This window comes from Veillonella sp. R32, from assembly GCF_010093125.1.
Classification (GTDB): Bacteria; Bacillota; Negativicutes; order Veillonellales; family Veillonellaceae; genus Veillonella_A.
In genome coordinates this window covers 1-53,851 of the sequence record NZ_NMZQ01000013.1, presented here as the reverse complement: position 1 = coordinate 53,851, position 53,851 = coordinate 1, and the positions used below count along the sequence as shown (strand labels likewise).

48 protein-coding genes and 1 pseudogene are annotated in these 53,851 nt (G+C 39.6%); 1 reads left to right on the top strand and 48 read right to left on the bottom strand.

Annotated features, from left to right (window positions below; genetic code table 11):
• Positions 1 to 100 precede the first annotated feature (100 nt).
• From VER_RS03970 to polA, 18 genes are all read right to left on the bottom strand, one after another.
• Positions 101 to 649: a ComF family protein gene (locus VER_RS03970; protein WP_162099585.1), complete on the bottom strand. Its 549-nt coding sequence runs from the start codon at positions 647 to 649 to the stop codon at positions 101 to 103.
• Complete coding sequence (locus VER_RS03965) at positions 650 to 2,794, bottom strand: ATP-dependent RecD-like DNA helicase (protein WP_162099584.1); 2,145 nt, start codon at positions 2,792 to 2,794, stop codon at positions 650 to 652. It abuts the gene before it with no gap.
• Complete coding sequence (locus VER_RS03960; protein ID WP_162099583.1) at positions 2,794 to 3,561, bottom strand: chorismate mutase; 768 nt, start codon at positions 3,559 to 3,561, stop codon at positions 2,794 to 2,796. Before VER_RS03960 ends, VER_RS03965 begins: the two co-directional genes overlap by 1 nt.
• Positions 3,562 to 3,833: 272 nt before the next feature.
• Positions 3,834 to 5,021, bottom strand: coding sequence for a PLP-dependent aminotransferase family protein (locus VER_RS03955; protein ID WP_162099582.1), 1,188 nt, complete (start codon positions 5,019 to 5,021; stop codon positions 3,834 to 3,836).
• A gap of 208 nt (positions 5,022 to 5,229) precedes the next feature.
• On the bottom strand, positions 5,230 to 6,162 hold the full coding sequence (ribF, locus tag VER_RS03950; RefSeq protein ID WP_162099581.1) for a riboflavin biosynthesis protein RibF: 933 nt from the start codon (positions 6,160 to 6,162) through the stop codon (positions 5,230 to 5,232).
• 10 nt (positions 6,163 to 6,172) lie between these two features.
• A complete protein-coding gene (gene truB, locus VER_RS03945) occupies positions 6,173 to 7,051 on the bottom strand; it encodes a tRNA pseudouridine(55) synthase TruB (RefSeq protein ID WP_162099580.1) in 879 nt (292 codons plus the stop codon).
• The gene (locus VER_RS03940) at positions 7,051 to 7,989 is read right to left on the bottom strand and encodes a bifunctional oligoribonuclease/PAP phosphatase NrnA (RefSeq protein ID WP_162099579.1); all 939 of its coding nucleotides are present in this window, start codon (positions 7,987 to 7,989) and stop codon (positions 7,051 to 7,053) included. Before VER_RS03940 ends, truB begins: the two co-directional genes overlap by 1 nt.
• The gene (gene rbfA, locus VER_RS03935) at positions 7,973 to 8,341 is read right to left on the bottom strand and encodes a 30S ribosome-binding factor RbfA (RefSeq protein WP_162099578.1); all 369 of its coding nucleotides are present in this window, start codon (positions 8,339 to 8,341) and stop codon (positions 7,973 to 7,975) included. Before rbfA ends, VER_RS03940 begins: the two co-directional genes overlap by 17 nt.
• Positions 8,342 to 8,350: 9 nt before the next feature.
• On the bottom strand, positions 8,351 to 10,882 hold the full coding sequence (gene infB / locus VER_RS03930; RefSeq protein ID WP_162099577.1) for a translation initiation factor IF-2: 2,532 nt from the start codon (positions 10,880 to 10,882) through the stop codon (positions 8,351 to 8,353).
• Between the two features lie 16 nt (positions 10,883 to 10,898).
• A complete protein-coding gene (locus tag VER_RS03925; protein ID WP_162099576.1) occupies positions 10,899 to 11,204 on the bottom strand; it encodes a ribosomal L7Ae/L30e/S12e/Gadd45 family protein in 306 nt (101 codons plus the stop codon).
• Positions 11,205 to 11,212: 8 nt separating this feature from the next.
• A complete protein-coding gene (gene rnpM / locus VER_RS03920; protein WP_162099575.1) occupies positions 11,213 to 11,485 on the bottom strand; it encodes an RNase P modulator RnpM in 273 nt (90 codons plus the stop codon).
• Positions 11,485 to 12,576, bottom strand: coding sequence for a transcription termination factor NusA (gene nusA / locus VER_RS03915; RefSeq protein ID WP_162099574.1), 1,092 nt, complete (start codon positions 12,574 to 12,576; stop codon positions 11,485 to 11,487). The genes rnpM and nusA overlap by 1 nt, the downstream gene beginning before the upstream one ends.
• A 28-nt stretch (positions 12,577 to 12,604) precedes the next feature.
• The gene (rimP, locus tag VER_RS03910; protein ID WP_162099573.1) at positions 12,605 to 13,063 is read right to left on the bottom strand and encodes a ribosome maturation factor RimP; all 459 of its coding nucleotides are present in this window, start codon (positions 13,061 to 13,063) and stop codon (positions 12,605 to 12,607) included.
• 166 nt (positions 13,064 to 13,229) lie between these two features.
• Positions 13,230 to 13,892 (bottom strand): hypothetical protein, encoded by a 663-nt coding sequence (locus tag VER_RS03905; protein WP_162099572.1) that lies wholly within the window; start codon positions 13,890 to 13,892, stop codon positions 13,230 to 13,232.
• Between the two features lie 42 nt (positions 13,893 to 13,934).
• Positions 13,935 to 14,501: a lytic transglycosylase domain-containing protein gene (locus tag VER_RS03900; RefSeq protein WP_162099571.1), complete on the bottom strand. Its 567-nt coding sequence runs from the start codon at positions 14,499 to 14,501 to the stop codon at positions 13,935 to 13,937.
• Complete coding sequence (gene coaE / locus VER_RS03895; RefSeq protein WP_162099570.1) at positions 14,498 to 15,112, bottom strand: dephospho-CoA kinase; 615 nt, start codon at positions 15,110 to 15,112, stop codon at positions 14,498 to 14,500. The genes VER_RS03900 and coaE overlap by 4 nt, the downstream gene beginning before the upstream one ends.
• A 29-nt stretch (positions 15,113 to 15,141) precedes the next feature.
• Entirely contained in the window at positions 15,142 to 15,966 is an 825-nt protein-coding gene (gene mutM, locus VER_RS03890) for a bifunctional DNA-formamidopyrimidine glycosylase/DNA-(apurinic or apyrimidinic site) lyase (RefSeq protein WP_162099569.1), read from the bottom strand.
• A 14-nt stretch (positions 15,967 to 15,980) separates the two neighbouring features.
• Positions 15,981 to 18,629 (bottom strand): DNA polymerase I, encoded by a 2,649-nt coding sequence (gene polA, locus VER_RS03885; protein ID WP_162099568.1) that lies wholly within the window; start codon positions 18,627 to 18,629, stop codon positions 15,981 to 15,983.
• 175 nt (positions 18,630 to 18,804) lie between these two features.
• Here polA and rpsT point away from each other — a divergent pair, with 175 nt between their 5' ends.
• Positions 18,805 to 19,065 (top strand): 30S ribosomal protein S20, encoded by a 261-nt coding sequence (rpsT, locus tag VER_RS03880; RefSeq protein WP_115309547.1) that lies wholly within the window; start codon positions 18,805 to 18,807, stop codon positions 19,063 to 19,065.
• Between the two features lie 236 nt (positions 19,066 to 19,301).
• Here the strand turns inward: rpsT and VER_RS03875 are convergent, their stop codons facing one another.
• The 30 genes and pseudogenes from VER_RS03875 to VER_RS10310 all read right to left on the bottom strand — a co-directional run bounded on the left by VER_RS03875 (position 19,302) and on the right by VER_RS10310 (position 53,520).
• On the bottom strand, positions 19,302 to 20,480 hold the full coding sequence (locus tag VER_RS03875; RefSeq protein WP_162099567.1) for a phosphopentomutase: 1,179 nt from the start codon (positions 20,478 to 20,480) through the stop codon (positions 19,302 to 19,304).
• A gap of 97 nt (positions 20,481 to 20,577) precedes the next feature.
• Positions 20,578 to 21,111, bottom strand: a complete 534-nt coding sequence (locus VER_RS03870; RefSeq protein ID WP_162099566.1) for an NUDIX domain-containing protein — start codon at positions 21,109 to 21,111, stop codon at positions 20,578 to 20,580.
• A gap of 206 nt (positions 21,112 to 21,317) precedes the next feature.
• A complete protein-coding gene (gene dut / locus VER_RS03865) occupies positions 21,318 to 21,767 on the bottom strand; it encodes a dUTP diphosphatase (RefSeq protein WP_162099565.1) in 450 nt (149 codons plus the stop codon).
• A gap of 27 nt (positions 21,768 to 21,794) precedes the next feature.
• Complete coding sequence (locus tag VER_RS03860) at positions 21,795 to 23,864, bottom strand: polyribonucleotide nucleotidyltransferase (RefSeq protein WP_162099564.1); 2,070 nt, start codon at positions 23,862 to 23,864, stop codon at positions 21,795 to 21,797.
• A 213-nt stretch (positions 23,865 to 24,077) separates the two neighbouring features.
• Positions 24,078 to 24,344, bottom strand: coding sequence for a 30S ribosomal protein S15 (rpsO, locus tag VER_RS03855; RefSeq protein ID WP_006556895.1), 267 nt, complete (start codon positions 24,342 to 24,344; stop codon positions 24,078 to 24,080).
• A 240-nt stretch (positions 24,345 to 24,584) separates the two neighbouring features.
• Positions 24,585 to 25,376, bottom strand: a complete 792-nt coding sequence (locus VER_RS03850; protein WP_162099563.1) for an ABC transporter ATP-binding protein — start codon at positions 25,374 to 25,376, stop codon at positions 24,585 to 24,587.
• Positions 25,377 to 25,388: 12 nt separating this feature from the next.
• Positions 25,389 to 26,258 (bottom strand): ABC transporter permease, encoded by an 870-nt coding sequence (locus VER_RS03845; protein ID WP_162099562.1) that lies wholly within the window; start codon positions 26,256 to 26,258, stop codon positions 25,389 to 25,391.
• A gap of 51 nt (positions 26,259 to 26,309) precedes the next feature.
• A complete protein-coding gene (locus VER_RS03840; protein ID WP_162099561.1) occupies positions 26,310 to 27,290 on the bottom strand; it encodes an ABC transporter substrate-binding protein in 981 nt (326 codons plus the stop codon).
• A gap of 171 nt (positions 27,291 to 27,461) precedes the next feature.
• A complete protein-coding gene (locus VER_RS03835; RefSeq protein ID WP_162099560.1) occupies positions 27,462 to 27,830 on the bottom strand; it encodes an arsenate reductase family protein in 369 nt (122 codons plus the stop codon).
• Entirely contained in the window at positions 27,830 to 28,183 is a 354-nt protein-coding gene (locus VER_RS03830) for a hypothetical protein (protein WP_162099559.1), read from the bottom strand. The genes VER_RS03835 and VER_RS03830 overlap by 1 nt, the downstream gene beginning before the upstream one ends.
• Positions 28,183 to 29,580 (bottom strand): aminopeptidase, encoded by a 1,398-nt coding sequence (locus VER_RS03825; RefSeq protein ID WP_162099558.1) that lies wholly within the window; start codon positions 29,578 to 29,580, stop codon positions 28,183 to 28,185. Before VER_RS03825 ends, VER_RS03830 begins: the two co-directional genes overlap by 1 nt.
• A gap of 33 nt (positions 29,581 to 29,613) precedes the next feature.
• A complete protein-coding gene (locus VER_RS03820) occupies positions 29,614 to 30,588 on the bottom strand; it encodes a 3'-5' exonuclease (RefSeq protein ID WP_162099557.1) in 975 nt (324 codons plus the stop codon).
• Positions 30,588 to 31,643: a glycosyltransferase family 9 protein gene (locus VER_RS03815; RefSeq protein ID WP_162099556.1), complete on the bottom strand. Its 1,056-nt coding sequence runs from the start codon at positions 31,641 to 31,643 to the stop codon at positions 30,588 to 30,590. The genes VER_RS03820 and VER_RS03815 overlap by 1 nt, the downstream gene beginning before the upstream one ends.
• Before the next feature lie 14 nt (positions 31,644 to 31,657).
• A complete protein-coding gene (locus tag VER_RS03810) occupies positions 31,658 to 32,671 on the bottom strand; it encodes a glycosyltransferase family 9 protein (RefSeq protein WP_162099555.1) in 1,014 nt (337 codons plus the stop codon).
• Positions 32,671 to 33,198 (bottom strand): D-glycero-beta-D-manno-heptose 1,7-bisphosphate 7-phosphatase, encoded by a 528-nt coding sequence (locus VER_RS03805; protein ID WP_162099554.1) that lies wholly within the window; start codon positions 33,196 to 33,198, stop codon positions 32,671 to 32,673. Before VER_RS03805 ends, VER_RS03810 begins: the two co-directional genes overlap by 1 nt.
• A 50-nt stretch (positions 33,199 to 33,248) precedes the next feature.
• Positions 33,249 to 34,214 (bottom strand): ADP-glyceromanno-heptose 6-epimerase, encoded by a 966-nt coding sequence (gene rfaD, locus VER_RS03800; protein ID WP_162099553.1) that lies wholly within the window; start codon positions 34,212 to 34,214, stop codon positions 33,249 to 33,251.
• On the bottom strand, positions 34,211 to 35,692 hold the full coding sequence (gene rfaE1 / locus VER_RS03795; RefSeq protein WP_162099552.1) for a D-glycero-beta-D-manno-heptose-7-phosphate kinase: 1,482 nt from the start codon (positions 35,690 to 35,692) through the stop codon (positions 34,211 to 34,213). Before rfaE1 ends, rfaD begins: the two co-directional genes overlap by 4 nt.
• On the bottom strand, positions 35,682 to 36,266 hold the full coding sequence (gmhA, locus tag VER_RS03790) for a D-sedoheptulose 7-phosphate isomerase (RefSeq protein ID WP_162099551.1): 585 nt from the start codon (positions 36,264 to 36,266) through the stop codon (positions 35,682 to 35,684). The genes rfaE1 and gmhA overlap by 11 nt, the downstream gene beginning before the upstream one ends.
• 12 nt (positions 36,267 to 36,278) lie before the next feature.
• The gene (locus VER_RS03785) at positions 36,279 to 37,208 is read right to left on the bottom strand and encodes a dipeptidase (protein ID WP_162099550.1); all 930 of its coding nucleotides are present in this window, start codon (positions 37,206 to 37,208) and stop codon (positions 36,279 to 36,281) included.
• Positions 37,205 to 37,669, bottom strand: a complete 465-nt coding sequence (nrdR, locus tag VER_RS03780; protein ID WP_162099549.1) for a transcriptional regulator NrdR — start codon at positions 37,667 to 37,669, stop codon at positions 37,205 to 37,207. The genes VER_RS03785 and nrdR overlap by 4 nt, the downstream gene beginning before the upstream one ends.
• A 118-nt stretch (positions 37,670 to 37,787) precedes the next feature.
• A pseudogene (locus VER_RS03775) lies at positions 37,788 to 38,570 on the bottom strand (VirK/YbjX family protein); the annotation flags it as partial.
• Between the two features lie 374 nt (positions 38,571 to 38,944).
• Positions 38,945 to 42,391, bottom strand: coding sequence for a pyruvate carboxylase (locus tag VER_RS03770; RefSeq protein WP_162099548.1), 3,447 nt, complete (start codon positions 42,389 to 42,391; stop codon positions 38,945 to 38,947).
• Positions 42,392 to 42,496: 105 nt separating this feature from the next.
• Complete coding sequence (locus tag VER_RS03765; protein ID WP_162099547.1) at positions 42,497 to 43,192, bottom strand: hypothetical protein; 696 nt, start codon at positions 43,190 to 43,192, stop codon at positions 42,497 to 42,499.
• Between the two features lie 7 nt (positions 43,193 to 43,199).
• Positions 43,200 to 44,540, bottom strand: coding sequence for a M18 family aminopeptidase (locus VER_RS03760; protein WP_162099546.1), 1,341 nt, complete (start codon positions 44,538 to 44,540; stop codon positions 43,200 to 43,202).
• Positions 44,541 to 44,753: 213 nt separating this feature from the next.
• Positions 44,754 to 46,154 carry an anion permease gene (locus tag VER_RS03755; RefSeq protein WP_162099545.1) on the bottom strand — a complete coding sequence of 467 codons (1,401 nt, stop codon included), beginning with the start codon at positions 46,152 to 46,154 and terminating at the stop codon, positions 44,754 to 44,756.
• Positions 46,155 to 46,279: 125 nt separating this feature from the next.
• Entirely contained in the window at positions 46,280 to 47,107 is an 828-nt protein-coding gene (locus tag VER_RS03750; RefSeq protein WP_162099544.1) for a P-loop NTPase, read from the bottom strand.
• A 219-nt stretch (positions 47,108 to 47,326) separates the two neighbouring features.
• The gene (locus VER_RS03745; RefSeq protein ID WP_162099543.1) at positions 47,327 to 48,523 is read right to left on the bottom strand and encodes a PLP-dependent aminotransferase family protein; all 1,197 of its coding nucleotides are present in this window, start codon (positions 48,521 to 48,523) and stop codon (positions 47,327 to 47,329) included.
• A gap of 138 nt (positions 48,524 to 48,661) precedes the next feature.
• Entirely contained in the window at positions 48,662 to 49,408 is a 747-nt protein-coding gene (locus tag VER_RS03740; RefSeq protein ID WP_162099542.1) for a TVP38/TMEM64 family protein, read from the bottom strand.
• A gap of 183 nt (positions 49,409 to 49,591) precedes the next feature.
• Complete coding sequence (locus VER_RS10480) at positions 49,592 to 50,677, bottom strand: YadA-like family protein (RefSeq protein WP_162099541.1); 1,086 nt, start codon at positions 50,675 to 50,677, stop codon at positions 49,592 to 49,594.
• Positions 50,678 to 51,090: 413 nt separating this feature from the next.
• Complete coding sequence (locus tag VER_RS10310; RefSeq protein ID WP_202922118.1) at positions 51,091 to 53,520, bottom strand: YadA-like family protein; 2,430 nt, start codon at positions 53,518 to 53,520, stop codon at positions 51,091 to 51,093.
• Positions 53,521 to 53,851: the final 331 nt, after the last annotated feature.

The following is a 53,851-nucleotide window of genomic DNA, read 5'->3' as shown; positions in this document are numbered from 1 at the left end:
TTATTCTATTCCTCAATGGGGTGACGGGCTTGCATGGAATGAACTTCATCGGAGCACAGAATTTCCTACTTATTGGGATTAAAAACCAACACGTTTTGTCCTATAACCCTAAAATTCCCTGAGTTAATATACTTGGTAAGGTTGTAAAAGCATGTTTCATATTTTCATGGCGCTCTGTTCGTCCCAAAGCAAACATAGCCTGAGTAGAGTCCACTTTATGCAGTGCTTCTAGCCACTGCCAGGTTTTATTATGATTGGTGGCCACCTTACGTATCCATTGTTTAAAAATAATATCTACTTGATTATAACCTCTAATTTGTCTCTTAGCGTCACTGACTGGAATGGGAATGACATAATCAGGTGCTAAATCATAAGTTGGTAAGGCAAACATAAATGAATACAAAAAAGGAGCCGCCCCTAAGGCACGCTCCTTTTTACCTTGAAATTTCAAATCTCGCAATATACGCTTTAATCCTTTATCATAATGACCTAATACATAAGCATATGCTAAGTCTTGTCCTTCTAAATCAGTTATTTTACGAACATCATAGAGCTCCTCAAAGCAAGTTTTACACCATTCCCCAGTCTGCCATACTTCCGCCCCGCAACTAGGACAAGTAGGAGGAAATAGAAAATCACGCCAATGCACTTACATCACTCCCTGTAAACGTTCCTTAAATAAACTATAACGAGTCAAGCCACTTTGAGTCCCCACCGCTCTTTGAATAGCCCCTTTAGTACCAATAACAATAACTTTATTACGGGCTCTAGTAACAGCCGTATATAATAGATTTCGCTGTAACATTTGATGATAAGTTGGTATAAAGGGAATAATAACGGTACTATATTCGCTACCCTGGCTTTTATGTACGGTAATGGCATAAGCTAACATAAATGAAACCATGTCTTCCATCGGCACTTTGACTTCTTTATCTAAGAAACGAATGGATACGTCCGTTTTAGAAATAGCAAAAATAACCCCAATTTCGCCATTAAATACTTCAAGTTCATAATTATTTAACACTTGAATTACCTTATCACCGACACGATATATTTGACCATTAATTTTTACTTCACTCCGCAAAGTGGACTTTTTATTAATGGCCTCTTGAATGGTCTTAGAAATAGCTACGCTACCCGCTACACCACGGCGCATAGGAGAAATAACTTGTACCTCCAATTCATCCTCAGCAGTTGCCAGTGCTTCTTTATAAGAGGCTACAATGCGATGCATCATATCAGTTACACTGCGTACTTCAATGAAAGTAAACTCTCCACTATTCCCTAATTCAGGCATAAGACCGTGATTTATGTCATGAGCATTCGTTACAATACGATTTCCTTCCTTTTGCCTAAAAATAGTATTTAAACGGACAAAAGGAATAATTTCACTGTCCAATAAGTCACGTAACACAAAACCAGCACCAATAGGCGGTAGCTGATCTACATCGCCTACAATAATAACATATGCCGTTTCAGGAATGGCCGCCAATAAAGAATAATATAACTGTACATTTAACATAGAGGCTTCATCTACAATCACGACATCTGCTTCTAATAAATTATCTTCATTCTTCGTAAAGTCATACGAATCGCTACCTTGTATAGGCATGAGCAAGCGATGAATAGTTGTCGCTTCATAGCCAGTCGCTTCTGTTAAACGTTTCGCCGCACGCCCTGTAGGGGCACACAGAAGGATGCGATTTTGTGGTGTCTGTTGAAATGCTTCTACTAGAGCTTGAATGATGGTCGTTTTCCCCGTACCGGGACCACCTGTAATTAAAGCCATCTTATTTTGTAAAGCCAACTGAATAGCTTCTTTTTGGGCCTCCCCTAAGCGAATATGTTTTGACCCTTCAAACTGTTCAACAAAATTTGCTAAATCTAGGGAAATAACCGCCCCCTCGGCTAGCAAACGTTGTGTCAAATAAGCAGCTTCTGATTCGGCATGGTAAATGTTAGGACTATATATGTATAAAAGGCCCTCATGATCAGTACCAATTATTTGGCCATAATCTAATAGTTCCTCGAGGCGCGCTGCGATTTCTTCCGCATAGCCACCTAACATATCAAATACAAGCCCGATTAATTCATCAGCAGGCATACAACTATGACCATTGTCACTGATATTACGTAAAGTATATAAAACAGCCGCTTCGATACGTCGTTCATCATTAGGCTCAATTTCTAAGGCCGTACGCAAAGTATCAGCCATAGAAAAGGTAATCGTACTATCTATATCCATCAAACGAAACGGATTATCTTCTAGTACATTAATGGCAGCGCCACCATAAGTAGTATATAAAATGCGACTCCACCGAGAACTAAGTCCGGCCCCTTCTAAAAAACGATTAATTTCTTGCAACAAGCCTTCGCCGCGTAAGGAGTTATATAAATCTTCCTTAACGCTTTTACGAAGGCTTGGTACTTCTAATAATTCTACAGGGTCTTCAGCACGCAATATAGCTATGAGCTCTTCACCGAAATAATCCATTATTTTATCAATGGATTTTTCCCCTAAACCACGCACCCCTAAATTGATTAAATACTGCTTTGCCCCATACAGCGTATCAGGCTTTAAGCGCTCAATGGTGGTTGTTTCAAATTGACGGCCATATTTCTTGTGGGTGATGTAACGCCCGGTTAATTCTAAATCGTCCCCTTCTTTAGGAGCTTCTAAATTAGCGGTGCAAACGATTTGTTCTTCATTATAATCCTCTAAAAGAAACACACAATAAGCATTGCTTTCGTTCTTATAGATTAATCGTTGCACAATCCCCCGAATCGTTTCCATTACCGTACCACATTCGGTAAGGCTGCCACAATTTCTTCTACTGAATCAGCGATAGTACTTGCATTTTGTACTTTCACATGACAAACCTTTTCATATAAAGGATACCGTTCTTCATATAAACGGAAAATGTATTCAATACTTTCTTTTAAAAGTGGGCGAATTTCCATGTCTAAGTCATCAAGAATTTGAGTGACATCACGATGAATAAATACTACAAAACCAGATTCACGCATTAAATTAACAGTATCTTCCGATAATACGGTGCCACCACCCGTAGCAATAACAGCTGGCATTTTATGATTTACGATATCTGTAATAGCTTCAAATTCATCTTTACGGAACGCTTCTTCACCATCATAAATGATAATGTTTTGAATAGATTTGCCTGTCTTTTCCTGAATCACAGCATCTAGATCATAAAATTCCATTCCTTGGTGTTGCGCTAACGCTTTGCCTACCGTTGTTTTACCAGCTCCAGGCATGCCAATTAAAAAGATATGCTGCTGCATATGCTGTTTTTGACAGGTTTTACTAATATCTAAAATAGACTCTACAAATTGATGTACATACCCTTTTAAGTCACTTGCTTCTACATAGCTTAATGTTTTAGCCAGCACTTCTTGTTCCCGCTTTGGTTCATAAATGCTAATATTTTCTGCTTCCTTAATACGAGCAATTTCTAAAATAATTTGTAATCGCTCTTCAAAGGTTTTAACTAACTCTTTATCTATGGCATCAATTTTTTGACGTGCTTCTTGTAAATTCATACTTACCTCGCTTCTAAATAGCTAACCGGTACTCAATAGATTGAGAAGAACATTTGTATCTCCTCATGCTCTTATATTTTACCATATTCCCTTATTTTCTTGTAGCATTTGCCGAGAATTTCCTAGTAAGGCAAAATAAAATGACCTTTACTAATCCCCCCAGATGTAGTAAAGGTCATTTCTATAATATGTGTTGTATAGGTATGTTTTGTAAATACGTTTAGTTTGTACCTTAAAAACAAGTTAAACAATAGAAACTGTTTTAGCAAAACTTATTTGTTCAAATTTTCTTTTAATACGTCAGCAATGCGCTTAATCCCATCGCGAATAGTTGCTTCATCATTACAAGAGTAATTTAAACGGAAGAAATTAGTATTCCCTTCAGAAGTAAAGAACGCTTCCCCTGGAACAAAGGCTACTTTACGTTCAATACACTGTTTTAAAATATCACGGGATTTCAAATGTTCTGGCAAGGTGCACCAGATAAAAAGCCCCCCTTCAGGATACGTATGGCTTACTTCTTTTGGGAAGTATTCATCAATAGCCTGAAGCATAGCATCACGACGAGCGCGATACAACGTAATAATTTTTTGAACATGTGCATCAAAATCAAAGTTTTCTAACCAAGCTTCACATACACGCTGTGAGAATGGCGCTGTAGATAAATCCATATTTTGTTTCAATAGATCGCATTTTTCAATGAATAATGGATTAGCTGCAATCCATCCCAAGCGGAACCCTGGCGCAAATGTTTTGGAGAATGTACCTAAAGAACAAACTAAACCTTTTGTATCAAAAGTGTTAAGCGATGGTAAATATTCCCCTTCATAACGAAGTTCACCGTATGGATTATCTTCAATAACAGGCACTTCAAATTCATCAACCACTTTCATGAATTCTTCCCGTCGTTCACGAGACCAAGTAATACCTGTAGGATTTTGGAAATCCGTTACTACATAAATTAAACGCACCGTATGAGTCTCTAATGCTTTGCGAAGTTCAGAAATAATCATGCCCTTCCCATCGCCAGGAATTTCAACATAATTAACACCACTTAAATTAAAAGCAGTAATAGCACCTAAATACGATGGTTTTTCTACGAGTACGGTATCTCCTTTATTACAAAATAAACGGCACAACATATCAAGCCCCTGCTGTGACCCACACGTAATCAAAATGTTGTCTTTCGTAAAGTTTGTCTTAACAATACGATTCATACGCTTTGCAATACTTTCTCGAAGAGGTTCATAACCAAGCGAAGGACCATACTGCAAGGCCTTACCAGCATCGCCATCTAAGACGACTTCGGCTGCCTTTCTGATTTCTTCAGCTGGAAATGATTCTTCTGCAGGTAAACCACCGGCAAATGAAATCATATCTGGCTGCGCAATAAGCTTTAAAATATCCCCTGTGTCTGAATGCTTAATTGCATTAACTGCATCTGAAAAACGTATAGCCATAATGATAACCTCCTTAATTTATTGTAGTTTTTATCATACTCTTATCATCTCTAATTGTCAACTAAAAATAAACAAGAGTTTTTAAGGAGTGGACAGAAAATATTGTATAGTTTAGTAGATTTTTTTATAAATAAAATCAAAAGCGTCTGCTCACAATACGGTTAGCAGACGCTTATATATGACTTGATAACGCAAATAGTCATACGGATTATATTGTTTTAAAGAAATCCTTAGCTCGTTGTTCATCAATTTTCATCTGTCCAATTAATTCCTCTAAGGAGTTAAAGCGCTGTTCTGGTCGCAATAAAGTCCAAAATTCAATGGTTGCTTCATGACCATATACCATTTCATCAAAATCAAAAAGATGCACTTCAAAACGATGGTATTGGTTTTCAAACGTTGGATTATCCCCTAAATTACCAACCCCTTCGTACCAGCGCCCATCTAGGAATACACGATTTACATATACCCCATCAGGTGGTAAGGTTAACTCTTTAGGGAATAAAAAATTAAGCGTAGGGAACCCTAAGGTTCGACCGCGACGATCACCTTCAATAACAGTACCACGGAACATATAAGGGCGACCTAATAAGGTCTGTACAAAAGGTAAATCACCGTCCCGAACAGCTTGGCGAATTAACGTACTCGACACATGTTCGTTTCCTGCTTGACAGGTTGCTAACGAAAGGGCATACACCATAATCCCCTTAAAACCTAATAATTGCTGAATTAAATCAGGTGTGCCCTTGCCGCCTGCACCAAAGGTAAAATTCTGCCCCACAACAAAAGCTTTTACTGCATTATGATCTGTTAAGGCATCTATAAAAGCCTCTGCAGACATAGACAATAATTCTTTAGTCATAGGCAGGCGCAGTGCATAATCTACACCTAATTCATTTAAAATCTCACCTTTCAATACAGGTTGTAACAACATAGTAGGACAACGGTCGGGGTTTAAAATATGTAAAGGATGATTGTCAAAAGTCACCACTACCGTACAAGCTTTCACTGCCTTTGCCTCAGCTACGGCACGCTGTATCACCGATTGATGGCCTCGATGAAGCCCATCAAAGGTGCCTAACGCATAGACAATATCAATCTTTAATTGTTGTAACTCTGCAAAGGACGTTAAAATCTTCATACATCAATTCCTATAAAAAAATATTTTTTGCTACTTTTAAGGTTTTAGGAGTACCTTCTAATACGCCAAAAAAGCCCTTATCACTATAGGCACAATACAATTGTTGTGGATGGCCCGTAAAGTTTAGCATCGCCTCATAAGGCCATTGTTTGCCTTGTTTCAAGGCTAATAAAGCCTCACTCGATACGGTGACCTTTGGCATATGGCTAAGAGCCGACTCCGTTGGCCCTACACAGGCCTCACCACGAAGCGCTAATTCTTCTGCCGTTATGGCCGTTTCAATACTATAAGGTCCTACTACCGTTCGTGCCAATTGAGTCATTGTCCCCGGAATGCCTATTTTAGCACTTATATCACGCAACAAGGCCCGAATATAAGTACCAGCTGAACAAGTTACGCGCACCGTAAAATATGGATAGGCATACGCTAATAATTGACACTCACTGATAGTAATCGTACGACTAGGTAAGGTAAATTCAATACCCTCACGAGCTAACTCATAAGCACGGCGCCCATTTATTTTTATGGCTGAATATATAGAAGGTTGTTGTTCCTGCTCCCCTACAAATGAATGTACCAGCTGTGCTAGCTCCTCCCAGGAAGGAATTTCCAATGGATGTACCTCTGTGCCCAATGGTGTCCCCGTACTATCTTCCGTATCAGTACCATAGCCTAAACGACACTCTGCCACATACGTTTTACTAACACAATCTGTATATTCAATAATCCGCGTAGCTTTACCTACGAAAATAGGCAATACCCCATAGGCCAACGGATCTAAAGTACCACTATGCCCAATGCGTCGCTCTTTTAGAATTCGCCGGCAAATACCGACCGCATCATGACTCGTAATACCAGGCGGTTTTAGAAAAGGAAATACGCCATCCATTAAGCAATCACCGCTAACAATTGCTCAATAGCACCATCAATATTAGCTTTAATCGTACAACCAGCAGCCTTCACATGACCGCCACCACCAAATTGATTAGCAATAGCATTCACATCAGTTACTTTAGCACGCAAACTAACACGCGTAGTATGGGCATCTACCGCTTTTAATAAAATAGCAATGTCCACAGTATCTACATTGCGGATTAAATCTACATACCCATCTGTATCATCGCCTACTTTAGCCATTAACGCTTCATCCAACGCAATAATAGCCACACGTCCCGCTTTGAAGAATTGAATGGTTTGTAACGCTTCCTTCATGACTTCGATTCTGGCTACCGTAGTTACTTCCACATGTTCCGACACAATGTTAGGCTCTGCGCCGTGAGCTACACAAAGAGCCCCCATACGCAAAGTCTGCTCTGTGGTGTTACTGAAACGGAAAAAACCACAGTCCGTAGCGATAGCCATATATAAAGCATTAGCCATAGTTTTTGTTATAGGCCAACTCCAACTATCACATAAATAGGCTAGAATTTCGCCAGTAGCAGCAAAGTCAGAACACAAATAAAGGCCATCCGCAAACTGACTATTAGAAATGTGATGATCAATATTATAAATAGGTGCTTTGCATAAAGCCCCTACTTCGCCAATTCGCTCAAACGTACTGGCATCCAATACTAATAACATATCAGCTTGCCAATCCCGAACATCAGCGACCTGTTTGATATGACTAACGGCCTCTAAAAAATTATATTTAGATGGCACAGTATCATCTACAACCATAGTTACATCCTTGCCCTGATGTATAAGGGCTTCATAAAAAGCCACCATAGAGCCAATAGCATCACCATCGGGATGAACATGCACGGTTAAGATAATACGATTAGCCTCATCTAATGCCGTCTTTAACTGCTCTTTAGTTATGACTGCCATGTTCTTCTTCATCCTTTTTAATATCATGTAACAAGGATTCGATGTGCATGCTGTAATCTAAGGATGTATCAGCATCAAAAGAAATTTCAGGAATGTAACGCAAACGCAATACTTTCCCTAATTCACTGCGCACATGGCCAGCTGCATGACGTAAAGCCTGTAACGACGCTTTCTTCTCTTCGTCTTTACCAAATAAGCTTACGTAAATGGTAGCTTGGCGCAAATCGCCAGTTACTTCTACATCAGTAACTGTAACAAAGCCGATACGTGGATCTTTAAGACCACGCATCAACATGCTACTCACTTCTTGCTTAATAAATTCTTGTAATTTACGTACACGTACGTCGCTCATAGACGCCTCCTAAATCTGTGGCGCAATTTCTTCCATCGTGAAGGCTTCGATTACGTCGCCTTCTTTAATATCACGGTAACGTTCAATGGAAATACCACATTCAAAACCACTCTTCACTTCTTTTACTTCATCTTTAAAGCGACGCAAGGAGTCTACTTGCCCTTCATGGACAACAACGCCATCACGAATTAAACGAATTTCTGATTTATTCGTAATTTTACCTTCTGTAATGTAAGAACCCGCTACGATAGCTTTTGGTGTAGAAATAACTTGGCGCACTTCGGCACGGCCAAGAATTACTTCTTTAAATTCTGGTGTTAACATACCACGCATAGCGTTTTCTACATCGTTAATAGCATCGTAAATAACTCGATACGTACGAAGGTCTACACTTTCTTTTTCAGCAGCTTTACGCACCACAGCATCTGGACGAACGTTAAAGCCAATGATAATTGCATTAGATGCAGACGCTAACATTACGTCAGATTCATTAATAGCCCCTACAGCCGCATGAACAATAACAATGCGTACTTCTGGGTTCTTAATAGCTTCTAAGGATTGGCGTAATGCTTCCACCGACCCTTGTACGTCAGCTTTAATAATAATATTTAAGTCTTTTAATTCACCTTGTTGAATTTGGTTGAAAATATCATCTAAAGTTACTTTATGGGTAGCCCCTAATTCAGCAATACGCTGTTTTTCCACACGTTTTTCTGCAATAGTACGTGCTTCGTTATCATCTACTGCATCCATGATTTCACCAGCTTGTGGCACGTCGGAAAGACCGAGTACTTCCACCGGCATGGAAGGACGAGCTACTTTTACTTTTTCGCCTCGTTCATTCGTCATGGCACGAACTTTACCATAAGCTACGCCAGCAATAATATTATCACCAACACGCAAGCTACCTTTTTGTACTAATACAGTACATACAGGGCCACGGCCTTTATCAAGTTTAGCTTCAATAACCACACCTTGGGCGTTACGGTTTGGATTAGCTTTTAATTCCATCACTTCCGCTACGAGCAAGATATTTTCTAATAAATCATCAATACCTTGACGCTGTTTAGCCGATACAGGGACCATAATAATATCGCCGCCCCATTCTTCAGGTAACAAACCATGTTCAGCTAATTGCTGTTTTACATGATCAGGGTTAGCGCCTGGTTTATCCATTTTATTAATGGCTACAATAATTGGCACATTAGCGGATTTAGCATGGTTAATCGCTTCGATAGTCTGAGGCATTACCCCATCATCAGCCGCTACTACTAAAACAGCAATATCGGTGGATTGAGCACCACGTAAACGCATAGCTGTGAAAGCTTCATGGCCTGGTGTATCCAAGAACGTAATCTTGTTACCTTTATAGCGTACCATATACGCCCCGATATGCTGCGTAATCCCGCCTGCTTCAGAAGCGGTTACATTGGTCTGACGAATAACGTCCAATAAAGAAGTTTTACCATGGTCAACATGCCCCATAATCGTTACTACTGGTGGACGTGGTTGTAAGCTTTCAGGGGAATCTTCGATTTCACGAATTTCTGTAGGATCCTCTTCTGGCGCTGCTTCCGAAACAGATACACCAAATTCTTCCGCTACAATAGCGGCTGTTTCAAAGTCAATTTCTTGGTTAATTGTCGCCATAACACCTAATAGCATAAGTTTTTTGATGATTTCACTCACTTCACGGCCCATAGTTTCAGCCAATTCTTTAACCGTTAAGGATTGGCCAATTTCAATGTGAGTAGCAATCATAGCTTCTGCTTTACGTTTTTCTTCTTCTTTGTGTTGACGATTTTGTTCATTACGTTGTTTTACGCGATTCTTGCTTTTTGCCAAAGAAGTAGATAATAACGATTGAGGACGATTACCATTGCGGTTCTTTTTATCCTTTTTATTGCGACGGTCATTGCCATTAGCATTGCCATCACGATTGTTACGAGCATCTTTATTATTGCGATTATCGCGGTTGTTTTTACGGTCATTACGATCATTGCGCTCATTACGGTCAGTGCGATCGTTATTGCGATTAGCTGACTCATTTTTCTTATCGCCCATACGATTGCTGTTGCGATCCTGGTTCTTATTGTCATGACGATTATCTTGGCGATTGTCTTGACGTTGCGCTGGTTTATTGCCACCTTTTTGATTGCGGTTATCCTGTTTAGACTCACCACTCTTATGACTTTGACCACTAGTTTTATGCGCTTCTGGTTTAGCCGCTTCGGTTTTATGAACCTCCGTTTTATGACTAGTCGCTTTATGGCCTTCTTGTTTCTTAGGCTGTTCCGTTGCTTTTGGGCCTACTTTGGCAGCGCCTTTAGCTTCTGTTTTTGGCGCGTCAGTCGCTTTTTTAGTGGCCTCAGCTACAGGGCTCGGTTTTTTGAAATGTTTTTCAACCAGTGCCACCCCAGCTTCATCTAAGCCACTAGCTGGCGTTTTAGACTCATAACCATTACGACTTAAAAAATCTATAATTCGTTTATTTTCTACATTTAGTTCTTTACTTAAATCACGTATTCTCTTTTTTGACATCTACATGCCCCCTTAATCAATTATCTATTTCCTTGAGCATTGCTTTGGCAAATCCCACATCATTGACGAGAACAATAGCTCGTTGTTCTTTTCCGATGGCTTGCCCTAATTCAGCTTTTGTTAAAACCTCTCGCAAAGGTACTTTATGTTGTTGGGCTAACCAATTATATTTTTCAGCATTATTTTTAGCACAATCTGATGCTAGTAAAGCCAACGGGATTTGTCCCCGTTTAATAGCCTTCTCCGCAACAAAATCACCAGATAATAATTTACCAGCTCGCTGTGCCATGCCGAGTAAATTTTTTACTTTTACAATATCCATAAGCTTATTTATTCCTCGTTAGGAAATAATTCAGCTCGAAGATTTTCATATATATCAGCCGAAACAGCTCGTTTCAAAGAACGCTCTAACCGCTTCGCCTTATACGCGGTTTCAAAGCATTCTGTCTTTGGCTCAATGTACGCCCCACGCCCAGCTGCTTTGCCAGAGCGGTCAATAGCAATGGCCCCTTCTGGTGATGCTACAATGCGCAACATATCTTTCTTATTCCGAAGTTCGCCACAACCTACACAAATACGCATTGGTGGTGCTTTCTTCTTCATTAAGCTTCACCATCCTCTTCAAGGAGGAATTCACTCGTGCTTTCACTTGGCTCTTCCGTATCCGCTTGAGTTTCACTCTTAATATCAATTTTCCAGTTTGTCAATTTCGCAGCTAAGCGCGCATTTTGACCAGCCTTACCAATAGCTAAGGATAACTGATAATCAGGCACTACTACGCGAGATGTTTTTTCTTCTTCGTCTACATCAACGGAAATAACTTTCGCTGGACTTAAGGAATTAGCAATGTAAACAGATGGATCTTCATCCCATTTAACAATGTCAATTTTTTCATCGTGCAATTCATCCACAATATTTTGAACACGCTGACCTTTAGGCCCTACACAAGCACCTACAGCATCAATGGTTTCATCACGAGATACTACAGCAATCTTAGAACGCATGCCTGGTTCACGAGCCACTGATTTTAATTCAATAACCCCTTCGTAAATCTCAGGTACTTCTAATTCAAATAAGCGTTTCAAAAGGCCTGGATGGGTACGGCTAATCATAATCTGAGGCCCTTTAGTAGTCTTCTTAACTTCTACAATGTAGCATTTAATGCGATCCCCAGCCTTATAAGTTTCCGTAGGAATTTGCTCCGCTGGTGGTAAAATAGCTTCCGTTTTACCTAAGTCTACAAACACATTGCGTCCTTCTACCCGCTGTACTAAACCAGTAATAATATCTCCTTCACGGCTGAAATATTCTTCGTACACAATGCTTCGTTCGGCTTCTTTTAAACGTTGAATTAGCATCTGCTTAGCTGTATGAGCAGCGCTACGGCCAAAGTTCTTAGGCGTTACATCAACTTCTACAATATCGCCTACTTCAAAGCGCATATCTTTCTGTTGTGCCTCAGCCAAAGCGATTTCTTTTTCAGGGTCTTCCACTTCAGCTACTACAGTTTTCTTTGCAAATACTTTATATTCACCAGTTTCACGATTTAATTCTACATATGCTTCTTGATTAGAGCCTGGCTCTTTGCGATAAGCCTGCAATAATGATGCCTCCAAGGACTCAAACACCACTTCTGGTGAAACACCCTTTTGTTTCGTTAACACCATAACTGCCTGTACTAATTCTTGACTCACTGATTATTCCTCCAATATCCTATTAGTTTTAAAATTCAAAATGTAAGCGAATCTGCGCAATGGCACTGCGCTCCAATGCTAGCGGTTCTTCACCGACCATAATGGTAATTGTCGTGTCTGTAAAACCGGCTAATGCGCCTGTATATTGTTTCTTACCATCCACTGGCTTAAACAGTTGTACATCAACGTCGGAGCCATTGTAGCGTATAAAGTCTTTATCTTTCTTAAGCACCCGATCCAGACCTGGAGAGGATACTTCTAACAAGTAATTCTCCTTAATTGGGTCTTTTGCATCTAATACTTCACTCAACTTCTCGCTAACCATCTGACAGTCATCAAGGTCAACTCCGCCTGGTTTATCTAAGTATACGCGTAAATACCAATCCCGTTCGCGGACGTATTCCACATCTACTAGCTCCATATCTGTATCTTCTACAATACCTTCCACAATAGAGGACACAAACTCTTCGACGGCTTCTCTTTTCATGGTCATCGCCTCCTTTAATATGATGTAACACTTGCTATCCATGGCTATGCGTATCACTTGCATAGGTTTTTACTATAAAGTAAAGAGTGAGCCAAGGCCCACTCTTCTAAAAAAGCTTATATCAAATCACGTATATTATATCATGAACACTGGAAAAACACAAATACTACAAACGATTTTCCAAGTCTTCTAGTACCTTTGTTAAATGCATGGTCAGTTTTTCTTCCAATTCAGGAATTGTCACCGCATCAAAGTCATGATTAATTTCTGGATAGTTATGACGACGCAATTCTACAAAGAATTCATCTCGTAACACATTGTAAAATAACAACAAACCAGAAGGATCCCCTACCTTGCAATATTCTGCAATAATAAACGAGCCATTAATCATGCATATACCATGACTAGGCGCAATATCACGGGTGAAAGTCCCTACCACTGGGGGTAATACTGCCTCATACACCCAATCGGCTAATCCTTTTTGTTTATAGGCATACGTAAACATATGCTGTGGCTCCACTAAACGATTTGTCATAGCTTCTACCGCACGTTCACGGAGGACTGCTTCATACTCCTCCCAAGTATTCCGTACAAAATTAATATCCACAAAGGAAAATAAAGGCATCACTACGTGAATGGTAAAATCATTTACTTCCTTATCATACACAGCTTCCCAGCGCCAGCCTAAATTATTCTCATAGTGAAAAAAACGAAAGCCCAAACCTTCCTCTTCCGCTATATCCACAACTAATTTAAAATCACCAATCGTTTCAGGAAGCCAAGAAAAATCATAAATTCTATTTTTACACTCTGCTATTATATCAGCCATGAAGGCAACGTCCTTTCTCTTCGTATGGTAACCGGTCGGCCATCATTCACGATTTACGGAATATAGTGATTCATAATGTTCTTGATTCTTCAACACTGTCGCTACGTACTCACGAGTTTCAGGAAAAGGAATCTCATCAATAGCATCAAAATCAGTAGTCCAACCATATTGGGTCATCCATTCTTCTACATGACCACGACCTGCATTGTAAGCTGCCAAGGCAAGCACCTTATTACCTTTAAATTCTTCCAGCAAATACGCCAAATACCAAGTACCTAATTTAATATTAGTAACTGGCTCTTTAATATCACTATCAGTTAACTTTGCTTCATTCATCTGTTCCGCAATCCAATGTGCTGTATCAGGCATGAGCTGCATCAACCCTAAAGCGCCAGGTGCTGATTGAGCATGTTCATTAAATTTACTCTCTGCCAATATGACCCCTGCCACTAAGGAATAAGGAACTTTATTTTCTTGTGCCGCCGCATAGACGATTTCACTATGTTCTAATGGATACGCATAAGTTCGCGCCAAATAGGGTTCTCCTACACAAAAGTAATACCAACCTAAAATAACGGCACACCAGGCTAGAAATGTAGAGCCTCTCATGAATCCTCCTTAGCAAATAAATGACCTTTCGCCTGCCATAGGGCCTCAAGCTGTACCATTAATTCTTCTAAGGTACCATTATTATCAATAATCACTTGACTATAGGCTTTCTTCTCGGCTAATGACATCTGACTGGCAATCCGGGCTTTCGCCTCTTCCTCGGTAAAGCCATTACGCACTTTTAATCTCGCTTCCTGCACAGCTGGTTCTAACGACACGAGCCACACTTCGTCCATTTCTTGATACCAATTAGTTTCAATCAATAAAGGTATATCATAAATAGCGGCCCCATAGCCGGCCTTTGCCAAGTCTAAGGCTAACTCATCAATACGTTCATGAATGTAGCGATGTAATATACCATTTAAAGCCTTTCGTTTGACTTCATCATTAAAGATAATAGCTCCTAATTTGGGCCGATCAAGGGTTCCATCAGCTTGTAAAATAGTATCACCAAAATAGCTTACTAATTCAGCTAAGCCCGCTGTACCAGGCGCCACCACTTCACGAGCTACTACATCAGCATCAATAATAGGGGCCCCTTTTTGAGCTAACCACTCTGAAACCGTACTTTTACCAGACGCAATACCGCCGGTTAATCCAATTTTATACATATAAACTCCTACTACCAAGTTTGTGTTTCTTATTTCTGGCAATGACCACAAAATACTGTATGACGGCCTCGTAAAGTCATATCCTGTAATGGTCGTTTACAATGCAAGCAAGGCTTGCCACCACGGCCATATACCAGCAAATAATCTTGATTCTGACCTTTACCGCCAGCGCCATTTTTATAATCTCTAAAGCTAGTGCCGCCCCGTTCTAAACTATGACGTAACACTTTTCGTAAAGACCGATGTAAGCGTTTCACTTCACTATCCGTTAAGGAATCCGCTGGCCTTGTAGGCAATACCTTAGCTAAAAATAAAGCTTCATCCGCATAAATATTGCCAATACCAGCTACATATTGTTGCCCTAAGAGAAATGGCTTAATAGGCATACTGCTACGCCGTGTTAACTCATATAGTTTACCACTCGTAAAGGCTTGACTCAAGGGCTCAACGCCCATATGTAAATAGGCCTTTAAATCAATGGCCTTTGGTGACTCAAACAAATACAAAGCCCCCAAAGTACGCACATCGCCATAAGCCAATAAAGTGCCATCAGTAAAATGAAATAAAATGCGGTCAAATCGCTCTACCTCAGCCTGTGGGCGATAAATCAAACGCCCTGTTAATTTCAAGTGAATAATAAGCTGTAAGGCTGTATGTTGAAACGTAATTACTAAATATTTGCCACGCCGTTTCACCGCTTCAATGGTCTGCCCTGTCACTAAGGTTTCAGCCAACTGAGCGGGGCAATTACGCCACATACGAGGTAATAAGGAATCTACCGATGCCACCGTCTTCCCTGCTACATGTTCATGAATATATCGTTTAATTAGTTCTACCTCTGGTAGTTCTGGCATCGTATCACCTACTTTTATTTCACATCCGCCCAATTAGTTGCACTATGAACATCTACAATCAATGGTACTTTTAATGCTACTACGCTATCCATAATCTCAGCCAGCAAAGCTTCTACCTTGGCTTCTTCTCCTTTTACTACTTCTAGTACCAATTCATCGTGTACCTGTAATAATAAACGGGAGGTTAACCGTTCTTGCTCTAATCGCTGCGCCACTTGATTCATAGCTAATTTAATAATATCCGCCGCACTCCCTTGAATCGGCGTATTCATAGCCGTCCGTTCAGCAAAAGAACGGCGATTAAAATTGCGACTATTAATATCTGGTAAGGCCCGTACACGCCCAAACATAGTGCGAACCATGCCTGTTTCATGAGCTTCGGCTACCATAGCATCCATATAAGCTTTAACTTTTGGATAACGACTAAAATACAATTCAATATAGTCTTTCGCTTCCCCACGTGTTATGCCTAAATCGCGGGATAATCCAAAATCACTAATACCATAGATAATACCAAAATTTACAGCCTTAGCATGGGAACGTTCCGTAGGCGTAACGTCCTCAATGGACTTACCTAATACTTCCGCAGCGGTGAAACGATGAATGTCTTCACCATCTAAAAAGGCTTTAATCAGCGCAGGATCTTCCGATAAATGGGCTAAAATACGCAATTCAATTTGAGAATAGTCCGCACTCACTAAGGTATCATATCCCTTACCAGGTAAGAATAAAGCGCGAATCTCACGGCCCTTTTCTGTGCGAACTGGAATATTTTGCAAATTAGGATCTGAACTACTCAAACGGCCCGTAGCAGTTACCATCTGATTGAAAGTACTATGGATACGTCCCGTTTTACTATCAATGAGTGGTTTTAACCCTTCTAAATAGGTAGAAATCAATTTAACAACGGTGCGATATTTTAAAATAAGTTCAATAATTGGATGTTCATTCCGCAATACGTCCAATACGTCCGCATTGGTAGAATAACCTGTTTTAGTCTTTTTAATGACTGGCAAATTAAGCTTTTCAAATAAAATAACACCTAGCTGTTTTGGTGAATTAATATTGAACTCTTCTCCTGCTTCTTTATAAATAGCATCACGCAATTCCGTTGCTTCTGTTTCAAAACGAGCTTGCGTAGTTTCTAAAGCATTTTTATCAATATAAATTCCATTCTTTTCCATGACTAATAAGGTGCGAATCAATGGTAATTCAATGGTTTTATATAAATCCCATAGACCATTATCAGTCAATACTTCGACCGCTACGGATTTCATAGCTAATAAAGCCTCTACGGTGGCTACAAATTCGGCATCATCGCCACTAGCGGGCACTACCGGCGAGCCAAAACGTTCACATAAGTAGGAAATCCCATAATTCGTGCGTGTTGGATCCGCTAAATAAGCCATCAGCGTTACATCCCACACTCTGGGTTCCTGATTTTCATCAAACAAGGCAAGTGGGCCTGGCGTCGATTCACCAGTTACTTCCATAAGCAGTTTAGCATCTTCCGTCACAATCCCCTTAGCTTCTTGTAACATAGTAGCTACTAAAGACTGAGTGTCTTTATCATCACCTACAAGCTTTGCCACTGCGTCACCATTACTTACATAAGCAGTAGCTATCGTGCGGAACGGATGAGAACCGGCAGGCATTATGTGGAAAGCTAACACTTTATTAGTATAAAATTCTGCCGTCACAGCTTCACTACTTAAAGTCGTTACCGCTACTTTCGTTTCCGTCGGCGATTCAGCAAAAGCAGCAAACAAAGATTCACTATCTGTCGGTGCAGGCGCTGTAAGGCCCATAGCTTTAATAAGCCGCGGTGTTACATTGTGAAAACCTAAGCAATCAAAAAGTGGCACAATTTCTGTTTCATGAGCATTAGTAACGAAATCTTCTAACGTATAGGCTAAATCCATATCCGTTTTAATTGTCGCTAATGTACGAGATAAAAAGGCCAGCTCTTTATTATCTGCTAACTTTTCTTTAAGTTTGCCTTTAATGGCCTCAATATTTTCGTATACCCCTTCTAAAGTGCCGTATTCAGAAAGCAATTTAAGAGCTGTCTTTTCACCCACCCCAGGTACACCTGGAATATTATCTGAGCTATCCCCCATGAGTGCCTTCATATCAATCACTTGATCAGGTCCATAACCATATTCATCGGCCATTGTATTAGGACGCACTTCAAGCATATCACTAATGCCTTTTTTAGTTAAAAACACTGTACTATATTCGTCCACTAGTTGCAAGCTATCGCGGTCACCGGTAATAATATAAACGGCTGTATCCTTATTGCCTAGTTTTTTACTTAAAGAACCAATAATATCGTCCCCTTCATAGCCTTCCTGTTCAATAACGGAAATACCAAGTGCTTCTAATACTTCACGAATAAGACCAAATTGAGGGCGTAAATCATCTGGCGCATTAGGTCGATTGCCTTTATAATCAGCATATAATTCAGTACGGAACGTTTCTTTTCCCTTATCAAAAGCAACTGCCACATAATCAGGATGCAAATCATTATATAATTTTACCAGCATGGTTAAAAAGCCATACACCGCATTGGTAGGTACACCTAGGGCATTACTAAGGGGTGGCAACGCAAAAAAAGCACGGTATAATAGGCTGCTACCATCTATAATCATCAATTTTTTCATAAAACACCTCACTGGTTAAGAACTATAATTCCTGTAATCTTGACTGTCTAATATATCTTAAACTATTATATCACAAATATATAACAAAACTAATCCTTCAAAGGTATTGCACAACCATACGCTCTATGCTATAATTATTCAGGTATATTATTGTAATCATAAGGAGGTGACTCAATTGCCAAATATCAAATCCAGTATTAGAAGCGTAAAAACAGACGCTGAACGTCGTGCGAAAAACTCCGCTGTGAAATCTCAAATTCGTACAGCTACACGCAAAACGGTTGAAGCTGTAGAAGCTGGCGCAGTAGAAGATGCTAAGAAAGCACTTGTTCAAGCTACTAGCGTAATTGATAAAGCAGCCTCCAAAGGCGTTCTTCATAAAAACACAGCAGCTCGTAAAAAATCCAACTTGGCTGCTAAAGTGAATGCTTTATAATTCTAAGGCACTAAAAGCGTTGTAACTTAGTTACGGCGCTTTTTTTATGCCCTTTAATTGAACATACCAAAAGGAACGGCTCTTAAGTAATCCCTTAAAAGCCGTTCCTTTTTATTTTTGTTGTTTTCTTTTATCGCAAGCGTATTACGTATATCCCAAACATAAGGGTATAGGAGAAAACATATCGCTTCTATCTCCATTATATGTCTTGCAACTCGACGAATTTTCTGTTTTCCCTACGACTTCGCTTGCGCAATATAATCTAAAAAGCTCGTTCCCACATCCCCCACAAGACCAAAGTTAGCCAACATAGTCTGACCTACATCCGCAAATGTAGAGCGATCACCTAAGGCAATAGGATTCGTTAAGCCCTTCCAATAGCCCAAGAGGGGCACTAATTCACGAGTGTGATCCGTGCCTGTCCAAGTAGGATCATTCCCATGATCAGCAGTGATTAAGAGCAAATCGTCCGCTTCTAATAGATCTAAGAAACCACCTAATTGGTAATCAAAATCCTCTAAGGCTCGTTTATAACCAGCTACATTACGACGATGACCGTAAAGACTATCAAATTCAACTAAATTAATCATCATGAGACCCTCTTTAAATTGGCCCCCTAGAAGTCGCGCAGCCTCATTCATACCATGGGCATTTGATTTTGTGGGATACGACTCGCTAATCCCTACCTTAGCATAAATATCACCAATTTTACCAACCCCAATGGTTTGTAAATTATGTTGTTGTAATATTTCCCAATACAACGTTTTCTCTGGCATACGACTATAATCATGACGATTAGAGGTTCTTTTAAAATGTCCTAACTCACCTACAAAAGGACGAGCAATAATACGGCCTACATAATAATCGCCAATACAAACTTTCTCACGAGTAATTTTACATATACGATATAATTCATCCAAAGGAATCACATCTTCGTGCGCGGCGATTTGAAAAACTGAATCAGCGGACGTATACACAATAGGCTTGCCCGTTTTTAAATGCTCCGCCCCTAATCGCTCGATAATCTCTGTGCCTGACGCCACCTCATTACCTAAATAGCCATAGCCTGTTTCGCGCGTAAAGGCCTCCATCACCTCTTGTGGAAAGCCTTCATAAAAAGTAGGAAACGGCACATCTACGGGATGACCTAATAACTCCCAATGACCACTAGTCGTGTCCTTGCCCTTACTGATTTCATGAAGGCGGCCAAATAGACCAGTCACTGCCTCCTCATCACGCTGAATATCGGCAATCTGGGCCAACCCTAAACGTTTCAAAGTAGGACAACGTAAAGTGCCCCCTACCGCTTCTATATGGCCAATCGTATTGGCCCCTTCATCACCAAATAGACCCGCATCGGTAGCATGACCAATACCCACACTATCCATCACAATTAAAATAATTCGTTTAAACATACAAGGCCTCAATTTCTACATAGCATCACGGAGAGCTGCCCTCCTGATACCTGTTTACTCGTTGTAATACTATATGTAACTATTAGTTAGCTTCTCATTATTTAAGATAGGGCATAGCTAATGCTAAGGCAGCTAATGTTTTACCATCTTTAATTTCTTCCTTACGAATGGCTGCCATCAATTCGTCAAAGGTGTAATACTCTAACTCTACATATTCATCATCATCCCAATGAGTTTGTCCTTTGCTAAGGCCTTTCGCTACATACAGATGAATCACTTCGTTACAAAAACCAGGGCTAGTAGCAATAGCACCTAGGGAAATCCATTCCTCTGCTTTATATCCAGTTTCTTCCTCTAGTTCTCGTTTAGCACAAGTCAAAGGATCTTCACCAGCATCTAGTTTACCAGCGGGAATTTCCAATAAACCACGATCTAAGGCATACCGGAATTGTCGTTCCATTACAATACGCCCTTGTTCGTCAATAACGACGATGGCACTAGCTCCTGGATGGTGTACTACTTCGCGCCACGCATCTTTACCATTCACATCAGCAATATCAAAAGTCACTTTAATTAAACGACCATCAAATTTCATTTCTGAAGATAGTTGTTTTTCTCTATGAAGGCTCATCGTTTATCTCCTATATAATCCTACGAATATAATACTACTAATCTCTAATTATTGTATCATACTCAACCTAAAGGTAAAGGTTCAATCTAAAAAAGAAAATACTCCACCCAGCAATCCATAGTTCTACCCCTAACCTACTATCTATATTAATCGATAGTAGGTTAGCCTTATGAGAACTATATCAGCTTGTGGAGTATTCTTTAGCGTCAATTATTACCAGTGCTACCAATGCCACCTGTACGAATACCAGTTGCATCATCATCAGTGGTGATTAAATATTTAGAGAAAATACCTTGAGCCACTCGTTCGCCTTTTTCAAGACTCACTGCCTCTTGCCCCATGTTAATAAGAGCAATTAAAATATGGCCTTCATTTTCTTCATTATTATAGTAATCACTATCAATAATCCCAGTACTGTTTACTAGCATGAGATGCCGCTTAATGGCCATACTTGAACGAATATGAATCGCCAAGTATTCATCATAATTCATAAAGGCCTTAAGACCAGTAGCAACTAACTTCATTTCACCGGGGTTAATTGTCACTGCCTCAGCACATTCAATATCATACCCTGCACTTTCCGTTGTTTTGCGTCTAGGTAATGCAATGTCTTTATCTTCATACTGCGAGACAACTTCAAATCCACGTATATCCATCTAACGACTCCTCTTTCAATCGGTAGTTTATTTTAAACAATCTTTGCGAGACAAATTAATGCGGCCTTGTTTATCAATTTCGATAACTTTAACCATAATTTCGTCGCCTACATTCACTACATCTTCAACGTTTTCAACACGTTCTTTAGCTAATTTGGAAATATGTACTAACCCTTCTTTACCAGGTAATACTTCAACAAAAGCACCGAAATTCATAAGACGAGTTACTTTACCAAGATATACTTCGCCCACTTCTACTTCTTTTGTTAAATTAGTAATGATTTCAATCGCTTTATTAGCTGATGCTTCTTCTACAGCGGAGATGAAAATAGTGCCATCATCTTCAATATCGATTTTAGCCCCTGTTTCATCAATAATACCACGAATTACTTTACCGCCTTGACCAATTACATCACGAATTTTGTCAGGGTCAATATTCATAGTAATAATACGTGGTGCCCATGGGGACATATTATCCCGTGGGGCTTCGATAACAGCTAACATTTTTCCCATAATGTGCATACGGCCTTTATGAGCTTGTTCCAAAGCTTCTTTTAAAATTTCACGCGATAAACCGGAGATTTTAATATCCATCTGGATAGCCGTAACCCCTTTAGCAGTGCCAGCTACTTTGAAGTCCATATCGCCAAGGGCATCTTCCATGCCTTGAATATCTGTTAAAATCGTATAATGTTCACCTTGTGTTACAAGGCCCATTGCAATACCAGCTACAGGTGCTTTAATAGGTACCCCTGCATCCATTAAGGACAAGGTACTGCCACATACGGAAGCCATGGAGCTAGAACCATTGGATTCTAATACTTCAGATACTAAACGCATAGCATATGGGAACTCTTCTTCCGTTGGTAACACGGCTAATAAAGCGCGTTCAGCTAACGCACCATGACCAATTTCACGGCGTCCTGGACCACGGGAGGAACGAGCTTCCCCTACGGAATAGGATGGGAAATTATAATGGTGAATATAACGTTTTTCTGTTTCAATACCAATACCATCAATAGTCTGTTTTTCAGACAATGGCGCTAAGGTACAAATATTAAGTACTTGTGTTTGACCACGAGTGAATAAACCAGATCCATGGGTACGAGGCAATACGCCTACACGCACACTAATAGGACGTACTTCATCTAACTGACGGCCATCAGGACGAATTTTTTCTACCGTAATCATATGACGTACGATCTCTTTCGTCATTTTTTCAAGAGCCATAGAAACATCATCCATATTATCTGGATAAATCTCTTCAAAATGAGCTTTCGTATCAGCATATACTTCATCTTGTTGAGCATCGCGCTGTTGTTTATCCGCACAACGAACAGCTTTATCCAACGCATCATGAGCATATTCTTTAACAGCTGCTAAAATTTCTTCGTTAAGCGCATGGGTCGGCAATACACGTTTTTCTTTGCCTGCTATAGCAACCATTTCTTCTTGGAACGCTACGATGCGTTTAATTTCTTCATGGGCTGTCATAATAGCATCTAATAATACATCTTCCGCTACTTCTTGAGCGCCACCTTCAACCATTAAAATAGCATCTTTAGTACCCGCTACTACTACATTTAAATCACTAGCAGCTAATTGTGCTACCGTTGGGTTAATCACAAAAGTACCACCAACACGGCCAATGCGTACCCCAGCAATTGGGCCAGCCCACGGAATATCAGAAAGAGCTAAGGCTGCGGACGCACCAATCATACCACAAATTTCAGGGGCATTATCTTGGTCTACAGATAATACAGTAGCACATACATGTACATCATTACGGCAACCTTTATCAAATAATGGGCGAATCGGACGGTCAATCAAACGACTATGAAGAATCGCCGTTTCTGGCGGACGTCCTTCACGTTTCACAAAGCCACCAGGAATACGTCCTACAGCATACATTTTTTCTTCATAGTCTACCGTTAATGGGAAGAAGTCAATATCTTTGGCTTCTTTAGATGCCGTAGCAGTGACTAACACCACTGTATCACCATAACGTACTAAGGCAGCACCGCCTGCTTGTTTTGCAAGTTCCCCTGTTTCAATTATAAGGGTACGACCTGCAAGGTCCATTTGGAATTGTTCCATTCCGATTCCTCCTCTGAATCACTCTTCTACAATTTTTACATTCTATCTTATTGTAAAGGATTATAGGATAAAATAAAAGTCTTTTTCACGCTTTTTATAGCAATGAACCAATTATTTTCTCTTTTTCGTATAAAAAATAAATATCCTAGTAACTATAAGCAAGTCATAGTACATACAAAAAAAGCGGCCAAGGCCGCTTTTTCTATACGTAAATTATTTACGTAAGTTTAATTTTTCAAGAATTGCACGGTAACGTTCAATGTCTTTACGACGAAGGTAGTCAAGCATGTTACGACGTTGACCAACTAATTTCAAAAGACCACGACGGGAATGATGATCTTTTTTGTGTTCCTTCAAATGTTCAGTAAGGTATACAATGCGGTTAGTTAAAATCGCGATTTGTACTTCTGGAGACCCAGTGTCGCCTTCATGAACAGCAAATTCTTTGATGATAGCTTGTTTAGCTTCTGTAGTTAACATTTCGTTTCCTCCTAATATAAAAACCTCGCTAAGCCAAAGTAAACGTTGGAGATTCGTATACTTCGCTTGCGTTATAGTGCTCTTCGCACCTCAATCAGTATACTATATAGACTAGTACTTGTAAAGGATTACTTGAATATAATTCTACTACTTGAATATAATTCTACGATCCTCTTTAACTGCTAATCCCCACTTGAATCTAATTCAAGTATTCTATCGACTATCCTATGAAGTATCCTATTAAGAGCCTAATACCATGCGGTCACTCACTGCATCGCCGGCCACTTCAAAGCGCTCTAATAAATCCTGGACAGTCAGTTTCTTTTTATCTTCACCACGAACATCAAAGATAATACGACCATTATTCATCATAATCAAACGATTGCCAAAGCGCAAGGCATCGCGCATATTATGGGTAATCATAAGCGTTGTTAAATTATGTTCCTGCACTAACTTATCGGTAAGATTTAACACATTTTCAGCTGTTTTAGGATCAAGCGCTGCGGTGTGTTCATCTAAGAGCAATAATTCAGGCCGTAACATAGTAGCCATTAACAAGGTAATAGACTGCCGTTGTCCCCCACTTAAAAGCCCCATACGAGCCGTTAAGCGGTCTTCTAGACCTAAGCCTAACAAAGATAAACGCTCTCTAAATAATTCTCGTTCTTTAGGTACAAAGGCCCATTTTAAGCCCATGCGCTTACCCCGTCGCAAAGCTAATAATAAATTTTCTTCAATCTGCATATTACCAGCTGTACCTAGCATAGGGTCTTGGAAAACACGTCCTATAAAAGCTGCTCGTTTATACTCTGGCATTTTGGTTATATCAGTATCATTAATATGAATGGAACCAGAGTCGACAGGAAATACACCAGCAATGGAATTTAATAAGGTACTTTTACCAGCCCCATTACCACCAATAACAGTGGCAAAGTCGCCAGATTCTAAGCGCAAGTCTACACCATGAAGGGCTACTTTTTCATTAACCGTACCTTTAAAGAATGTTTTTACAATTTGTTTCACTTCTAACATAGGTACCCCTCCTTAACGACTCTGCCATTTTGCCTTTAACGTTGGTAACGATAAAGCAATAGCAACTAATACCGCAGTAAATAATTTTAAGTCATTTGGTGGCATACCTAAGTATAATACAACGGCAATAACAATGCGGTATACTACGGAACCTAATACTACGGCTACTAAATTTTGCACAAAGGATTTAGTGCCAAAGAGCACTTCCCCAATAATAACGGAAGCGAGGCCAATTACGATTGTACCAACCCCCATACCGACATCTGCATAACCATTGCCCTGTGCCACAAGAGCACCAGCTACAGCCACAAAGGCATTCGATAATAACAGCCCAAGTACAATCATAGTATCTGTATTAACGCCTTGGGCGCGAATCATCTGTGGATTGACCCCCGTAGCACGAATGGCGGCACCAATTTCCGTGCCGAAGAACCAAAATAAAAAGATACCCGTAATGATGGCTACTAATAGCCCTACTAAAGCTAATGCCCAAGTAGCAGGAATATTCATAGCTTCAAAATAAGTATAAATCGTATTCATGCGCAACAAGGATACATTCGCTTTCCCCATGACATGAAGATTCACCGAATAAAGGGCAATCATGGTCAAAATCCCGGCTAATAAAGCAGGAATCTTTAATTTTGTATGAACCCAGCCCGTCACTACACCGGCTAGCATACCGCCAACAGCAGCTGCCACAATAGATACAACTGGATTTACACCAGCTACAATTAAGGTAACAGAAATAGCCGCCCCTAAAGGGAAACTTCCTTCCACAGTTAGATCGGCAATATCAAGAACTCTAAATGTAATAAATACACCGATAGCCAACAAGGACCACAATAAGCCCTGTCCTAAGGTTGAAATAATAAGGTTTTCCATACGTTCCTCCATCAATAAAAAGAAAAAGGCCGAAGCCCTTTTCTTTTTGAATTATTTACTTGCTTCCTGCAACACATCAGCAGGAATGGTAATACCAAGACGTTTTGCTACGTCCTCGTTAATAACAAGTTTAAACTCTTTCTGGCTTTCAATTGGCATATCACTTACTTTAGCTTCGCCTGATAAGATTTTAGCCCCCATTAAACCAGCTTGGAATCCTAATTGGTAGTAATCAACCGAGTAGGTTGCAAGACCACCAATTTTAACAATATTATCTTCACCTGGGAATACAGGAATTTTAGCTTCATCTGTGATTTTTACTAAATTAGGCATAGCCGAAGCTACTACATTATCTGTTGGCATGTAAATAGCTTGTACCCCTTGTGAAACAAGGTTCTGAGCAGCTTGTTGAATATCATTCACATTCTGTACAGTCGCTTCTACTACTTCTAGGCCTTTTTCCTTAGCATGCGCTTTCATCCGCGCGGCTTGTAATTGTGAGTTTACTTCACTAGCACTGTAAATTAAGCCTACCTTTTTCGCATTTGGTAAAATGCGAGTAATCAAATCCACCTGTTTTTCCACAGGATTCATATCCGTAGTACCACTTACATTTGTACCAGGTTTTTCATTGCTATTTACTAATTTAGCTTGGACATAATCGGTAATAGCCGTACCTAAAATAGGAATGTCTTTCGTTGCATTAGCCATAGCTTGTGCCGATGGTGTTGCAATCGCTAAGACTAAATCTTCTTTATCCGATACAAAGCGTTGAGCAATACTATTTAAGTTTGATTGATCAGCTTGTGCATTTTGCTGGTCAATTTTTACATTGTCTTTAAAGCCTTTAGAAGCCAAACCATCAACAAACCCTTTATTGGCCGCATCTAACGCAGGATGTTCCACCAACTGGATAACCCCTACTTTGTATGTCTTATCAGCACCACTACCATTGTCACTACCGCAGCCACTAAGCAAACCAACAGCCATCAAAGCTGTGGCAGCAGCTACTACTACACGTTTTTTCCACATATAAAATGCTCCCTTCTACCATACTACATGTATCCACCTACACGGGATATTGCATTTATTATAGCTTGTTTCCTATTCTATTTCAATAGGAAATACAAGTAAATTTCACATTTTTACCATGACCAATTTAGATATGAATAATCATTTATAGCACTATTTCTAACATGACTACTATTTCAAATAGCCGTTACGACGCAAAGCTTCATCCCACTCCGCTTCTTTAAACCCTACTAATACGGTATCCTCCAACACTAAAATAGGTCGTTTTACGAGCATACCATTAGTCGCCAAAAGCGCCAATTTCTCATCCTCACTCATAGCCGGCAAACGGTCCTTAATGTTCTCACTACGATAGACTTGTCCTGACGTATTGAAAAAAGCTTTTACCGCTTTACCACTTTTAGGTTGCCATAGCCCTAATTCAGCAGCGGTAGGATTTTCTTCTTTAATATTGCGCGCGGTAAACTCAATGTGATGACTTTCCAAATATTTCTTAGCCCGTTTACAAGTTGTACACGTAGGATATTCTACAAATAACATTAGTTGAGCACCTCCTTCATTACTTCTTGAATGCTTTCTAAGGTAAAGCCATTAGCAGCCAATACATATTCTTCTAGCTTGCCACGCTCGATTGCTACCTTCATAACAGGAATTTCAAAAGGATCCAGTAAAACGGATAGCAACACTTCGCCCGTTTTAAAATAACCGACCACCCCTTGCCCTTCTTCAGGATCTAAGGTTTCTCGTTTTACTTCTTTACAATATTTAGCCATAACCGCTTCCGCTGCTGTAGCACATTCTTCACGGTCTTTTAAATATTGCTGTGCTTTATCTTCTTCAATATCAAAGATGTCAATTCGCACAGTCCGTTTTTCTTTATTCGCTTCCGTCATTATAGGCTCGCTTCCTCTCCTGCTGCTTGTAAAAAGGCTACATAACATTTTTTAGCTTCATACACATCCGCTTTACTCGTTACTTCCCAAGGAGCATGCATGCTTAATACGGCTACACCACAGTCAATTACATTCATGCCATAAAGGGCCATAATGTACGCAATCGTACCGCCGCCACCAAGGTCAACTTTACCAAGTTCTGCTGTTTGGAAATTAACTTGATTATCATCCATAATGCGACGAATAAAGCCCATGTATTCCGCATTCGCATCATTAGAACCATATTTACCGCGAGCTCCAGTAAATTTGTTGAAAACAACCCCCTTGCCTAAGAAAGCTGCATTTTTCGCTTCAAAAGCAGAGGCATATAAAGGATCATACCCAGCACTTACGTCAGAAGATAACATACGACTCCGTTCCAAAGTACGACGCACTGCTAATGGTGAATTATGACCAGCCATAGCCAATAATTCAGCCACTACATTTTCAAACCAACGAGATTGCATACCCGTGGCCCCAACAGAACCTATTTCTTCTTTATCTACTAATAAGGTACAAGTTGTACGCGTCACTTTCTCTACTTCCAACATGGCTGCTAAGGAAGTATAAGCACATACTCGATCATCTTGACCGTAGGCTAAAATCATGCTGCGGTCAAAGCCCATTTCACGGGCACGCCCAGCTGGAACAATTTCAAGTTCAGCAGACAATAAATCCTCTTCAGTGAAGCCATATTCCTTTTCAAAAATATCGCTTAAGAATTTAGTTACTCCCTCTTTTAATTCCCCTTTAACAGGTTGACTACCAATGAGTAAGTCTAAATTTTCACCTTCAATGACTTTATTAGCCTTTTTCTCCATCTGTTCTTGTCCTAAATGAGGTAACAAGTCCGTAATGCAGAATACAGGATCACTGTCTTTTTCACCAATAGCCAATGGAATAACCGTGCCATCTTTTTTTACTACTACCCCATGCAAAGCAAGTGGCATAGCTACCCAATGATATTTTTTAATACCACCATAATAATGAGTATCAAAAAAAGCTAAATTACTATCTTCATAAAATGGATTTTGTTTAACATCTAAGCGAGGTGAATCAATGTGAGCCCCTAAAATATTGAAACCTTGCTCTAAGGATTCATTACCAATATTAAAGAGAGCAATAATTTTTTTCATATGAACTGCATATACTTTGTCGCCCGCTTTAATAGGTTGACCCGCTTTTTGCAACTCTTTTAAATTTTTATAGCCCTTCGCTTCAGCTTGACGAATTGTTTCATCAATACATTCTCGTTCCGTTTTCCCAATATCTAGAAAACGCATGTAATCCTGACACAACGCTTCCATTGCCTGTGTATCAGCTTCACTATATTCATGCCATGCATATTTGCGTTCCATATTATCATCCTTCCTAATTATTACATGTATAACCTAGCGTTTTTGCTTTTGAGCCGCTAAGCGAGCCAAATAGGCTTCTTCCTTCAATCGATTTTGTTCCGTTCGCTCAGCATACAAAGTTTGTAGTTTCTCCGGTGCTTCGGTTAGCATCTTCGTTACATAATAACGCAATACATTGCCCCGTTTCATATACTTACCAATGCGCCAATGAACAGCCAACAAGCCATGATGGCGACAACGGCCTAAACTGAGGAATTTATCGCCACTAAGTCGCTGAATTTTCTCCAAGGTAAGCAACGTTTGACACAGGGGGCAATGAGCATGTCGTACGCGACTATCATGCAATACTACTCGCTTATCGGTAAAATTTTCATAAATAAAAAAACTAAGCGCTTCTGGAAAATACGCCGGTGAATAGGTATGCTTTACAATCTCTTCATACTGAGCAATCCCTTCTGCTAAGGGAATCGCTTTGCATACGCGACCTGTAAAAATCGAATCGTTCAGCGCATCATGGGCTGGTAAATCATCTTTAGTAATGGCTAACTCTTCTAAGGCTTTGCTCAAGGCCACTTGCTGCGTGTTGCCATGTTGTAAATGAGCAAAAATAAGTTGCGCATCATACCAAGTGTGCTTAATCCGGCTCGGCATACCAAATAATCTTAAATTTTCCCGCAACATCACAATATCATCAGAACCCCAAGTCAATAAAACAGCCTTGGGGCCACACCAATTTTCAAAACTACGATAGGCTTGCCCAAACGAAACACCTAGGGATAAATCAGCCGCCGAAATATGCGTTAACTTTTCTACATGCTTATGCATCCGCGTTAAATACTGCGGTTTAATAAGCATGCTGAAGGTATCAATTAATTCTAACTTCGCATCTAATTTAACCGCCCCAATTTGAATAATTTCTCCCGATACAGGCAGGCCGGTCCGCTTCATAAAACTAATATCATTAGCAAACGGTTGATTCCATTCTAAATCAAAAATTACATACTCCATTAGGATTCCTCATTTCCGGTTTCACAGAGCAACGATTGGGCTGCCTCGATAACGGACTGAGTAGAAATAACGCTAACCCCTTTATAATTACCTTCTTTAATAATTTTTTTCATGCTCTTGCCCACTTCATACGTATCCATGGACTCTAATACTACACAATTTTGGGTATAAGGCCCATAGAATTTAGGATTGGATGGACCATATAGAGCAACTAGTGGCACATGTTGACTAACCGCTACATGCATAGGACCTGAATCATTCGTAATAAATAAACTACAACGGCGAATAGCCGCCGTTAATTCACCTAGACTAAACTGGCCCGTAGCCACTACCGGCTTATGATGCATGTGTACAACAACAGAGTCCACCATATCTACATCCATAGGACCACCAAAGAAAATAACTTTATATCCCTTTTCACAGAAGTAATCAGCCACCTGGGCAAATCGTTCTTGTGGCCAACGTTTCTCTGGTACCGCACTGCCTACATTAAAGCCAATGACTGTATCGACTTCAGAAATACCATGCTTTTGATAAAAAGCATCTACCGTAGCTTCCCATTCAGGGCAAGTGTAAATTTCAAGCCCTTTATTAGACGTATCTGTGACCCCTAATTGCTCTAATACGTTAATATACATATCTGCTGCATGCCGTGTTTTACGGTCTAAGCGTGTATATTTTGTCATAAAAGGTCTAAATAGAAAATGGCTCATCCCCGTAGTAACTTTGCCATGCAAAGCCCAAGCAAAAAAGCTCGTCCGCTCATTAGGATGTAAATTAATGACAATATCAGGACGCCCCCCTGATTGACGCACATATTTGGCAATATTTTGTAAGGCTGCAATACTATTATCGCGCCCTTTTTTATCGATACAAACGATGCGATCCACATTAGGATTATACTGCATGACTTCTTTTAACTTTCGGTCCATTACAAAAGTAATATGACTATCCGGTGCTGCTTGTCGCAACACATGTAAAAATGGGGTCGTTAAAATAACGTCGCCTAAATGCATTAAGAAGGTGACTACGATTCGTTTATGATTTAACTCCATACAAACCTCCTTTATTATAATAGGGCTTTTGCTGTATCCCACACTTGATCAACCGAAATTTGAGCCATACAGCTTGGATCATCGATTAATGGATTTTCCGGTGTTGCTTTGGATGTAGGTGACACTATGCAATGAACATAGTCACCGCCATAAGGACCCGTTCGCTCAGGCGAAGTAGTCCCATAGAGGCCTATTAGCGGCCGCTTTAAAGCATTAGCAATGTGTAAAGGACCCGTATCAGCACTTATAAATAACTTACTGCCACGAATCAGTTCAATCAATTCTTCTAAACTCGTCTCCCCGGTCATATCTAATACGGCGTCACTTTTCACTAGGTCTTTAATCGCTTGTGCCTTGGCGCTATCACCAGCAGCACCAATAAGGACTACATACTGTTTAGCCTCTACAAGACGCTTAGTTAATGCCCCAAAATGACCAATAGGCCATTCTTTAACGGCCCAACGAGCACCTGGAGCCATCACTACATAATCATGTCCTTCAGGTAAACCGGCAGCCATTAATTTTGAAACGCAACTAGCCGCCGCTACCGGTGACTCTTTAACAGGAAATTCTACCCCCGTTACATCGCCCCCCAATGCCCGTACTGTATCTAAATAGCGCTCAATCACATGACCATATTTATGAGGCCCCACCAAAGCTTTATTAATCAGCTGACTACCTTCACGCAGTTCCCAGTACCCATATTTTTCTTTCGCCCCTGATAGAGCAGCCACAATAGCACTTTTAGCTAAACACTGTAAATCAAGACACATATCAAAATTACGACTGTGCAATACTTTCCGTAAAGACCATAAATAACCTAGAGATTTTAATTTTTTCTTATCAATCAATACAATATCATCTATCCATGGTTTACCTGGTAAAGGACCACTAAATTGTTCATGCACTGCCCAGGTAATATGCGCATTAGGCCAATTTTGGCGAATCGCATACAAGGTGGGCAACGCATGAATCACATCACCAAGGGAACTCATTTTTACGATTAATATACGCTTATAATCTTTCATTAGACCGTCCCCTTCGCTGCTATTTCATATCGTTGTAAAATAGGTAACAAAAAATCGTTTAAATTAGTGCCGTCAAATAAATAACCGGCAATGCCAGCCGCTTCAGCAGCAGCTACATCCGAGGCTTTATCGCCAATCATAAAACTTTGTGCTTTGTCAATGTCATAGTCAGCCATAGCCTGTAATAACATACCAGGCTTAGGTTTACGACAATCACAATCTCTAGTAAAAGCCGGCACATTGCCCTTAACATGATGCGGGCAATGATAAAACCGAAGAATAGGAGCTCCCTGTGCCGTAAGACGTCGATTCATTTCTTCGTGGAGGATCTGCATATCAGCCTCAGTATAATAGCCACGAGCAATACCACTTTGATTGGTTACAACAATTAAGTCATACCCTGCTTTTACCGCTGCCTCTAAGGCCTCAACAGCACCTGCTACGAACTTTAACTCTTCTACTTTATACAGATAATTGACATCTTCATTAATCACGCCGTCACGATCTAAAAATAAAACCTTCCGCATGAGCTCCCTCTTCCTAACAATTACAGCGCATAACCTTCATTTTAGTAAAATTACCGCACATACCCTTCATTATGATCCAATAATTCACAATATTCAGCCACAGCTTCTTCTAAATTCGTAAAGCCTTTATCATAGCCTACGCCCATAAGTTTTGTTGTATCTGCTTCCGTATAACTTTGATATTTGCCCTTCAATACTTCGGGAAATGGAATATACCGTAAAGAACCGGAGCCATTATAGGCAATAACGGCTTTCATAAAACGATTAAAGCTTTTTGCTTCCCCTGTACCACAGTTAAAAATACCGCTAATTTCTGGATGTTCCCAGAAGAAGAAGTTAACATTCACTACGTCTTTTACATAAATAAAATCACGTACTTGTTCGCCATTGCCATAGCCATCTGTGCCTTCAAACAATGTAATTTCACCAGTTTCACGAAGTTTATAGAACATCTGGCGCACCAAAGAAGCCATGTTACCTTTGTGGTTTTCGTTAGGACCAAATACGTTAAAATAACGTAAGCCTACCACTTGAGATTGCAATTGTCCTTCAAAACGGCGTAAATAGCGATCAAAGAACAATTTAGAATAAGCATATGGATTTAACGCTTCTTCGCACTCAGGGTTTTCAGTAAAACCATGGGTGCCATGGCCATAGGTAGACGCTGACGATGCATAGATAAATGGTACACGCCGTTCTTGGCAATAATGGAATAAATTCTTAGTGCCTTCAAAGTTATTATGCATCATATAACGGCCATCATAATTCATGGTGTCAGCGCAAGCCCCTTCGTGAAAAATCACTTCAATAGGACCAATATCAAACGTATTAGCCGCTACCGCTTCGTCGAAATCAAGGCAATCTACATAATCATAAAAATCTAACATCTGTAAATTGCGAATTTTACTGCCATCCGTCAAATCATCAACAATTAAAATATCATTCCGGCCTCGTTCGTTCAGCTGTTTTACAATATTACTACCTATAAAACCAGCACCACCAGTAACAATTATCATAATAATCCCTCCTGCACTAAGGCCTTAATCTTCTCTATAATACCAGTCGTTGAATATCCTTCTTTAAATGGTAAAATAATAACTTTATCCACAAACTCACGACCAATAACTTGTTCCACCGTATAGTCGCCGCCTTTAACCAAAATATTAGGCCGTAATTCACTCAATAATTCAGCTGGTGTATCTTCGTCAAAAAGGACTACCCCATCTACAAAACCAAGGGCTCCCATCAGTTCAGCACGCGAAGATTCTGAATTAATAGGACGGGCCGCTCCTTTTAGCCGTTTTACCGAAGCGTCTGAATTAAGGCCCACTACCAAATGATCACCTAAGCGAGCAGCATCACGCAAATAGGACAAATGACCACTATGTAAAATATCGAAACAACCATTTGTAAATACTACAGTATGACCTTCATTTTGCCACTGCCGAATCTTAGAGGCCATTTCTTCACGACTATAGGCTGTAATAGGGTCTGCTTGACGATGACGAATAGACTCCCATAACTCCAATAGTTCTTGACGATGGATTGGATAGGTCCCTACTTTAGATACCACCACTCCAGCCGCCGCATTAGCCACATGTAAAGTCCCCCGTACAGTTAGCCCCGCAGCCATAGCCGTAATAATCATAGCCACCACTGTATCACCAGCACCACTTACATCAAATACGTCTTGCTGCGTTGCTGGGTTGTGCCAAATCTGCCCTTGATTACTTACAATTGTAATGCCCTTAGCAGACCGAGTAGCCACTACATAATCAAAAGACACATCCCTTAAAGTTTCTTTAGCTGCCGCTACAATAGCCTCATCTGTATTTGGTAAGGAGCGCCCAATATATTCACTTAATTCTTTTACATTAGGTGTAATAAAAGTGGCCCCACTATACTTAGACCAGTCATTACCTTTAGGATCTACAATTGTCTTAATCCCTTTAGCATTGGCTAACGAAATAACGGCTTGTAAAACCGTTGGCGTACAAACGCCCTTGCCATAATCAGAAATAACAATGCCATCAAGCCCCGTTTCACAAAGGTCAGTAAGCCATGCCAATAGTTCCTTGGCCTCTTGCTCAGACACGGCAACAGGTTCTTCAAAATCTAGACGCATCATCTGTTGACGGCCACCAAGAATACGCATCTTGGTAGTAGTCTGGCGACTAGCTAAGCGCAAAACCCCTTCATGATTAATATGTTCTGACTCTAGTAAAGTCGTCAACAAATCACCATGACTATCTAAGCCCGCTACACCGCCAAGAAATACTTGGCAGTCTAAATTCGCCAAATTATTGGCTACATTAGCTGCCCCACCAAGCACCTCTTTTACTTCAGTCACTCGATTGACCGGCACAGGTGCTTCTGGTGAAATGCGGCCTACATCGCCAAAGACATAGCGATCCACCATAATATCACCAATAACGGCAATGCGCAAAGCTGGTAATTTATTGGTTAAAAATTCATGGATTGTTTTACTTATCATACTCTTCTTCCACCAATTCACAGATTATATGGCCCACTAAAATGTGCATTTCTTGAATACGAGCTGTTACCTTAGACGGAATTGCTAAGGTAATATCACAAATATCCTGTAGCTTACCGCCCCCTTCACCGGTGAAGGCAATCGTATGCATACCTGTATCACGCGCTTTAAGAGCCGCCTTTACTACATTAGCACTATTACCGGACGTAGAGATGCCAATTAACACATCACCAGCACGGCCTAATCCCTCCACTTGACGGGCAAATACTTCGTCATAACCATAGTCATTAGCTACAGCCGTCAAAATAGAAGTATCCGTAGTAAGCGCAATGGAAGCCAAAGAACGACGTTCTTTCTGAAACCGACCAATTAATTCGGCCGCTAAATGTTGCGCGTCTGCTGCGGAACCGCCATTGCCACAGAATAACACTTTATTACCTGCCGCTAACGCCGTTTTACAACGTTCAGCAATGAGTTGAATCGTTTCCATTTGCTCCATCGTTTGACCAAATACATCCAAATGGTCCGTAAAGCGTTCCGCAATTAAAGGATTAATCTCGCCTGCTAATTCCATACTAGCCTCCTCTTATAAAATCGTCTGTAATAGACGTTCTGCATTTTTACTGAAAATTTTATCTGTATCATCTTCGCTAAGACCAGCGGCGCGAAACGCTTCATACAAACGAGGCATTTCACTAGCATCAGCAATTTCCGTATCAGGGCGAATGCCATCAAAATCCGTACCTAATGCGACCACTTCCGAGCCACCTACATTACGAAGATAAAGGCCATGTCGCACTATATCGTCAATTTGACTCACCCGATGAGTCCCTAAAAAGGCTTGCGCAAAGTTAAGGCCAATTACGCCACCTTTATTAGCAATTAAACGAATTAAATCATCCGTTAAATTACGAGGATGGTTTGTCAAAGCCCGTGCATTAGAATGGGACGCAATAAAAGGTTTATTTAAAATTTCACCTAATTGGAAGGTACCAGCATCATTCAAATGAGAGCAATCCACAATCATCCCTAGTTCTTCCATATATTGTACAAACTCGATGCCTTTAGGAGTTAAACCTTTTCCTTCATGTTCTTTGCCATTTGGATAGGATAAACCATTAGGAAAATTCCAACTAATTGTTATTAAACGCACCCCATCATCATACGCTTTTTTTAAACGCGTCAAAGAGCCTTCAAAAACGCCCCCTTCTTCCACGGATAATAAGGCACTCAATTTACCAGCTTCACGGGCTTTAACAAAGTCACCATAAGAGCGAACATGAACGATATCAGCTGCATAGCGCTCCATTTGCTCATTAAAGAGTTGACGCATCGCTTCATAACGACCATAAGGGTCTGTTTCTTGATCTAATTCTACAAATAGAGCAAAATCTTGAAGCGTATAGCCTCCTTTTTTTAATTTAGGAATATCTATTTTCCAAGGATTGTTACCTAGATCACCTTCTGTTGGATGGTCTATAAGCATCATTATAGTATCACAATGTAAATCTATCATTTGGACTCCTCATGATTACGCAAATCCTTTAACACCGCTACAAAGGCTTGCACATCCTCAAAATTACGATATACCGAAGCAAAGCGCACATAAGCAACTTCATCAATATCTTTTAATTCTTTCAAGACTAAATCACCAATTTCTGAAGACTTAATCTCTTGCTGTGAACGATTGCGAATAGCATCTTCCACATTTTTTACTATATTCTCTAAGGTCTCACGAGGAATGTTACGTTTATTGCAGGAGCGCAATAAACCATTTAATAACTTACTCCGATCAAACATTTCATAACTACCACTGGATTTAATCACCATAATCGGTACATCTTCAATCACTTCATAGGTTGTGAAACGTCGACCGCAAGCTAAACACTCACGGCGACGGCGGATGCTATTATCATCATCGGTAGCACGGGAGTCCGTTACTTTATTCTCAGTATGTTTACAATAAGGACATCTCATGAGTACACCTCTTTTCGCTAACTTATTGGCTAGGCTATACAACAAGCCTATATTCTAAAACCTTTCGCTATTCTATTAACCGCCTAGCTACCTCATATAACAAAACTAGTAGGTTCATTTATTTTGCGACTAAATATTGTTTACTATTAGCTGCCATTTCTTCAATAAACTGATCTAGCATTTCATAACGTTTACGATACATATTGCGTTTATGAGTCTTCGCGGTTTCATAAGTCTTCCGTTCCTCTTCCAAAGGAATTCGGAAATATTTACTATCTTCTGGACAAACAGTGCCACCTAACTCTTCCCAGAAAGGATCAAATTGAACTTTCTTAGAGCGATTACCGCGAATTAAATGGCTATTCGTATAAAAACCTTCATCAGAAATAGCATATAGTGACGAAATCCCCATATTTGTTGCTAATTGGCGCATCAAAAAGAACATAAAATTCTTAGGCCGATAACTATGCATTTTCTTAGTAATCTTTTTAGCCTTTTCCAAACCATTACGAGAGCCTTGAATCGTACCAATCCAAATACAAGGTTCCCCAGCAAAGCCATGCCCTAAGCGGAAATTAATATGATATACCCAATCCCCAGCATAATTCAAAAATAAGCTTAAAAAGCCCTCTTTACGCTGGCCCGTATGAAACCAAAGCTCACTTTTTAAATTCAATTCTTCGTTTCCCCAAATAACGATAGCATGACTTACATCCGGATTATACATCTCTGTAATCGCCTGTGGTTGAAAATATTGAGGCAACATATCAAAGTGCTCTTTAATCGCTTCTAAACGTTGCTGTGCAGACGAATTCTTAAATAAAAATACGCGATTAATAACTTCATAAATGCCTTCATGGCGCTCCAATAAATTAGGTAATGGCTCATAATTAGCGAAATACTCCGTTAGTTCGGTTAACTATTTCTTATTCTTGTATGACCGACCAACAAACAAAGTAATTCGTCGTTTTTCACGCCAACTCTTATAGCCATAAATTGAACGACCTAACTCCCATTGTTTTTTCCCATACGAAAACATGCCAACACTCCTAACATAATACCTGTTATTATCAATATCTTGTATTCTATAATTTTACAAACGCCTTATATGGTAAAGGGTTTCTAATCTATTGTAACACGAATTTACGAAAAGGACTATCAAAGTCCACAGAAAAAAAGAAGAGGCCCTAGGGCCTCTTCTAAATTAGCATGAACACAATATCAACAATATTGATGTTATACATTCATACACGATTCAATTGTTTGAAATGCTAATTAAGAGTTAGAACGGTCTTGAATCTTAATCAAGCAATCGCCACTTTCGATGCGACTACCTTCACGAACATATACTTCCCCAACGATACCATCGATAGGCGAGGTAATTGTTGTTTCCATCTTCATCGCTTCCGTTACGATTAAAGGTTCACCCTTCAAGACGCTTTGACCACTCTTAACGAGGATCTTAACAACGGAACCGGATAAAGTAGCACCCACTTCACCGGGTTGTGTTTTATCCACTTTATGACGTACCACGCCTGTTGTTTTAACGTGTTTATCACGCACTTTAATATCACGTGGTTGACCATTAAATTCAAAGCTAATAATACGATTACCATCTTCATCCACTTCGCTGACATGGATTAATTTAATAATCAACATTTTACCTTTTTCAATCGTTACGTGGATAGATTCACCACGACGCATACCAAAGAAGAAGGTTGGTGTATCAAGTACAGAAATATCATCATAATCGCTATTGAATTCTACATAATCACTATATACTTTTGGATATAAGCAATAAGCAATTACATCTTCATCAGTAGCTGGCGAACCCATGTCCACTAATTTCTTACGAACATCTTCAAAGTCAACTGGTTCTAAAGAAGCACCAGGACGACCTTTCAATGGTTTCTTGCCCTTTAAGATAATTTTCTGCAATTTTTCAGGGAACCCTTGATATGGTACACCTAAATAACCTTGGAAGAATTCTACTACTGATTGAGGGAAGTCTAAGGTTTCCCCTTTGTTGTAAATATCTTCTTCAGTTAAATCATTTTGTACCATGAATAAAGTCATATCACCAACTACTTTAGAGGATGGTGTTACTTTAATAATATCACCAAACATCATGCTTACTTGATGATATACTTTCTTAACTTCATCCCAACGTTCGCCAAGGCCAACACTCTTAGCTTGTTGTTGTAAGTTGGAGAACTGACCGCCTGGCATTTCATGTTGATATACTTCAGTGCTAGGATATGGATTTGTTTTATCTACCCCTTTATAATATGGACGAATGGATGCAAAGTAATGAGACATCTGTTCCATGTAGTTTGCGTCCATTTCAGGCTGACGTTCATGACCAGACAAACCATAATATAAGGAGTTCATGCTAGGTTGGCTAGTACCATTAGCAAAGGCGGAATACGCCACGTCAACTACATCAACGCCAGCATCAATTGCACGACCATAGCTATAAATAGCATTGCCAGCCCCTTCATGAGTATGTAAATGAATTGGTAAATCCACTGCATCTTTCAAAGCAGATACCAAATTATAAGCCGCTTGAGGTTTCAAAAGACCAGCCATATCTTTAATAGCAATGATATTAGCCCCAGCTTTTTCCACTTCTTTCGCCATCTTCACATAATAATCTAAATTATATTTAGGACGACTTGCATCTAAAATATCGCCTGTGTAGCACAAGGATACTTCAGCAATCTTATTCTGATTGCGTACTTCATCAATGGCAACATGCATATTATCTAAGCTATTCAAGCTATCGAATACACGGAATACATCAACCCCATTAGCAGCAGCCAATTTAATAAACTGACGAACTACATTGTCTGGATAGCTAGTGTATCCAACAGCATTAGCCCCGCGAAGCAACATCTGCAACAATACATTTGGTACTTCTTTGCGGAACATACGCAAACGTTCCCATGGATCTTCGTGTAAGAAACGATACGCTACGTCAAAAGTAGCGCCACCCCAACATTCTAAGGAGAATAAATTAGGAACCCCACGCGCTGCTTCCCCCGCAACCCGAGCCATATCAACGGTACGCAAACGAGTAGCAAATAAGGATTGATGCGCATCACGCCAAGTTGTATCAGTGAAGTAAACTTGCTTCTGTTCCATCAACCATTTAGAGAAACCTTCTGGACCTAATTCATCAAATTTCTGTTTAGTCCCTGCTGGTGGTTTAATAGAAAGCAATGGTGGCATCTGAATTGGTTCAAAATCAGGCACATCTTGACGGCCTAAACCTTGATAGCCATTAACCGTTACATCTGCAATATAACGCAACATTTTAGTACCACGGTCACGAACTTGTTTGAATACGAATAATTCAGGATGTTCATCAATGAAGTTTACATTACAAGTACCAGCTACGAACTCTGGACTTTCTAGTACATTGATTAAGAAATGAATATTCGTCTTAACCCCACGAATACGGAATTCACGTAAGCAACGAAGCATTTTCTGAATTGATTCTTCTGGTGTTAAAGCCCAAGAAGAGGCTTTTACAAGTAACGAATCATAGTAAGGTGTAATAACGGAACCAGTGAAAGCATTACCACCGTCAAGACGGATACCAAAACCACCGCTAGAGCGGTAAGCCACTAATTTACCAGTGTCTGGCATAAAGTTGTTACTTGGATCTTCTGTAGTAATACGGCACTGAATCGCTTGACCATTACATTCAATCTTTTCTTGTGCAGGAATCCCCACTTCTTCATCAAATAAAGAATAGCCTTCCGCTACACGAATTTGTGTATGAACAATATCAATACCAGTAATTAATTCAGTAATAGTATGTTCTACTTGAATACGAGGGTTAACTTCAATGAAGTAGAAATTGCCATCATTAGTAACGAGGAATTCTACCGTACCAGCCCCTACGTATTTAACATTTTTCATGATTTTAACAGCCGCATCACAAATGCGCTGACGAGTTTCTAATGGCAATGCGAAAGCTGGTGCCATTTCGACTACTTTTTGATGGCGACGCTGTACGGAGCAGTCACGTTCATATAAATGAACTACATTACCGTGGGTATCGCCCATAATTTGAACTTCAATATGTTTTGGTTCAACAATTAATTTTTCAACATATACATCGTCATCGCCAAAAGCCATTTTAGCTTCAGACTTAGCGCGATCATAGGCTTCACGAAGTTCACCCATAGATTCAACGGCACGCATACCGCGACCGCCACCACCATTAACGGCTTTAATCATCAATGGGAAACCATGTGTTTTAGCAAACTCTTCAAGTTCTTCAAAATTATTAAGAGGCCCATCACTCCCTGGAATCATAGGAATGCCAGCAAGTTTGGCCTGAATACGTGCATTTACTTTATCCCCGAACATTTCCAAATGTTCTAAACGAGGGCCAATGAAAATAATCCCCTCTTCTTCACATCGCTTAGCAAAACGAGCATTCTCTGCCAAGAAGCCGTAGCCTGGATGGATAGCATCTACATCATGTTCATGGGCAATGCGAATGATATCTTCAATATCTAAATACGCATCAACTGGTTTTTTCCCGCGCCCTACCAAATAGGCTTCATCCGCCTGATTACGGTGCAAGGAAAGTGAATCTTCTTTTGAGTAAATAGCTACTGTGCGAATTCCCATTTCATTACACGCACGGAATACACGAATAGCAATTTCGCCTCGGTTGGCAACCAACACAGATTTAATTTCTTTCATGAGACTTCCTCCTCAACATTGTTACCTCTCTACATTGTAGAAGTATTCCCTCCAGAATGCAACCTTTATTTTCCATGTATACACTATACATACATGAGATAACCTTTAGTGATACGTAATCAAAAGCCCTATAAAATACAAGGCTTCCAATACCATAACAATCCCCATTAATCGCTTGAACCAGAAGATGCCCGTACGATAATTTGGCCGGGTCACTAACTTAGCCAATCGTTCTAAACGATTAGTGAGCCAAAATACAGGGATTAAATAACCAATAATAAAGGATATAATTAAAACAGACGCCAATTTCCAACCGGCAATCGCAATTGTAGCTACTAGCCATACATAAATTGGCAATCGATCATAACGCCACGAAAGACCTACTAAGAGGCCTTGACGAACAATGGCTAAGGTCCGCTGCCACGGTGTACCCCGCCGTTCTAAGCGACGCTCTTCACGACTCCGTAACGGTGACGGATGAATAAAAGCGACCCATTCAAATGCTTGTAAGGCCACAACGATTAATAGAACGGCCCAAATAATATAAGCAGCGCCACCAATACTGTAAGGGCCTAATATCCAAGACCCTAAGACGCCCACTACAATAATAGAAGCGGTCATACCAATGGCATAATAAATACGCTTATATATATGACCAGCGAGCCGTGGCAAAATAGTGGCCACCGTTTCAGGCACTAAGGACATGCCTAAGCCGGCCAAGAAAATCAAAACAATTAAAATAAGCTTACCATAGGGCGTATTCAAGGCGTCCGTAATAAGCACTGTATACTCTGTTAACATAGGACTCCTATCGTAAAAACGCTCTCATCAAGCTTTCTAATGCTTCCTGATCATTGGCCCCCATCGTTTCACGAGCCGAATGCATCGCTAATATAGGCACCCCTACATCCATGGTACGCATAGTCAACATAGCGGAAGAGATGGAACCTACTGTAGAACCACCAGGAATATTAGAACGATTTACATATATTTGATATGGAATGTTATTAGTTTCACATAAATCTTTTACGGTAGCCATAGCCCACGCATCACCAGCATAGGACTGACTGGCCGCTACTTTAAGGACTAAGCCTTTATTTAAGACAGGCACATTCGTCACGTCATTCTTTTCGGGATAATTAGGATGATACCCATGAGCCACATCAGCCGATATCATAAACCCACCAGCTATATCAGCATACAACTCTTCCTTAGTATGTCCGGTAGCCATATAAATACGCTCTAAGATTTGCATCAGCAAAGTAGATGCGCCCCCCTGCTTCGTGCGACTCCCTACTTCTTCATTGTCAAATAAAGCAATAAGGCGCAAGCCATCTGGTGGTATCAATGACTTTGTTGCCACTATACCTTCTAAACAAGCCATGCAAGACGTTAAATTATCAATTCGTGGCGAACTAATAAATTCATCGTAACGACCAAAAGTTGTTCCCCCTTCTACAGGATATAAGGTCAATTCATAGGATAAAATATCCTCAACCGGTCGTTTTACCTGCTCACTTAAGAACTGTAACCACTCATCAGCCTTCACAGCAGTTGTGTCATCCTTAGCTACTGGCGCTCCTTCATGACTAGTAATCGTCATTGGTTCAGCCCCATCCAGCATCATAAAGAGTGGCATCATGTGAAGCTGCTTATCTAGCGCTACGCCCTCATTAATTGAACGATTCATATGAATGGCTAAATTAGGAATCGTCAATAACGGACGGGCCATATCTACATAATGTAGTTCTGGATGAAATGGATCATCAGACCGCGTCGCTACTACCCCAGCCATAGACAAAGGCCGGTCTAACCATGTATTTAAAATTAAACCACCATAGGCTTCTACATTTAATTGACCATAACTTTTATTTGACATTATAGGATTAGGCTTAACCCGAAGGGCTGGAAAATCAGTATGAGCCGATGCAATTCGTAAAGAATCTCGTAAATCACTACCTGCATAGAAAGCAATGAGCGTCGTATCATAGACTTTAACAAAATAAGCCCCATAGTCAAACGACCATATATCATCTAGTTGTAATTCACGAAAACCGTTCGCTTTCAAAATTTCGGCACTTGCTTTCACCGTATGATACGGCGAAGTGCTATTATCTATATATTCTAATAAACGTGCTACTGTGTTCATAGTTCACCTCACATGCTCAACTATATAGATATTATAGCACAATTACTAATAAAACAAAAAAGAAGGCTTTGTCTACATTGATTAGAATTTTAATCATCCTAATCAATGAAACAAAGCCTTACTTTATACTCTTTTCAAAATTCAAGTAACTAACAATTCACTACCTATGAATATATAACTAATAACACGTATTAAAACTTACCAATTTAAAACTTACCAAAGCCCTAATACTTTCCACCAAACGGAACCAAGCCCTAACCAGATGATTAAGTTCACTACCGAAGCGATGAAACCAAGGCGCCACCAAGTATTCTGCGTCATATAGCCTGCATTGAAACAGATTGGTGATGGACCAGCTGCGTAGTGAGTCAAGGACATACATAAGTTGGAGAAAAAGGCAAAGGCAAACATAGCTAAGTATGGAGGCGTACCTGCACTAATAGCTACGGCTACGAATACTACATACATAGCCGTAATATGTACGGTAAGACTAGCAAAAATATAATGTGAATAGGTATATACCAATAAAAGAATTAAGAAAGCGGCTACCCAGTTAATGCCTTGTACTTCAGCGCCTACCATATCAGCAAACCATGGAATAAAGCCCAATTTATTAAGCTGCGAAGCTAAGGCCATCATAGTACCCATCCAGATTAAGGTATCCCAACCGCCTTTTTCTTCCGTTACGTCAGACCAAGTTAATACTTTAGAAATTAAAAGAATACTTACCCCAAGTAAGGCAACCGTAGTGGCATTAAGACCTGTAAACTGGCTAGTAGCCCACAAAATTAAAGATAAAATAAATACACCGAGCATTACTTTTTCAGCAAAACTCATAGCCCCTAAGCCCTTTAATTCTTCAGCAATATGAGCTTGAATTTCACGAGTATCTTTTAATTCTGGTGGATAAATAAAATACAAAATCAATGGCATAACGATTAGTGCCACCAAACCTGGTACGATAGCAGCTATTGCCCAATCGCCCCAGGTAATTGTATAACCGAAAGAAGCAGCAATTAAGGAAGCTACCAAAGTATTGCCTGCCATGGATGTCATAAACATAGCAGATGTAATCGTGTTCCCTTGATAAATTGTTTGAATCAAAAAGGCCCCAATTTTGCGAGCAGTTGGACCTGGTTCTGAGCCAAAGGCCGAAGCTAAGGACTTAGTAATTGGAAAAATAACCCCGCCTGCACGAGCCGTATTAGATGGCGTAGCTGGCGATAAAATAAAATCACTAATTACTAAGGCATAAGATAGTTTCAACGAGTTACTACCTACCGCCGTAATCAAGGTATACGCAATACGTTTACCTAAACCAGTTTTAATAAAACCACGAGAGAATAGAAATGCAGCTACGATTAACCAGATTGCTGTATTAGCAAACCCAGCTAAACCATCGCCAATTTTTAAAGTATTTGTGACTGCGGAAATTACAATACTAAGAATAGATAAGGCCCCGATTGGCAATGGTTGTAAAATAAAACCTAAAATAGTACCAGCAAATATGGCAAATAAATGCCACGCTTGTGGTTTCAACCCTTCTGGTACTGGTGAAAACCATATGGCTAGCCCCACTACGATTGGAATAATCCAAGACATATACTTTTTCATGAACACGCCTTCTTTCTGATAACAACTTTGTTACTTGAATAATGTCTTATATATAAAAAACACAGGCTACTCCTCTTTCATACATTAAAGATGAGCAACCTGTGATAAGAGTCCGCAAGCAATACCTATTGAGGCAATTCGACGGATTCTAAGTTCGTTTTGTCAATCTCTTCTAACTTACCGGCATCACAAAGAGCTGCTACGTTTGGATCAATTGGTAAACGACCTAATAATAACAAACCATATCGCTTCAATACGTCATCAATATGACTATCACCGAAGATTTTGTAATCCTTGCCATTATCTGGACAATGGAAATAGGAGAAGTTTTCAACAACCCCAATAATTGGAATCTGCATGAGTTCAGCCATTTTCACAGCTTTTTCTACAATCATAGATACCAAATCTTGTGGTGAAGTCACAACGACAATTCCATCTAACGATAAAGACTGGAATACAGTTAACGCTACGTCACCTGTTCCTGGTGGCATATCCACGAATAAATAATCTAAGTCTTTCCAAATTACATCAGTATAAAACTGTTTTACCACGTTGCCCACAATAGGACCACGCCAAAGGACAGGATCCGTTTCATTTTCTAGCAAAAGGTTGACAGACATCACATCAATGCCACCTTCAGAAGTCAATGGATACATGCCCAATTCGTCAACATGAGCTTTACCTTTAATACCAAATACTTTAGGAATCGATGGGCCTGTAATATCACCATCAAGAATCCCTACTTTAAAACCACGACGAGCCATAGTAATGGCTAATAAAGACGTTACGAGGGATTTACCTACGCCACCTTTACCACTGACTACGCCAATAACGTGTTTAACACTGCTTAATTCATTAAGTTTTGCCGTCAAATCTGGCGGGGTTTGTTGAGCACTACCGCAAGATGAAGCTGACGCGCAACCGCTGCAGCCACCTGAACTGCCACATGCCATAATCAACACCTACTTTCAATCAGCTATTGCTGTTACTTATATAGAGTTTGTGAAGACATATATCTTCTTTTAAAGTTTATCATATTCATCAGCTTTTTTCAATATAATAGAGCGCATGGTAATCATAACCAACGGTTATATACTATACGCTCCTTACGTTTTTAGTCAATTTAATCAATTTATTCTGCTAAATAACTAAATTTAAGTATTATTTACTACTTATTTAATAAATTCCTTCGTCAATTGCCCTACCATCGTCATTCCTTTTACAATATCTTCTTTTGAAGGATAGGTAAAACTGAAACGGAAAGACTTACCTGCCGGCACGCCATCCGCCGCAAAGGCAGCACCTGGCACAATGCCTACTTTGTGTTCCATACAAGCTTCAAAGAACGCATCACAATCTACCTCATCAGGCATAGTCATCCATAAGAACATACCACCCGTAGGTTCTACAAATTTCACTTTATCACTGCCATGTGCGCGGAAAGTGGTCATCATTAAATCAGCTTTTTCTTTATATACCTTAGCTACATGCTGAATCTGAGCATCATAATCTAATACATCTAATAAGCGTGAAACAACCCGTTGCGTAACCAATGGCATTTGTCCATCAGAATTATTTTTTAAAGCCTGAATCGCTTCAATCGCTTGCTTAGGGCCGTATAAGAACCCAACGCGCAAACCAGCTGATAACGTTTTAGAGTACGAACCAGCATAAATAACCCGATTATCCACATCTAGTTCCTTAAAGGTTGGCACCACGTGGTCCGTGAAACGAATTTCACCATAAGGGTCATCTTCATAGATAAATAGATTATATTTAGCCGCTACTGCATAAATTGCTTTACGACGTTCTAAAGGCATAGTAATGCCCGTAGGATTTTGGAAATTCGGAATTAAATAAATGTATTTACCTTTGCCCGACTTAGCTCGTTCTTCTAAGGCCTCTGGGAGCATTCCCTCATCATCCATAGGAATACCAATCGCTTTGGCTCCTACATTGCGCACTGCTGTAATGCCATTCGTAAACGTATATGCATCCATATATACTTCATCGCCTGCTTCACACAGTGTCCGTGGCACTAAACCTAAGTCCTGACCAGCACCAATAGAAATCAATAATTGCTGTCCTTCCCTAGGCATATGACGAACTGTAATTAAGCGTTCCACCGTCTGCTCAGCTAACTTAGCATCCCCTGCCATAGGGCCATATTGTAATAGCTCAATCGGTTTGCTATTCACCACATAATCAAAAGCTTCTTGAATGGCTTTCACGGGAATAGCTTCTGATGCAGGATTGCCAATACCAAAGCTAATAAAGCCAGGAATACCGGCACCACGTTCAAACACTTTGCGAATAAAATTAGGCCCTTTCAAGGTCGCTTTGTCGGGAATTTGAAATGTAAAACTCATACTACTCTCTCCTTTTACCTACTATGCTACTTACGCTACTAATCATACAAGCGTGCCCCAAGGAGCACGCTTATACGTAATATAATTATTTATTTTACTATGAAATATGTCTGTTGACTACCCAATGATGTAATTTCTTTAGTCCTTACGCTCATGCTTAGGTTCCTTAGGCTCATGCTTAGGTTCAATCTTAGCATGTTCACGCTTTTTCATCCATCGCTTATAACCGAACCAAGCAATGATATAAATAATAGTTGCTACAACGATGATAATCGTCAAACGATCTAAATGCTGATGTAGCATAACAGCATCATGACCAACCACAACTTCTAAAGCCGTCGAAGGAAATTTACCAATTAAATTAGCTATTGCATAATCGCGCAAACTGATTCGACTTATAGCCCCTAAGGCTGTAATAATGCCTGATGGAAAATAAGGAATCGTCCGAGCAAACAACATGACTGCTAAACCATTGCTACTACTGAAATCATCTACCTTTAGGAGAAATTGACTTTTCTGAATTAACTTTTCCGCCGAATCACGCAATATATAGCGCATTAGCATAAAACTAATGATAACGCCCACCGTTTCAGCTAGCCACGAAATGATGATCCCTGGCACAATGCCAAAAATTAAACCATTAGCGGTAGAAAAGAAAATAGATGGTAAAAAACCAGCAATATTAATAATCACATCAAGGATAAAACTAATAATAATCGCCCAGGCACCATAACTTTGCAAGACTTCGGCAATATGATGCACATCGCCAGTGCCTAATAAATCAATCATATCCTCATAAAACCCAGGTACGATGAATTCCAAACTAGCTAATAAGAGCACCGTTATAATGCCTATAATCACTTTTATCTTTGTTTCAGCTTTCATATATCTTCCTTATTCTTAGCTCTCGCTTATTATTTACACGTCCAATTATCTTTGATACTTAATTTACTTATCTTTGTTACATAATCTACAACTTATAAAGAAAACCTTCTACAGTACAATATTGTACCATAGAAGGTTTTCCCTTAATAGTATTATATAGATTTGTTATAGTTTGTTTAACAATTATAAACCTACTTTAGCTACTAATTGTTCAATCACTTTACGCTGTGCTTGAAGTTCTGCCTCTTGCGCAACTAAACGTTCTTGTTGCGTTGCCACAGTGTTTTCTAAGTTAGTATTTTTAGCCCGTAAATCTTGTACTTCAGCATTTAATTCACGAACAGCAGTTGGGTCATTAGCTCGTACGCCTTCACCTTTTTCACCAAAGCGAACAGATACACCTGCATTCACCATTTTTTCGTCACCAAAAGTGCCGCCTAAGCTAAATAGTAAATCTTCATTAGCTTGATAGAACCCACCAAGTGCTACTGCCTGTTCCCCTTTATAATTACCAAAACCGGCTGCTACGGTGAATTTATCGGTTGCATCAAATTGAAGCGGATGTAAAGCTGCTAAAGCCGCTGCCGAAGCACCCACTTTATCTACACGATTATCTAATTTACTAACACGATTATTAACAGAAGCTACATCCTGTTTTAATTCAGTTTTAGTATCAGCAATAGCCGTAGCATTCGCTTCAATAGCGGCTTTATTAGTATCAGTTAAGTCCACTACCTTTTTCAATTGCGCTACATTTACTGCGTCAGTATCTTCAGAGCCAGCTGCTACATTAGTGATTTGACGGGTAATTGTATTATTAATTTCTTCACCAGATTCATTTAAAACTGTTGTTTCACCACCAACAGAAATAGCACCTGCATTAGAAACCCATGCCTCTGATGCTTCAGTAGAAGTATTATGAGTAATAGGATCATATCCTTTTATATCACCAGTGCGATTTGCCACTGAATACGCTCCTAAAGCTACCCCGTCTTCAGCAGTTGTACTGCTCATAGATCCAATAGCAACACCGCTAATCCCGGTTTTTAGATTTTCAGAAGTATTATTAGCTGTATTATCAGCAGTAACGCTTGCACCATAACCAATAGCTATAGATTCATCGCTTTCAGCAAGCGAATAATCACCTGCAGCAATTGAATATATTCCTAAATTCTGAGGTGTAGCATCAATAACTTCATCTGCTGCTAATACACTGTATGAACCTAACAAGGTAGTCGCCACTAATGTGCTTAACAATACTTTTTTCATTTTACATCGCTCCTATTCTCTATGTGTACCATTTAATTTTAAACCTGAAAGTTTTCATTACTTTCACCATTTAACTAAATGTTTATTTTGATTAAAACAAACATTTATAATAAATTTATTTAAAATTATAATTCAACATGAATTATGAGTCAATTATAAAAATTCAGATATTACTCATTTAATTATTTTAATACTATTCTAAAATTTATATGTTCAAATCATAAAACTATATGAACTAACCTCACCTTTTACTCATTTATTTTAAAATCAATGGAATAACATCAATAAATATAAATATATAAAAAAGACAGCCTTGTTTTATCAACAAAGCTGTCTTGCTTTATAAAATATAATATTCTCCTGATAAGACTATAAATTAACGAACTTATCAATATGTCTAAACACGATTAAAATTACATGCCAACTTTAGCCATTAACTGTTGAATTAATGCACGTTGTGCTATTAATTCATTTTCTTGTTTAGTCAAACGTTCCTGTTGTGTTGCTAAATCTTGTTGTTGCGTTGCAACCGTGTTTTCTAAGTTAGTATTTTTAGCACGTAAATCTTGTACTTCAGCATTTAATTCACGAACAGCAGTTGGGTCATTAGCTCGTACACCTTCACCTTTTTCACCAAAGCGAACAGATACACCTGCATTCACCATTTTTTCGTCACCAAAAGTGCCGCCTAAGCTAAATAGTAAATCTTCATTAGCCTGATAGAACCCACCAAGTGCTACTGCCTGTTCCCCTTTATAATTACCAAAACCGGCTGCTACGGTGAATTTATCGGTTGCATCAAATTGAAGCGGATGTAAGGCTGCTAAAGCCGCTGCCGATGCACCTACTTTATCTACACGATTATCTAATTTACTAACACGATTATTTACTGAATTCACATTATCATTAAGAGTAGAAACTGATGCCTCTAATCCATCTACACGATTTGTCACTTCTGTAACTGTAGTAGACACATTAGTCACACCAAGTTGATCTTTTAATTTTGTAACAGACTCATTCGATAGTTTTAAATTGGAACCATCTACATTAGCTTTGCTATCTAACTCTGGTTTTACTGCCGCTTTGATAGCTTCATTCGATACATTAACAGCATATGTTGTTGGTTCACCATCTTTACCATCTTTTGGAGTTACCGTTGTATTTACACCGTCTACAACTTTTACAGCCTCTTTAGCTAACTTAGAAATATGAGCATCAGTTGCTTGACCAGCAACTACACCTTCTACGGCTTTATTAATGGCATTAGTTAATGTTGAATTCGTAATAAATGCATCATTACCTGTGCCAAGGTTTGTTTTTAACTTATCATAATCAAAAGACAGTGTATAGTCCTTTGCAGTATCAGTATTAGGATTAGCTTCCACCTTTACATACGTATCACTACTTGATACTTTAACTGAGTCTGTTGCTAATTTCTTTATAGCTGCCGTGCCGGCCTCACTTAGACCAGTTAAATCGGCTGCTACAGCACCACTAATTTTATACACAGTACCAACATCACCCTTGGCAGTATCTGTTACATCTTCAATTTTGATGTTAGAGCCTTCAACAAAAGATACTTTATTAGTATCCATAGCTTTTACTACACCCTTTAATTGAGCTACGTTGACTGCATCAGTATCTTCTGTCCCTGCTGCTACATTGGTGATTTGACGGGTAATACCGGCATCTCTATCACCTACAGACACAGCACCACTGGTAGATTCCCAAGTGGAAACTAAATTGGCATATTGTTTAAAATCGTCACTGCTAAAATAAGCCTTGCGAGCTGTTCGAATAGCATTTTCTAATTTACCACGTTCAGCAATTAATGAAGCCAGAGTTTTTCCTATAGCTTTTTTCTCATCCTCTGTTTTAGTTCCCTGCGTTAAGCTCTGAGTAGCCTTTGATATTTGTTGGTTTAAATTTGTTAATTGATTATTATACTCTGTTTCTTTTGCCACATATGTGTCTTTCAAAGATTGGACTTTAGAGGATAACTCATTTATCTTATCTTTATCGGCATCTGATAAACCAACAATATCAGCATTTGATTGTAACACAGCGTTTGTTAGTGGGTTGTAACCTAATTTTGTTGATTCCACACTAGCTACTGAATATTCGCCTAATGCAATAGCGCCCATAGCGTTTGCCTTAGAATCAGATCCTAAAGCTAGGGATGCAATTCGATTTGAGGCTGCTGCACGACCTATAGATACACTTTCATATCCATTTGCCTTTGCCTCATGACCAAATGCGGCACTGCCATAGCTATTACCAATTGCATTATAGCCAACAGAAGTAGCCCGATGTGCTATCGCCTTTGCATTATAGCCTACTGCCAGTGAATAATCGCCATCAGTTTTAGCCGATTGCCCTAATGCCATTGAATTAGTAGCTCCTGCAATAGCTGAAAGGCCAACAGAAATGCCACCTAATTTAATAGTTCTAGCCTGAGTCCCAATAGCAATAGCACTACCATTATTCGAATTTGGATTTAGCAGACCATTCGCAAGCCCCATGGTCTGTGCGCCATTGCCAAGTGCTATATCTGCTTTTTGTGCTGCCAGGCTTTTATTGCCAATAGCAACCGAAGTTTCTTTGGTTGACATGGCGCTGTTCCCAATAGCAATCGAGTCTGTTCCAACAGCACCATCATTATTATAGTTACTACCAGCTTCAGCATTAGTTGAGTTAATACTGATATAGTTTACTTCACCTGCATTATTAGCACTGGTATCTGTATCAGCGGCTTGAACACCTAATGAAGATAATCCAACTGTACCTACTAACACTGTTGTAATTAATTTAGATAACATCTGTTTATTCTTACCTACTAACATTGTTTTCCCTCATTTCTGATATACACTAACATACATAAAATTTCAATACTATTAATCCAGCTAAAATTTTCCTTTAATAAAAAGCAAAATATTATTTAGTTATATTAATATATTAATGAAATTTTCATATAACATCATTACAATATGATAGTACAATTATCACAGAATAGTCAAATATCAATGGACATTCATATGAGGCTATTGTCTTTTAATACGATACTTATAATAAAAATGCAAATACATTTAATTTTTTAAATATTATAACAAGCCAGTTTTTAACAGTATTTTCATAGTTATAAAAAATTCATATTATTTTAGGGTTATAGGACAA

What these genes read in the sequence shown, in the direction of transcription:
- VER_RS03965 (WP_162099584.1), bottom strand. Translation starts at nt 2,794, where the DNA reads ATGGAAACGATTCGGGGGATTGTGCAACGATTAATCTATAAGAACGAA.
- VER_RS03960 (WP_162099583.1), bottom strand. Translation starts at nt 3,561, where the DNA reads ATGAATTTACAAGAAGCACGTCAAAAAATTGATGCCATAGATAAAGAG.
- VER_RS03955 (WP_162099582.1), bottom strand. Translation starts at nt 5,021, where the DNA reads ATGGCTATACGTTTTTCAGATGCAGTTAATGCAATTAAGCATTCAGAC.
- ribF (WP_162099581.1), bottom strand. Translation starts at nt 6,162, where the DNA reads ATGAAGATTTTAACGTCCTTTGCAGAGTTACAACAATTAAAGATTGAT.
- truB (WP_162099580.1), bottom strand. Translation starts at nt 7,051, where the DNA reads ATGGATGGCGTATTTCCTTTTCTAAAACCGCCTGGTATTACGAGTCAT.
- VER_RS03940 (WP_162099579.1), bottom strand. Translation starts at nt 7,989, where the DNA reads ATGGCAGTCATAACTAAAGAGCAGTTAAAGACGGCATTAGATGAGGCT.
- rbfA (WP_162099578.1), bottom strand. Translation starts at nt 8,341, where the DNA reads ATGAGCGACGTACGTGTACGTAAATTACAAGAATTTATTAAGCAAGAA.
- infB (WP_162099577.1), bottom strand. Translation starts at nt 10,882, where the DNA reads ATGTCAAAAAAGAGAATACGTGATTTAAGTAAAGAACTAAATGTAGAA.
- VER_RS03925 (WP_162099576.1), bottom strand. Translation starts at nt 11,204, where the DNA reads ATGGATATTGTAAAAGTAAAAAATTTACTCGGCATGGCACAGCGAGCT.
- rnpM (WP_162099575.1), bottom strand. Translation starts at nt 11,485, where the DNA reads ATGAAGAAGAAAGCACCACCAATGCGTATTTGTGTAGGTTGTGGCGAA.
- rimP (WP_162099573.1), bottom strand. Translation starts at nt 13,063, where the DNA reads ATGAAAAGAGAAGCCGTCGAAGAGTTTGTGTCCTCTATTGTGGAAGGT.
- VER_RS03905 (WP_162099572.1), bottom strand. Translation starts at nt 13,892, where the DNA reads ATGGCTGATATAATAGCAGAGTGTAAAAATAGAATTTATGATTTTTCT.
- VER_RS03900 (WP_162099571.1), bottom strand. Translation starts at nt 14,501, where the DNA reads ATGAGAGGCTCTACATTTCTAGCCTGGTGTGCCGTTATTTTAGGTTGG.
- coaE (WP_162099570.1), bottom strand. Translation starts at nt 15,112, where the DNA reads ATGTATAAAATTGGATTAACCGGCGGTATTGCGTCTGGTAAAAGTACG.
- mutM (WP_162099569.1), bottom strand. Translation starts at nt 15,966, where the DNA reads ATGCCAGAACTACCAGAGGTAGAACTAATTAAACGATATATTCATGAA.
- polA (WP_162099568.1), bottom strand. Translation starts at nt 18,629, where the DNA reads ATGAAAAAATTGATGATTATAGATGGTAGCAGCCTATTATACCGTGCT.
- VER_RS03875 (WP_162099567.1), bottom strand. Translation starts at nt 20,480, where the DNA reads ATGTTTAAACGAATTATTTTAATTGTGATGGATAGTGTGGGTATTGGT.
- VER_RS03870 (WP_162099566.1), bottom strand. Translation starts at nt 21,111, where the DNA reads ATGAGCCTTCATAGAGAAAAACAACTATCTTCAGAAATGAAATTTGAT.
- dut (WP_162099565.1), bottom strand. Translation starts at nt 21,767, where the DNA reads ATGGATATACGTGGATTTGAAGTTGTCTCGCAGTATGAAGATAAAGAC.
- VER_RS03860 (WP_162099564.1), bottom strand. Translation starts at nt 23,864, where the DNA reads ATGGAACAATTCCAAATGGACCTTGCAGGTCGTACCCTTATAATTGAA.
- rpsO (WP_006556895.1), bottom strand. Translation starts at nt 24,344, where the DNA reads ATGTTAACTACAGAAGCTAAACAAGCTATCATCAAAGAATTTGCTGTT.
- VER_RS03850 (WP_162099563.1), bottom strand. Translation starts at nt 25,376, where the DNA reads ATGTTAGAAGTGAAACAAATTGTAAAAACATTCTTTAAAGGTACGGTT.
- VER_RS03845 (WP_162099562.1), bottom strand. Translation starts at nt 26,258, where the DNA reads ATGGAAAACCTTATTATTTCAACCTTAGGACAGGGCTTATTGTGGTCC.
- VER_RS03840 (WP_162099561.1), bottom strand. Translation starts at nt 27,290, where the DNA reads ATGTGGAAAAAACGTGTAGTAGTAGCTGCTGCCACAGCTTTGATGGCT.
- VER_RS03835 (WP_162099560.1), bottom strand. Translation starts at nt 27,830, where the DNA reads ATGTTATTTGTAGAATATCCTACGTGTACAACTTGTAAACGGGCTAAG.
- VER_RS03830 (WP_162099559.1), bottom strand. Translation starts at nt 28,183, where the DNA reads ATGACGGAAGCGAATAAAGAAAAACGGACTGTGCGAATTGACATCTTT.
- VER_RS03825 (WP_162099558.1), bottom strand. Translation starts at nt 29,580, where the DNA reads ATGGAACGCAAATATGCATGGCATGAATATAGTGAAGCTGATACACAG.
- VER_RS03820 (WP_162099557.1), bottom strand. Translation starts at nt 30,588, where the DNA reads ATGGAGTATGTAATTTTTGATTTAGAATGGAATCAACCGTTTGCTAAT.
- VER_RS03815 (WP_162099556.1), bottom strand. Translation starts at nt 31,643, where the DNA reads ATGGAGTTAAATCATAAACGAATCGTAGTCACCTTCTTAATGCATTTA.
- VER_RS03810 (WP_162099555.1), bottom strand. Translation starts at nt 32,671, where the DNA reads ATGAAAGATTATAAGCGTATATTAATCGTAAAAATGAGTTCCCTTGGT.
- VER_RS03805 (WP_162099554.1), bottom strand. Translation starts at nt 33,198, where the DNA reads ATGCGGAAGGTTTTATTTTTAGATCGTGACGGCGTGATTAATGAAGAT.
- rfaD (WP_162099553.1), bottom strand. Translation starts at nt 34,214, where the DNA reads ATGATAATTGTTACTGGTGGTGCTGGTTTTATAGGTAGTAATATTGTA.
- rfaE1 (WP_162099552.1), bottom strand. Translation starts at nt 35,692, where the DNA reads ATGATAAGTAAAACAATCCATGAATTTTTAACCAATAAATTACCAGCT.
- gmhA (WP_162099551.1), bottom strand. Translation starts at nt 36,266, where the DNA reads ATGGAATTAGCAGGCGAGATTAATCCTTTAATTGCGGAACGCTTTACG.
- VER_RS03785 (WP_162099550.1), bottom strand. Translation starts at nt 37,208, where the DNA reads ATGATAGATTTACATTGTGATACTATAATGATGCTTATAGACCATCCA.
- nrdR (WP_162099549.1), bottom strand. Translation starts at nt 37,669, where the DNA reads ATGAGATGTCCTTATTGTAAACATACTGAGAATAAAGTAACGGACTCC.
- VER_RS03770 (WP_162099548.1), bottom strand. Translation starts at nt 42,391, where the DNA reads ATGAAAGAAATTAAATCTGTGTTGGTTGCCAACCGAGGCGAAATTGCT.
- VER_RS03765 (WP_162099547.1), bottom strand. Translation starts at nt 43,192, where the DNA reads ATGTTAACAGAGTATACAGTGCTTATTACGGACGCCTTGAATACGCCC.
- VER_RS03760 (WP_162099546.1), bottom strand. Translation starts at nt 44,540, where the DNA reads ATGAACACAGTAGCACGTTTATTAGAATATATAGATAATAGCACTTCG.
- VER_RS03755 (WP_162099545.1), bottom strand. Translation starts at nt 46,154, where the DNA reads ATGAAAAAGTATATGTCTTGGATTATTCCAATCGTAGTGGGGCTAGCC.
- VER_RS03750 (WP_162099544.1), bottom strand. Translation starts at nt 47,107, where the DNA reads ATGGCATGTGGCAGTTCAGGTGGCTGCAGCGGTTGCGCGTCAGCTTCA.
- VER_RS03745 (WP_162099543.1), bottom strand. Translation starts at nt 48,523, where the DNA reads ATGAGTTTTACATTTCAAATTCCCGACAAAGCGACCTTGAAAGGGCCT.
- VER_RS03740 (WP_162099542.1), bottom strand. Translation starts at nt 49,408, where the DNA reads ATGAAAGCTGAAACAAAGATAAAAGTGATTATAGGCATTATAACGGTG.
- VER_RS10480 (WP_162099541.1), bottom strand. Translation starts at nt 50,677, where the DNA reads ATGAAAAAAGTATTGTTAAGCACATTAGTGGCGACTACCTTGTTAGGT.
- VER_RS10310 (WP_202922118.1), bottom strand. Translation starts at nt 53,520, where the DNA reads ATGTTAGTAGGTAAGAATAAACAGATGTTATCTAAATTAATTACAACA.